Raw genomic sequence first — 55,948 nt, 5'->3', positions numbered from 1 at the left:
ATGGGCGACAGCATCATGCGGTCAGCCGGCCGTGTCGCCCAACTGCGCGGTCTGGGCGGTGCGCAGCCTGAAGTCACCGCCGCCATTCCGCGGCCGGCGCGAACCATTGACCTGACGACTGCGGAAATTCGTGACTGGGAAAGCCTGGTCGGAGACGGCTCGCTGCGCCGTCTTCACCTGACCGTCGGCGACATCAATGAGGCCTTCGTCCGGTCGGGCAATGAGGCTGCTGTCGCGCGGCCGGAGCCGGGGGAACCGGATGCCACCTTCATCGACCTCTACACCGCTCTGGTGAGTGCGCCGACGATCGGGCGCTCGCTCCTGGGCGAGACCGCTTACGACCGTCTCCGGAAGCGCCTCAAGCCAGGCCAGCAGGCAATTCTGGTTGCCGGCAACGGATCCTACAGCTTCAAGGGGTCCGGCTACGTCCGGGGCGGCATCTTCGATCGGATCGAGGTCATTCAGGACCAGGAGACCATCCGCTTCCGCGACCGCAATCACGAGCGGATCAACCAGATCGCAGCCGATGGGGCACCCCGTTTTCAGGAAATTTCCATTTTTGCCGTCCCGGAAGGGACCGAACTGAACCCGGTGGAACCGTGGCGCCTTCAGCTGCTCGTGCAGCGCTCCGTCGGCGCTCGCGACAAGGCCTTCCTGACCTTCGATGTCACCTATCAGGTTCCCGAGCGTTATGTCAGGACCGAACAGCGCGCCGTCGTGGCCGACACACCGGACATCCCTGCCGAGGATGCCACAAATCAGGCAGCTCCTGCCCAGGGGATCCCATCTCCAGCACAGATCACCGGTGCTCCTGACCAGCCCTTGTGGCAACGGATCTGGCGCAGCTCGACGGTCGATATCGCAATCCTTGGGACATCGCTCGGGGTCTTGACTGGCATCTTCTTCTTCCAGCACCAGCTGGTGAAGCGGCCCAGGCTGTACGACCGTGTCCGGCTGGCGTTCCTGACCTTCACGCTGTTCTGGCTCGGCTGGTGGGTGACGGCACAGCTCTCGGTGGTCAACGTTCTAACCTTCACGAACGCGCTGATCACCGGCTTCAGCTGGGACTATTTCCTGCTGTCTCCGCTGGTCTTCCTCCTGTGGTCAGCGGTTGCCGTGTCGATGCTGTTCTGGGCGCGGGGTGCCTTCTGCGGCTGGCTCTGCCCGTTCGGCGCTTTGCAGGAGCTGACCAACCGCATCGGGCGCACCTTTTTCAAGGTGCCGCAGATCCGGGTGCCGTGGGGCCTGCACGAACGCCTGTGGCCGATCAAGTACATCATTTTCCTGGGGCTGTTCGGCCTGTCGCTCTACTCTCTCACATTCGCCGAGCAGGTATCCGAGGTGGAGCCCTTCAAGACGGCGATCGTGCTGCGTTTCGTTCGCGAGTGGCCGTTCGTCACCTTCGCGGTCGGGCTGCTGGTTGCGAACCTGTTCATCGAGCGCTTCTTCTGCCGATATCTGTGCCCGCTCGGTGCCGCGCTGGCTATTCCCGCGCGCCTGCGCATGTTCGACTGGCTACGCCGCTACCGCGAATGCGGCAATCCGTGCCAGCGCTGCGCCAACGAATGCCCGGTCCAGTCCATCCATCCGGAAGGGCACATCAATGTCAATGAGTGCATCTCCTGCATGCACTGCCAGATGCTCTATCACCACGATCATAAATGCCCGGTGGTGATCCAGAAGCGCCTCAAGCGTGAGAAGCGTCAGGCAATGTCGTCTCCGACGGCGCAACCGGGCGGCCGAAAAGCGGAAATCAGCGGCCTTCCGGATGGAAGGCTGCAGGCGGTCCCCGCCAGGGGCGATGATCTTCTGCAATCAACGAAGGAATGAGAAAATGTCCGATGAAACGAAGAAAGCTGTCGAGAAGGCAATGTCGATCGATCGCCGCGAGCTGCTCGGCGGCACCGCGAAGCTGGCAACCCTGGCGGGTTTGACCGGCGTTGGAGGCGGTACGGCGGCAACCCTGATTGGCCAGTCCATCCTGGCGCCGATGCCCGCCGCCGCCGCGGAGCAGGGCGCCGCCACCTCGCACCTGGAACCCGGTCAGCTCGACGATTACTACGCGTTCTTCAGCGGCGGCCAAAGCGGCGAGATCCGGGTTTTCGGCCTGCCGTCCCTGCGCGAGATGACGCGCATCCCGGTGTTCAACCGGTGCAGCGCCACCGGGTGGGGACAGACCAATGAAAGCCGCAGGATCCTGACCGAAGGGCTTCGTCCGGAGTCCCGGGAGTTTCTTGCGGACAAGGGAGGCATTTACACGAACGGCGATACCCACCATCCGCACCTGTCGTTCACCGACGGCACCTATGACGGCCGGTACCTCTTCGTCAACGACAAAGCCAACACCCGCGTCGCCCGGATCCGTCTGGATGTCATGCGCTGTGACAAGATCATCGAGTTGCCCAATCAGAACACGGTTCATGGCATGCGGGTGCAGAAGTTTCCGCGCACCGGCTACATCTTCTGCAATGGCGAATACGAGGTGCCGCTCCCCAACGACGGCAAGATCCTGGACGAGCCGGACAAGTACTGGTCGATCTTCTCGGCGGTCGATGGTGATACCATGAAGGTCGCCTGGCAGGTGATGGTCGATGGCAACCTCGACAACACCGATGCGGATTATCAGGGCAAGTACGCCTTCTCAACCTGCTACAACTCTGAAAAGGGCATGACGCTCGCCGACATGATGGCGAAAGAGCAGGACTGGACGGTGGTCTTCAACCTGGCCCGGATCGAGGAGGCCGTCCGCAACAAGGATTTCCAGGAAATCAACGGCGTGCCGGTGATTGATGGTCGGCACGGATCGCGCTACACCCGATACATCCCGATCTCGAACAGCCCGCATGGCATCAACACGGCGCCAGACGGCATTCACGTTGTGGTCAATGGGAAGCTGGCCCCGACCGCAACGGTGTTGGACGTCCGCCAGTTCGATGCTCTGTTCGAGGACAAAATCGATCCGCGCGCCTGCGTCGTCGCCGAGCCGGAACTGGGTCTCGGGCCTCTGCACACCGCCTATGACGGCAAGGGCAACGCCTTCACGACTCTGTTCATCGACAGCCAGGTGGTGAAATGGAACATCGATAAGGCAATCCGCGCCTACAAGGGCGAGAAGGTCGATCCGATCGTCCAGAAGATCGACGTCCACTACCAGCCCGGCCACAACCACACCTCGATGGGCCAGACCAAGGAAGCCGATGGCAAGTGGCTGCTGTCCCTGAACAAGTTCTCCAAAGACCGCTTCATCAATGTCGGCCCCCTGAAGCCGGAATGCGATCAGCTGATCGACATCTCCGGCGAGCAGATGCGCCTCGTTCACGACAGCCCCAGCTTTGCCGAACCCCACGACGCCACGATCGTGCACGCATCCAAGATCAACCCGATCCACATCTGGGATCGCAACGACGCGTTCTGGGAGGATGCCCGGAGCCAGGCCAAGAAGGATGGCATTGAGCTGGAATACGCCAATGAGATCGTGCGCGACGGCAACAAGGTGCGGGTCTACATGCACTCGGTGGCGCCCGCGTTCAGCATGGAGAAGATCGAGGTCAAGCAGGGCGACGAGGTGACGATCTTTATCACCAACATGGATGAGGTGGAGGATCTCACCCACGGGTTCTGCCTGATCAACTACGGCATCAACATGGAGATAGCACCCCAGGCGACGGCGTCGGTCACCTTTGTCGCCCAGCGCCCGGGGGTCCACTGGTATTTCTGCACCTGGTTCTGCCACGCCATGCACATGGAAATGCGCGGCCGCCTGCTTGTCGAACCGCGGTCAACATGATCGTTAAGATCGTCAGATGGGCCTGGGTCGGTTTCGCCGTTGCTCTTGCCGCGGCCGGGCCTGCCCAGGCGGCTGAGCGGACAGTGCGGCCCGATGTCAATCTTCAGGACGCGGTCGCGGCGGCGGCCGAGGGCGATGTCCTGATCCTGCAACCCGGCATTCATGCCGGGCCGGTCAGGCTTGACAAGCGCATCACCCTGCAGGGCATGCCGGGCGCGGTGATCCAGGGAAATGGTACCGGCAGCGTGGTCACGATCCTGGCAGCCAAGGCTGCCGTCCATGGCCTCGAGGTCCGTGGCTCCGGGCGCGACCTCGAGGCCATGGACGCCGGCATTTTCGTCGAGCGGACGGCTGCGCGGGCGGTGGTCGCGGCAAACCGCATTGAGAACAATCTTTATGGCGTCTACCTGCACGGAGCGCCGGACTCTGTGGTTGAGCGCAACCTGATCATCGGCTTGCGCGATGTTCGAACCGCAGAGGCCGGCAATGGCGTTTCGGTCTGGAACGCGCCCGGTGCGAAGGTTCTGGGCAACCGCATTCTCTATGGGCGTGACGGCATCTTTGTCATCACCAGCCGGCGCAACCTGTTCCAGGGGAATTGGTTCGAAGGCGTTCGTTTTGCTGTCCACTACATGTACACAAACGACAGCGAGGTGTCCGGTAACGTGTCGATCGGCAGTCATGCCGCACTGGCCATCATGTTCTCGGACCGCCTCGTAATCCGCGGCAACTGGTCGGTTGGCAGCCGCGACCACGGCCTGCTGTTCAACTTCGCGAACAATGCGCGGATTGAGGACAATGTCGTCTTCGGCCGATTACCGGAAGCCTCTCTGCAGGTTCCGCCGGAAGCATCGCCGGCAGAATTGAGTGCGGCAGCGGGCGGTGGCGCCGATGCGGAGGATCATGTTCCGCGCGACGAATCAGAAGCGGGCGATGCGGAAGCGGGGACGGGGAAATGCGTCTTTATCTACAACGCCAATCGAAACGTCTTTCGAGGCAACTGGTTCGAGGACTGCGCGGTCGGCATCCATTTCACGGCGGGTTCGGAGCGTAACCAGCTTTCCGGCAATGCCTTTGTCAGTAGTCGCACCCAGGTCAAATACGTTGGAACGCGTTCTCTCGACTGGTCATCCGGCGGGCGGGGAAATTACTGGAGCGACAACGCCTCGTTCGACCTGAGCGGTGACGGCATCGCGGATGAGGCTTACCGACCCAACGACATCATCGACCGGATTGTGTGGACGTATCCGGCGGCCAAGCTGCTGCTCAACAGCCCCGGCATCCAGGTCATTCGCTGGGCTCAGAAGCAGTTTCCGGCCCTCACTCCCGGGGGTGTCGTCGATACCCGCCCCCTGATCAGGCCTCCGACACCGCGCCCTGTTCTGCCGGAACTTCCAGCCTGGCTGAGCCTGTCGTTCCACAGCGCGGAGGCAGACTGATGACTGACCCGTCGATCGATTTGATCAACATCGAGAAGCGCTATGGCTCGCAGGTGGCGGTGCGCGGTGTCGATCTTCAACTGAATGCGAGTGAAAGCGTGGCTCTGGTCGGCCACAACGGTGCCGGAAAGACCACATTAATGAAGCTGATGCTCGGTCTGATCCGTCCCTCGGCCGGAACCGTGCGCGTGCTGGGCGAGGATCCCGTGGCGTCGGCCGCGGTGCGCTCCCGCAACGGCGTCGGCTTCCTGCCCGAAACCATCGCCTTCAACGCGTCGATGACTGGGGCCGAAGTGATCACCTTCTTTGCCAGGCTGAAGGGGGTTCCGAAAGCCGAAGGGCGTGATCTGCTCGCGCGTGTCGGCCTCTCGGACGCGGCGGGGCAGCGCGTCGGGACCTATTCCAAGGGTATGCGTCAGCGTCTCGGCTTGGCCCAGGCACTGCTCGGCTCACCCCGCGTGCTGCTGCTTGACGAGCCGACGACCGGGCTCGATCCGCAGCTGCGGCAAAGCTTCTACGCCATCATATCGGAACTACGCGATGCCGGGGCCACCGTGCTGCTGTCCTCCCATGCCCTGACCGAGATCGAAGGACAGACCGATCGGGTGGCGATCATGGACCGGGGACGCCTGATAGCGCTCGGTACAATCGAGAAGCTCCGCTCCATCGCACGCTTGCCGGTGCGCATGCGAATCTCGGTTGAGAGTCGCGCCGAAAACCTGGTCCAGCACCTTGATGGCACTGTCCTTAACGTCTCAATTATAAACGGCGCGATCACTGGTGCAGAAATGAATGGATTCACCGTGGATCTCACCTGCGGCGACGACAGCAAGATGGAGGTCGTTCGGCGGGCCGCGGCCTTCGGGCCAACTGTGCGCGACATCGAAATTTTTCCACCGACACTCGATGAATTGTATGCGCGGTTCCTTGATGGAGAGCGCGCGGGATGAGGCACATCCTTACCCTTGCCGGGCGGGAGATCCGTGACGGCCTGCGCAATCGCTGGGTCCTGGCGATCACGGTGCTGATGGCGGCTCTGGCACTGACCCTGTCCTTCCTCGGCAGCGCGCCAACAGGCAATGTGGGCGTCGGGCCGGTCGAGGTGACCATCGTCAGCCTGTCCAGTCTGACAATCTTCCTGCTACCGCTGATAGCCCTGCTGCTGTCCTTCGATGCGCTTGTCGGCGAATTCGAACGCGGCACCATGATGCTGCTGCTGACATATCCGGTTTCCCGCCTGCAGATCATCATTGGCAAGTTCCTGGGGCACGTGTCGATTCTCGCCTTCGCTACTGTGCTCGGCTACGGGGCCGCCGGCATCGCCTTGGCGGCGGCGGGGAACGGCAACGGGTTCGCCGTCTGGCGGCCGTTCGTTGCCATGATCGGATCCTCCGTCCTGCTCGGCGCCGCGTTCGTAGCACTCGGATACCTGATCAGCGCCGCGGTCGGCAACCGCGGCACGGCGGCGGGGCTCGCCGTTGGCGTCTGGCTGGCTTTCGTCCTGCTCTACGACATGGCTCTTCTGGGTGCTCTGGTTGCCGATCAGGGAAGGACACTGACTCCGGAAGTCGTCAACTTGCTGCTGCTGCTGAACCCGGCGGATGCCTACCGCCTGTTCAATCTGACTGGTTTCGCCAATGTCAGCGTCTTCGCGGGCATGGCCGGTCTGGCCGAGACCCTGCGCCTGCCGCCGGCACTCCTGCTGACTGCGCTGGCCGCCTGGATCGCCGTGCCGCTGACCCTGGCGGCAATGATATTTCAAAGGAGGCAGGTATGATGGGTCGTCCTGGACCAACCATCCTGGTATCGGCCATCCTGGGAGCGGTGCTCCTGTTGCTCGCCGCCTGCGGGGAGGAACAGCAGGCGTCGGCTCCCCCGGCTCCGCACGAGGTGACGGATGAGGCGATAGGACACTACTGCGGGATGGCGCTCGTCGAGCACCCTGGCCCCAAGGGGCAGGTAATCCTGCAAAGCCGGGACGAGGCGGTCTGGTTTTCTTCCGCCCGTGATGCCATCGCCTTCACCAGGCTGCCTGAGGAACCAAAGGACATCGCCGCAATCTACGTGACGGATATGGCAAAGGTGAAGAACTGGGACCATCCCGAACGTGGAGCCTGGGTCGATGCGCGCCGCGCCTGGTACGTGATCGGCAGCACCAGGAAGGGCGGCATGGGCGGCGACGAGGCGGTTCCCTTCGGCGAGGAACAGGCCGCCCGGCAGTTTGCCGAAGCTCATGGTGGCGAGGTCGTCGCCTTCGACGCGGTGCCCGAGAGCTATGTGCTGGGCGGCTCGGATCATTCGAGTCATTGAACGGAGATGCTGCTGATGGGACAGAACCTCTCGCGCCGCCGGTTTCTCAGCCTGTCCGCAGGCGTCACCTCACTGGGCCTGATGCCTTTGCCGCTATCAGCAGCATCTCCTCTGCTGCGTCGCTGGAGCGGTGCCGCACTCGGCGGGCCGGCGTCGATCGCGGTCCACCACCCGGACCCAGGCACTGCCGACCAGCTGATTGAGCGATGCGTCTCCGAGCTCGGCCGACTGGAAAACATCTTCAGTCTTTACCGTCCGGACTCGGCACTGTGCAGGCTGAACCGTGACGGATACCTGGACGGCCCACCGTCGGATCTGGTGGTGCTGCTGAGCGAATGCATCTGGTTCAGCCGGCTGACCGGTGGCGCCTTCGATGTCACGGTTCAGCCGCTGTGGCGGCTCTATGCCGACCATTTCTCCAGGACAGATTCACCTGCCGCAGGCCCTGACCGGGATGCTGTGGAGCGCGCCCTCGATCTGGTCGGATATGACGAATTACTGCTCGATGCGGACCACGTAACCTTCGCGAAAAAAGGCATGGCGGTCACGCTCAATGGCATCGCCCAGGGTTTCATTACCGATCGCATTGCTGAAATCCTGCGGTCGGGCGGATGCGACAGCGTGCTGGCCGACCTCGGCGAGATCCGGGCGCTTGGCACTCACCCCAGTGGACAGGCATGGAGGGTCGGCCTGGCAGATCCCTGGGTGCCTGACCGGATTGCACGCACGCTTGAGGTGGCAGACCGGGCGGTTGCCACCTCGGCGGCTTCCGGCTTCCAGTTTGATGCCTCCGGCCGATTTCATCATCTTCTTGACCCCGCTACCGGGATCAGTGCTGCGCGGTATGCCAGCGTTTCCGTCGTCGCGCGCGATGCCACCACGGCCGATGCATTATCGACCGCACTGACCCTGATGCCCATAGCGGGGGCTGACAGAGTTCTCCGTGACACGGCGGGATCGGTTGCACTGCTCACCTACCCTGACGGTAAAACGCAGACCCACAAAGGAGATCGCAGTGCCTCCTGATCATTGCCGACCTTCTGTCTACCGGCGGCTACAGTGAAATGCGTAAAATCTGGATTGTTCTGGAGCGTGATGCCGCCTTAGAATGCGTGGGCAGGGGTATGGGCGCCTCAGATCCATCGCATGGCGCTGTGGGATCAAACGGCTTCCGATATCATGATATCCTGGTGGAGACACCGGAAGAACTCCCGGGTCCGCGGGCCGAACAGCGGATCGTCAGGGGCGCCTAACACCAGGGCAATATTGGCCCAGTCGGTGGGTGTGAGGCTGCTCCGGGCTGCCGGGAAAAGAGTCGTTTCCTCAGCAGCCATATGGCATCGCTGCCGGTCGATCATATTCTGTCCCATATGTACAAGCCACTGAAGCGGCAACTCCTCGCCCTGAAGCGCGCGGTCAATTGCCTGGGCAAACTGCCGTGTCTGCTTCTCAAGTTCCGCATGATCCTGTTCAATGCCATCGAGATTTCGGGCGATGGCAGGATCACGGATCTTCAGTTCACCATATACAAGATCCTCTACAGGATGATGTACCTGAGTCGGATAATCGAGGATGTATACCAGGATGCTCCGGATGTGGTGGTGGTTCGGCGATCCCTCGTGATCCATCAAGCTGATCTGTCTCCGCAAAGCGTCGAGAATTTTCGTCATGTTGCGATGATCATTGGCGAGCATGAACATGATGTCTGTCATGGCCTCTTCTCCGTTCTCACCCTTGGGTTTTCTGCATTTTTTGGAGGACGAGAATAGCTCTTTATTCGGTAAGAGGCTTGATCGAGGTCAAATCAGCCGGTTCATGGGGCACAAAATGCATCATGAAGAAGTTGACGCACCGCTGCCTTGCCTGCTGCTAAGTCTCAAGAGACCTTTACGACGCCACCAAAAAATATCCCACTTGTCTCTGACGAGGGTCTCTAAAGACATGGGGAACGCGGAGGTTTGCATCCCGTGCGGTTGCCCTTGGATCCCCTGCGACATGGGTCAGTTTGACTGCGATACTTGACAACAAGGAGTCGGAGATGGCCAGGAATGAAAGCGTGGACGAGCCGGGCGGACAGTACAAACGGGTCGTCGATCTTCTCGGCGGATCGAAAGTGTTCAGCCAGCGCATCCTGACGCCGCTCGATGCCCACAACGCGATCAGGAAGGGCCTGCCCGGTCGCGCGCTGCAGAGCTTTGTCACGAATCTTCGCGTTCTCAAGCCAATCGACATCGAGAAGGCGGTCGGCATGAGTGTCCGCACCTGCCAGCGGCGCTCGGCGGCGCCGGAAAAACCGCTCAGCGCGGAGCAGGGCGGCCGGACCTGGAAGCTGGCGGAGATACTGACCCAGGCCATGGAAGTCTTTGGATCGCAGGACGAAGCCGAAAGGTGGCTCGAGCGGCCGGCCATGGGACTTGACAACCAGGTTCCGATCGAACTCCTGGATACGCCGCCGGGGATCGAGATGGTCGAGACCTTCCTGGGACGCCTTGCCTACGATGTCTATACGTGACGCCACTGGAAAATACCCTGGTTTCCGGAGAGCTGGTCGCCTGGCGGCTCGATCAGAACGAATATCGCGAGACATGGGACAGCGGTGAAGGATCGTACAAGTTCGGCGGCGGCCGGTGGAGGGTCAGCGTCGTCCGAGCAGTCTACTACTCGATCGATCCAGCAACGGCGATCCTGGAAGTGGCGGTCCACAAGGGGTTTGGGGTGCTGGATATCGAGCCGTTCGTCCTGACGGCCATCACCATCGACAAGCCGGGCGACGTGTTCATTGTCAATCCCAAAGACGTTCCGAAACGCTGCTGACCCTGATATTCGTCGGTTCCGTCGCATCTGGAGCTTACAGGGTTCGCGCTCGATCCTCGGCTGCACCCGCCGCTCTGAAGAATGAAAACCAACTACAGGGATCCGATTCAGACAAAGCACCAGGAATCGTGCTGCATTGAAGAATTCAGGCCGCCCGGTTCTGCCGATCCGCATATCCGGCCGATTCTTCGACGCCGGCGGCGAGCGCTGGCGCTTGATCGAAGGCGGCGGATCCCGGCGGATCATGCCGATAACCGGCAGCGGGCGCTGGCCGGACTGCCCGATGGCGAGATGGGCCGGATAGGCCGCATGCTCGACCGGACGTTTTCCTTTTGCCTGATCGGCTTCTGAGCTCGCCTGGCTGAGATAAGGTTGATTTATGTCATGCCGGAGGCATCTAGGGAGAGTACCCTAAACCCAATGAGGGGAGGGAAAACAGTATGTTCCGCAACATCCTCGTCCATGTGAAGCCGTGCGAGTCGTCATCTCCGCACGAGTCGGCTGCCGTGGCAGTCGCCAAGGTGCATGATGCCCGCCTCACTGCCCTCGCGACATTGCGGGACGTGTCGATGCTGAGGCTCCTGTTCCGCAGCGGGAGTGCTACCTCCACCGCGCGAATCGAACAATCCTATGATCTCGCCGCTGCGGCCGAGCGCCGGTTCCGCGCGCTGGCGGAGGCTGCGGCTGTGTCCTATGACTGGCAGGTTGCGGAAGGCGACGCGGCCGAGGTGCTGGGCCTGGTTGCCCGGTATCACGACCTGACCATCGTTGAACAGACTGATCTTGTTGCCGATGAGATCGGTTTCGACGTGCCCGAGACTTGTGTCCTGTCGAGCGGCCGCCCGGTCCTGATCGTGCCTTATGCCGGCCATTTCGACCACATCGGCCGGTCGATCGTCGTTGCCTGGAACGGAAGCCGGCAGGCCGCTGCGGCGCTGCACGGAGCCCTGCCTTTTATCGACCGCGCGGAAAAGGTGCTGGTCCTGCAGGGCAGGGAGCGTGTTTCCTACCCTTCGATCACGCGCTGGCCGCGGCTCGACATGGGTGCCGCGATTGCCGCTCGAGGTGTGTCGGTAGCCGTTGAGCCGATCGGGACCGACGATGCGGATGCGGGCCCCGCCATTCTGGCTGCGGCCGCACGGCATTCAGCCGATTTGGTGGTGATGGGTGCGTATGGGCACTCCAGGCTGAAGGAGTGGGTGCTGGGCGGCTCCACACGGCACGTTCTGCTCCACATGGCGGTCCCCGTCCTGATGGGTCACTGACCGGTCCGTTTGCCCGGCCGCAGTCGCGGCTTCAGAGCCCGGTCACCGTCATGCCGTGGCCATTATGCCGTGTTTGAAAGAAAGGAAATCTCATGCGCGCTGCAGATATCATGACCGAGCGGGTGCTGCGGGTCAGGCCCGAGACATCGGTGTTGGACATCGCAACCACCCTCTCCGAGCGCGGGATCAGCGCCCTGCCGGTAGTCGATGCCGACGACAGGCTGGTCGGGATCGTCACGGAAGGCGATCTGATGCGCCGACCGGAGATTGGTACGGACGTTTCCCAGAGAGCTGGCGAACCCGACTCCCTTCTGGAACGACTGAGCAGAGCTGTGGCCTATGTCAAAGCGCACGGCACAACGGCGGCGGATGTTATGACCCGGAACGTCGTTGCCGTGACATCGGACACGCCTCTGTCGAAAATTGCTGAAATTATGGCGAGCCGCAACATCAAGCGCGTGCCGGTGGTCGATGAAGGGAATCTGGTTGGTATTGTCAGCCGCCTCGATCTCGTTCGCGCTTTGCTGGTCCAGGATTTGACGGCGCCCAAGGAGGAGCTTGATGATAAAGCTATCGAAGCCAGGCTGACTGCCGAAATCGCCAACCATGGATGGCGCCTCGATCCCTCATCGAAAATCGTGGTGTTCGAGAACGTCGTGCACCTGTTCGGGAAAATTGCCTCCAGGGAAGAGCGGCGGGCACTGGCGACGGCAGCGATGATCATTCCCGGGGTCCGCTCAGTGCAGGATCATCTCGAGATCGACGAACCGCGCATGGAGTATCCCTGACGGCGCCCTTCCGGGCACGCTCTGGCGACAAGTCAAAGTCTTGAAGCAGGTGATGCCTTTACTTCCGAGGCCTCACGACGGTGTCTCTAACCCTCTACGGGAGAATTCACTATGAAGACACAGATGCTTGTGCCGCTGCACACATATCCGATGCCAGATGAGAACGGAATAGCGCTTCACGCTGCTGCTGTCGCGCGCCATTTGGACGCCGATGTTCATGCGCTCGTCCTCAAGGTGAGTATCCCAAGGGTCTCCAGCGCACTTGGCAATATGCTGATCGACGTGCCTGCCATGATCGGAGACGCGAAGGAAAAATGCCGGCTCCGCGGAGAAGAACTGGTACAGGCAATGAGAGACGAGACGGGGCCAGCGGGCATTTCACTCCGAACGACTGAAATCGAGTGTCTCCCTGCGGCGTTTGGAGATGCCGTCGCTGTTCATGGTCGCTACCATGATCTTGTTATGGTGGGCCTTGAGTCTAAGAACGACGCACTCCAGGCCACCGCCGAAGCTGCTATCTTCGGCTCCGGCAGGCCAACACTGCTGGTTCCGGAAGAGATGCCGGTTGCGACATTCGGTCATGTGATGATTGGATGGGATGGAAGCAGCGTGGCGGCACGTGCGGTAGCTGATGCCCGTGATTTTCTGCGCCGAGCCCAGATCATCACAATTGCCTCGGTCACCGACGAGAAGTCCTTGCCAGAAGAAGATCCTGGCAGCCGGTTAGCGGAATATCTGACGCGACACGAGATCCAAACGATGGTTGCAAGGGTACAGAGCCAGGGTCGCCCCATCGCGCAAGCTCTACAGGAGCATGCCCGAGAAGTTGGAGCGGATATGCTCGTGATGGGTGCCTTCGGGCATTCCCGCATGAGGGATTTCGTGCTGGGCGGCGCCACGAGCGGAATCCTGAGGCAGCTGCAACTTCCAGTGCTGCTGTCTCGCTGAACACAGGGTCGTGTCGCTGTTGGTGGGAAGCCGACGGGCGGCGTAATCTCCTGAAGGCGAGGAACCCATACCGGCGGTCTGACAATCGCCGCAGGGAATCACGCCATGGAGAAGATTACAGCCAACGAGTCTCCGGTTCCAGTGCTCGGGGAGGATTGGTTCGATCCGCTCGAAGCCGGGTGCGCCAGCACATCCGCTCGTCCATCGAGGCGATGCTGGAGAGTGGGCTGGAGGCGGTCCTGAACCTCGACGCTATGACGGGGCATCGGCATGGTCATCACGACCGCCACTTCATCGGCACCTTCAGCCCGAGCACTGTTTCGGTGCCGCGCGCCCGGCCGGCCGGGGCCGACGGCACGACGCTGTAGGGGGATGTCCCGGCCTACGTTGCAAACGGGCGGGTGCCAGCTTGAAAGGCTGTTGCGAAGCGACCGTACCGACTGGAGCCGATAGAGAGGGAAACCGGAGGATCATGATATGTCAGGTATAAAAGTCAGGCAGGTGATGGAACAGCCCGGGATTTTCATCGACGGGACGACATTGCTGGTCGAGACAGCCCGGCTGATGCGGGATCGCGACCTTGGTTGCCTGCTCGTGGGGAGCCCCGACCGGCTCGTTGGCATCGTGACCGATCGGGATCTCGTCGTCCGCTCACTGGCCCAGGGACAGGACAGCTACCGGATTCAAGTGGAAACCATCATGTCACGCGAACCGATCTGCTGTGACGCCGATCAGACGACGGACACGGCGTTAAAGATTATGGCTGAATGTGGGGTTCGACGCCTCCCCGTCCGCAATCGAACCGATCGCGTGATCGGCCTTATTTCTCGCAGCGACATCGGCTTTCCTCATTCAGACAGAAAGCCTTGCCAGATCAACTTCTACAAAAACGTGCAGGCCGGCAGCATTTCTCGACCTGTTCTGATGGATACGGTCTATGTCTCCGGCTGTCCCGATCCTGACGCGGCGATCGAGATGGCCTGCCAACGCATTGTGGACGCCCATGGGGTAGCCAGCTGGGATCAGTTTGCCGACCAATACGAGATTTTCGACTTGGGAGATATTTACCGGTAGCGGCGAGCAATGACCTTTGTGATGTCGAGGAGGTTGGTTGCGGCACCCGAGGTGCCGGACTAAGGCTAACATTGTGAGACGTCGGCCGGGCATGACTTCCAGCGCCTTCAACCACCAGAGCAGTTGTTGTATTGTTCAGCCGATGGTGGCCATCAGAATCAATGAATAGCCCTCGATAGCCGGCATAGTATCTCCAAGCATGATTTCCAACAGGGCCTTCGCTCCGGTTCGTTCGAAGACAGGCTCTTGGATGGAAAGGCTGCTTCCATCAGTCAATATCGTACATTTTGGTTGACATGCGACATGCGGATTTTACTTAGAGGATGGATCCACTTCAGCATTCACGGGGGCAAATCGGTGCCAAAGCCTATTACCCACAACATCGTCGTCGATCCTCTTGCTGCGCTTCCTCCCAAGTCTCATCAAGGATTAGGTCTCGTCACTCGATAAGCGGCATTCCATCATAGGACTGTCAAGGCGTTGCGGCTAAATGACCGCAGGACTTGCCATCTCTTCTCTCTCTGTCTATGAGGCGCAGGCCTGTCACGGATAAACATTTCATTTGCCCACGGCCGAAAATGAAAGGTTGTGGATAGCATCGGAAATACGAGGCAGTTTTACCGCCACTATGGAGAAACGGATGGCGATTTCGGACCTCCTTTCCGTCGCGGACGTCATCCTCGACGTGAGCGCAGGCAACAAGCGGAGTTTGCTTGAAGTCTTGTCGGATGAGGCGGCAAGCCGGCTCGGGCGCTCCAGTCAGGAGATCCTCGAAGCCCTGCGGGACCGGGAGCAGATCGGCTCCACGGCACTCGGCAGAGGCGTCGCACTTCCCCATGCGGAGCTCAGCGGGACACATCCGCCGATCGTTCTGTTCACCCGGCTCCAGCGTCCGATCGATTTCGATGCCCGGGATGATGAGCCGGTCGATCTCGTTTTCCTGGTGCTTTGGCCGGCGGGAGGCGGCAAGGGGATTTTACCCACCATATCCGAGATCTGCCGGGCGCTGCGCGAGCCGCAGTCCCTGCGCCGCCTGCGCCTCGCGGAGACGCCCGAGGAGGTGGTCGAACTCGTGCGTCAGCTGACTGTTCCGGGACCGGACGTCGCGCGGGAGGAGACATGATCGGTTGTCCAGTCTCAGACACTCCACACTATCGCTTTACCTGTGAACAGGTGATTTCCATGCCTCGCAACACTTGATCGCAGGGGACCATGCCAGACGCCTTGCTGCTCATCGCCGCCGTCAGTCTCCCCTTTATCGGGGCGATCATAGCCGGGCTGCTGCCCACCCACGCACGCAATGCCGCGGCGTGGCTGGCGGGCGCTACCACCCTGGTCGGGCTCGCTCTCGTGTGGGCCGCCTATCCGACGGTGGCGGCGGGCGGCGTCGTCCGCCACGCGTCCGAATGGATGCCAACCCTCGGGCTCGACTTCTCCCTGAGAATGGACGGCTTCGCCTGGCTCTTCGCGGGGATGGTGTCGGGCGTCGGGGGCCTGGTGGTGGTTTATGCGCGATACTACATGGCGGCGGAAGATCCGGTACCGCGCTTCTTTGCCTTCCTGCTTGCCTTCATGGGTTCCATGACCGGCATGGTCCTCTCCGGTAACCTGATCCAGCTGGTCTTCTTCTGGGAGATGACCAGCCTCTTCTCGTTCCTGCTGATCGGCTACTGGCACCACACGGCGGCCGCACGCGATGGCGCCCGCATGGCGCTGACCGTCACCGCCACCGGCGGGCTATGCCTGTTCGCCGGCGTGCTGATCCTGGGCCACATCGTCGGCAGCTATGACCTCGACCGCGTGCTGGCGTCCGGCGACCTGATCCGGTCGCATCCGCTCTACCTGCCAGCCCTGGTCCTGATCCTGCTGGGAGCGTTGACCAAGAGCGCGCAGTTCCCGTTCCATTTCTGGCTGCCGCACGCCATGGCGGCGCCGACGCCGGTGTCGGCTTACCTGCACTCCGCGACGCTCGTGAAAGCAGGCGTGTTCCTGATGGCGCGCCTGTGGCCAGTGATGTCAGGGACGGAGGAATGGTTCTGGATCGTCGGGTCGGCCGGCCTCGCCACGCTGCTGCTCGGCGCCTACATCGCGATCTTCCAGCACGACTTGAAAGGGCTGCTGGCCTACTCGACCATCAGTCACCTCGGGCTGATCACGCTGCTGCTCGGCCTCAACAGCGAGCTGGCCATGGTGGCGGCCATCTTCCACATCATCAATCATGCCGCCTTCAAGGCGTCGCTGTTCATGGCGGTGGGCATCATCGACCACGAGACGGGCACACGCGACATCCGGCGTCTTTCAGGGCTGAACCGCTCCATGCCCTTCACCGCACGGCTGGCCCTGGTCGCCGCTGCCGCCATGGCCGGCGTGCCGCTGCTCAACGGCTTCCTTTCCAAGGAGATGTTCTTCGCCGAAGCCCTGTCGGCCCAGGCGTCATCTGCGCTGTTCATCTCCGTGCTGCCCTTCGCCGCCATGCTGGCAAGTGCCTTCAGCGTCGCCTACTCCCTGCGCTTCATCCACGGCGCCTTCTTCGGTCCCGACCCGGTGGGGCTGCCCCACACGCCGCACGAACCGCCGGCCTGGATGCGGTTCCCGGTGGAGATCCTGGTGCTCGCCTGCATCATCATTGGCGTTCTCCCGGCGGCTGCGGTTGGGCCCTACCTGGATATGGCGGCGCATTCCGCCCTTGGTGCGACAACACCCGAGTACAGCCTGGCAGTCTGGCACGGCTTCAACCGGCCGCTGATGATGAGCCTGACGGCGATGGCCGTCGGTTTCGTTCTCTACCTGGCACTCCAGCGGCATCTGCTGAGGGGGATCGATGGCCCCCCCGTGATCCGCGGGCTGGAAGGCCGGCGCATGTTCGAGCGGACCATGGTTTTTCTCTCCTGGCGTCTCGCGCGCACGCTCGAGGGCCTGTTCGGCACCCGGCGCCTGCAGCCCCAGCTGCGGCTGGTGGTTTGCGTGGCGATTGTTGCTGCTGCCCTGACCGTCTACATCCGTGTGCCCGGGCCGGGCAACCTGACGCCCTCGGACATCGATCCCGTGCTGGCGCTGGTCTGGGCCATTGGTGCTGCCTGCGCTCTGGGCACTGCTTGGCAGGCCAAGTTTCACCGGCTCGCCGCCCTGATCCTGCTCGGAGGCACCGGGCTGGTCGTCTGCGTGACCTTCGTCTGGTTCTCGGCACCCGATCTTGCCCTGACGCAGCTGCTGGTCGAGGTCGTCACCACCGTCCTGCTGCTGCTGGGGCTGCGCTGGCTGCCGAAGCGCTTCGACGTTCCTGGTTCTCGCGCGTCCGAGGCGATCACCATGACGCGCCGCCTGCGCGACCTCGCCATCGCCGTTACGGCCGGCGCCGGCATGGCCGCCCTCGCTTTCAGCGTGATGACGCGGTTCCCTCCCGAACTCCTGGCGCAGCACTTCCTGGAACGGGCCTACAGCGAGGGCGGCGGCACCAACGTGGTCAACGTGATCCTGGTGGATTTCCGCGGCTTCGATACCCTGGGCGAGATCACCGTGCTGGGGGCTGTGGCGCTGACCGTCTATGCGCTGCTGCGGCGCTTCCGCCCGGCCCCGGACAGTGTGGACATCCCGGAGCAGCAGCGCGACCAGAGCGCCTATGACATTGCGCGACCCGACCGGCGGGAAGGCGACACCGTCGCCGACTGGCTGCTGATACCCGCCGTCCTTACCCGGCTGCTGTTCCCGGTGATCTGCGTGGTGGCGCTGTTCCTGCTGCTGCGCGGTCACGACCTGCCGGGCGGCGGGTTCTCAGCGGGGCTGACCGCGTCGATCGCGATAATCATCCAGTACATGGTCGGCGGAACACAGTGGGCCGAAGCCCGCTTGCGGATCAGTCCGCTGCGCTGGATCGGCGTCGGGCTGCTGCTCGCTACCGGCACCGGGCTGGCAGCCTGGCTGTTCGGCCGGCCCTTCCTGACCTCCTACTTTGCTTACGCGGATCTGCCCATCATCGGAGAAATTCCAACCGCGAGCGCCCTGATCTTCGATATCGGCGTGTTCGCGCTCGTGGTCGGCGCCACCGTGCTGATGCTGATCGCGATCGCTCACCAGTCGGTTCGCGGCCACCGCGCCACGCCGCGAATTGTCGGCACATATCCAGCACCGGCGAAGGTTCCGGCACCGGTGCCCCAGCAGGTTCCGGCGGGAGAGGATTGATGGAGCTTATCCTGGCACTCGGTATCGGCGTGCTGACCGGATCCGGCGTCTGGCTGCTGCTGCGGCCGCGCACCTTTCAGGTGATCATCGGCCTCTCGCTGCTGTCCTACGCCGTCAACCTGTTCATCTTCTCGACCGGCGGGCTCCGCACGGGTGCCGCCCCCGTGCTGGAAAAAGGCATGGCGGGCGACCTTGCCCTGCACGCCGACCCGGTGCCCCAGGCGCTGGTCCTCACCGCCATCGTCATCGGCTTCGCCACGACCGCCCTGTTTCTCGTGCTGCTTCTCGCCGCGCGCGGCCTGACAGGGACCGACCATGTTGATGGAAAGGAGCAGGAGCGTTGAGCGGCTGGATGGACCACCTGACGATCGCGCCGATCGTTATCCCGCTCCTGGCCGGAACGCTGATGCTGCTGATCGGCGAGCGGCGGCGCCCGCTCAAGGCAGCGTTCGGCATGACCTCGGCGCTCCTGCAGCTCGCATCGGCGCTCCTGCTACTGCTTCTGGCCGACGGCGCAATTGGGGGTACGGACGAGGCCGCAGTGCGCGTGTACCGGCTCGGCGACTGGCCCTCGCTGTTCGGCATCGTGCTGGTGCTGGATCGTCTGTCGGCACTGATACTGGTGCTGACCGCCGTCCTCGGGCTTGCTGCCCTGACGTTCTCGCTGGCCCACTGGCAGCGGGCGGGAGCCCACTTTCACCCCCTGTTCCAGTTCCAGCTGATGGGGCTCAACGGCGCCTTCCTGACCGGTGATCTCTTCAACCTGTTCGTCTTTTTCGAGGTCATGCTGGCCGCCTCGTACGGGCTGGCCCTGCACGGCTCCGGCATTGCCCGTGTCCGGGCAGGTCTGCACTACGTCGCGATCAACCTGGTGGCATCCCTGCTTTTCCTGATCGGGGTGAGCATGATTTACGGCCTCGCCGGCACGCTCAACATGGCCGACCTCGCGGGCCGGATCGCCGGTCTTCGGACCGAGGATCGAGCCCTGGTTGAAGTCGGCGCCGCGATCCTGGGCATCGCCTTTCTGATCAAGGCAGGGATGTGGCCCCTCGGCTTCTGGCTGCCCACCACCTACGCTGCCGCCGGCACTGCCTCGGCCGCCATCATCTCGATCCTGAGCAAGGTCGGCATCTACGCCGTACTCCGGCTGTGGCTGCTGATGTTCGGTGAGAGTGCAGGCGACTCGGCTGGATTTGGCGGCGCCTGGCTGATGATCGGCGGGCTGCTGACCATCGCCTTCGGCTCCCTGGCGGTGCTGGCGACGCAGAACATGGCGCGGCTGGCTGGCGCCAGCGTGCTGGTCTCCTCCGGTACGCTGCTGGCGGCGATCGGCACCGGTCAGGTCGCGGTGACCGGCGGCGCGCTCTTCTACCTGACCAGCTCCGTCCTCGCGATCGCCGCCTTCTTTCTTGTGATCGAGCTGATCGAGCGCGGCCGGGAAGTCGGAGCGGACGTGCTGGCCGTGACGCGGGAAGCGTTCGGCGACGATGAGGATGCGGATGAGGAGGAGGAAATGGGGCTCGCCATTCCGGGAACCATGGCGGTGCTGGGCATGGGCTTCATCAGCTGTGCCCTGCTGCTGGCGGGGCTGCCGCCTCTCTCCGGGTTTCTCGCCAAATTCGCCATGCTGGCGCCCCTGCTCGGCTCCGGCGACGGCGTGTCCGCCACCACCTGGGCGCTGCTCGCCGCCCTGATCCTGTCTGGACTGGCAACAGTCATCGCCATGACCCGCACCGGCATCGACGTGTTCTGGGCGTCGCCGGCGGCGCAGGTGCCGCGGGTGCAGGTGAGTGAGGTTGTTCCGATTGTGCTGCTGCTCGCCCTGTGCCTGGCGCTCACCATCCAGGCGGGTCCGGTCATGCGCTACATGGAAGCAACCGCCCAGTCGCTCCACGCGCCGCGGGACTATGTCCGGAGCGTAGTGCCGGCGCCTCGAGCCCCGGAGCGGGCCGAGAAAGGTCGCCCATGAGACGGTGGCTTCCTTTCCCCCTGTTGACCGTGGCCCTGCTGGTCCTGTGGCTGCTGCTGACCGGGAGCCTCACCCCAGGGACTATCATCCTGGGCAGCATCCTGGCGATCGGTGCTGCGCGGGCGCTGCTGACGCTCACCCCGCCGAAGACCAGGCTCCGGCGGCCGCGCGCGGCCTTCAGGCTCGCACTGGTGGTTCTGGCCGAAATCGTCCGCTCCAACTGGGCCGTTGCCCGGATTATCCTGCTTCCGGCGACGCGGCAGCGGAAATCCGGTTTCGTGAGAATTCCGCTCGACATGCGCGCTCCCTACGGCCTGGCGGCGCTGGCCTGCATCATCACAGCCACGCCCGGCACCCTCTGGGTCGAGTATGATTCCGCCGACAACACCATGCTTCTGCACGTCCTCGATTTGATCGACGAGGAGGAATGGGTGCGGATCATCAAGGACCGCTATGAGAAGCGGCTGGTGGAGATATTCGAATGACCACGGAACTGTTGAGCTGGTCCATTCTCCTGGCTCAGATCCTCCTGACCCTGGCCATGGCCTGTGCTGTGTACAGGTTGCTGCGCGGCCCGCGCGCGCAGGACCGGGTGCTTGGACTGGACACCCTTTATGTCAACGCCACGATGCTGCTGCTGACCTTCGGCATACGAACCGGCAGCACGCTGTACTTTGAATCGGCTCTGGTCATAGCATTGCTCGGCTTCGTCGCAACGGCGGCGCTGGCGAAGTTCCTCATGCGCGGAGAGGTGATTGAATGACAAACGCGGCGGATCTTCCAGCCTGGGCGGCGCTGCCGACAGCGTTGCTCCTTCTGCTCGGGGCCGGACTGGCGCTGACCGGCTCGCTCGGTCTGCTGCGGCTCGGGAGCTTCTACGAGCGGATCCATGCTCCGACGCTGGGCACCACGATGGGGATCAGCTGCGTGTTGCTCGCCTCTATGCTGTTCTTTTCCGTTTTGCAGACGCGCCTGGTGCTGCACGAGCTGCTGATCGCGGTCCTCATGGTCGTCACCACACCTGTCACCCTGATGCTGCTGGCGCGCGCGGCGCTGTACCGCGACCGCAGCGAAGGCTGCGACGAGGTGCCGCCACCGCCGCCGCCACTTCCCTCATCGCCCGATCTTCCAGGTGGCTCTCCTCAAACTCAGGTAAGCACCAAAGTCTTCGAACGCACATGAAGGTGTGCCGCGACTGGTTCCGGAGATGATGCTGCTGAATGCTCCTGTCAGACCTGATGCAGCCAGACTTGATGCAACCATGCCCTAGCGCGCATCTGATTGATCAGGCCGGTGAGGTGACTGGAGCCGCGCTCCTGCTCCCTGCTCATCGGCTTCGATGAGGATCACGCCAGCCTGTTCGAGAGTCATGCGGATCATGGCAGCGCTGGCCCGCTGGAGTTCATGCTCGCCTCGCTCGAACCCGCGCACCGTGCTGCGACTGACGCCGGCACGCACCGCCAAGTCTTCCTGGGTCCAGTTGAGGAGTGCGCGAGCGGCACGACACTGTTCGGAGCTTAACATGACCGTGATATGGAGAATGGCGGAAATAAGTTCAAGATGATCCAATTTGGTTGATATGGAACACTCACCTCCCACATCGCAAGCAGGTTCTGGGGAATGGGAACCAACCTCCCAGACAACGAAAGATCCTCGATGCCCCCTTAGACCAGCCTGATCGCCAACCTCGTTTTGTGCTTGGTCTTTTGCTTAATCGAAGGCTTCGACGCAAGCAAACTGCGCCCGAACAGCCGTATCTTTGTCGAACAGGTCATCGAGAGCTGAGCGCGGGCTGAATGATTTTCATGGATGCCTGTCATCACGGTTCTCGCGGGCAGTTACAGACCGCGATGGCGGCTGGTCGGAATAGGGGTAGCTTCCAGGCCTCCATCAACATGTTCGGTAACGATCTTAGATCACCACGTCCAAGGAGTGCCGATGCGCCCTGCCAGCAAAACCGCTCCGCATGGACGGAGCTTTCTGCGCCGTGTCTTCGCGGTCAATCTGGCCTGGGGAGTGATTCTCTATCTCCTGATCGGCGAAAACCAGGAAGCCAATCTCTGGATCAATCTCGGCTCGTTCGCCGCCATGATGCTGCTCGCCCGTGCCGGAGGCTGGCTCAGGTATTGCGGTACAGGACCTTGGCTCGTTGAAGGCGCTGCGTGGCATTTCGGCGCCGTCCAGGTGGCGAACCTGCTGGTTGTTGCGCTCGGAGCGCCGCATCTTCCTGATGACTCAGCGCTGCAGTGATCATGCCCTTGTGAAGATACTGTTGGTGAATTCGACGATCGGGGCCAAGGTACTCGGAACTTGGCCCAGAATGTGGCCAGAAACAGAATTTTTACCCGCAGAGGCCAAATGGAGCCTCATTTCAGAATTCGCCAACAGTATCTTGTGAAGGACAGGATACCCGCTTTCTCCCCTATAGGTCGGATCCACTCTTCGAAATCCCTCAGGTTTCCGATGCAGGATCAGCGTGAAACAGACTAACCAATAGGCGAAACTGAAAGCGGCTGCTTGATGCGTGATTTTTCAAAAGAATTTGTGTAACTCTGGAGAGGTGCGATCATTTCGCCAGCCGATTGTTGAATTTGCCGAGAACAAGCCCCGCGTACATGTAGGAGCTGACGAAGATGCGAACATTGATGTACGGAGGCTTGGCCCTTTTCGCCTTCATCTTTTTCAGCGCCAGTGATGGTTCGGCGCAGCAAACCATTCGAGGCTGTGAAATAAAGCCTCGCACGGGCTGCGCGGGAGGTAACCTCTCCGGACAGAATCTGTTGAAGGCTGAGTTGGCCGGCGCCGATTTGTCGAACGCGAACTTGTCCGGGGCCGATCTTCGGGGAGCGGATCTGTACCGGGCGGACCTGTCAGGTGCAGATCTTTCGAATGCAAACCTGTCCAATGCGATCTTGAATCGCTCGGATCTTTCCGGCGCGAATCTTTCCGACGCCGATCTTACCGCGGCCCAGATCCGCGCTGCCGATATGAGCCGGGCAAACCTCACCGGCGCCGACCTCAAACGCGTCGAGCTGACCTACACCAATTTGACAGGCGTTACTTGGGTGGATGGCCGCACCTGCGCGGAAGGATCAAGTGGTGACTGCAAGTGACCTGGTGAAATGATCAGGCCTCCTCATCATCGCATCAAGCTGCTGGCGCCGCACTCTCCAATTCCGCAATCTTCCGCCGGAGGGATTTAAGTTCCTCGAAGTGCTTCGTGCTGTCGCGCATGATCGAGGCCATTCCAACCGCGGTCCCGTGCTCGTCGCGCAGCATCACGATGGTGAATTCGACCGAGATCCGCCGTCCGTCCTTTGTCAGGGCCGGGACCGACAGCAGATCGCCTTCGCCGTAACGGCTATGGCCTGTCGCCATGACATGGCGATAACCCTGCCAGTGCCGGGCCCTGAGCTTCTCGGGAATGATCAGGTCGAGCGATTGATCCACGGCCTCTACGGCATCGAAGCCGAAGATGCGGGCGGCGCCAGGATTCCAGAACACGATCCTGCCCTCGGCATCCGACACCACGATGGCGTCTGACGATGTTTGGAGAAGTGCTTCCAGCAAAGAAGAGCCGGTCAGCGCGCGTATATTTCCAGCATCATGCATCATCGTGCTAAAGCCTCCGCTCCGATTCCAGCAGATTTCAACGCCTGCGCCAGATCCTCCAAAAGGTCACCCTCGCTCTCGAGCCCAACCGACAATCTCAATAACGTATCCGTGATTCCGGCAGTGCGCCTTGCCTGCGGATCCATGCTGGCATGCGTCATGGTCGCCGGATGGGCCACAAGGCTTTCGATGCCACCGAGGGACTCGGCGAGGGTGAAGATACGAACCGCGTTGACGAAACGTCGAACTTCTTCAAGCCCGCCGTTGAGTTCGAAGCTGAGCATGGCGCCGAAACCGCGCTGCTGCTTCCTGGCGATCTCATGGCCCGGATGCGATGGCAGACCGGGATAGTGGACGGTTTTTACCTGCGGCTGCGCCTCAAGGAAGGCGGCGACCGCTTCGGCGTTCCGCTGCTGGCTCTCGACGCGGGGGAACAGGGTTCGGATCCCTCTCAGCGTTTGGTAAGCGTCAAAGGGAGAGCCGGTCACCCCGGTAACATTGGCCCAAGCCGCAAGGGTGGCGGCGTCTTCGGCTTCCGCGGCGATCACGGCGCCGCCGATGATATCCGAGTGGCCGTTGAGGTATTTGGTGGTGGAATGAATGACGAAATCGGCGCCGAGCGCAATCGGCTGCTGTAGGGCAGGGGACAGGAAGGTGTTGTCAACGGCGACGGCCGCCCCCGCCGCCTTGGCCTTCCTTGCGATGACAGCGATATCGACAACACGCATGAGCGGATTGCTGGGCGTTTCGATAAGCACCAGTTTCTGCCGGCCCGTCGCGAACGCCGTATCGACGGCGGCGGCATCGTTCTGGTCGATGAAAACGACTTCGAACTGGCCTTTGGCTGCGCGGACGTTAAGCAGGCGTTGAGTGCCGCCGTAACAATCATGCGGCGCCACCACGCACTCGCCCGGCTCGAGGCGGGACAGGACCAAGTCTATGGCGGCCATGCCGCTCGCGACGACGACAGCTCCCGCACCGCCCTCCAGCCTGGCGAGCGTGTCGGCAAGCTGATCGCGCGTCGGATTGCGGGTCCGGGAATAATCATAAGCTCCAGGCTGCTCGAACCCCCCGAACTTATAGCTGCTCGCCAGATATATCGGCGGCGCGACCGCTCCGAAAGCCGCATCCTGGCCGATACCGTTGGCGGCGGCGATGGTCCGCGGTGACCTGGTGTCTGTCATGCCCTGTTTCCCTGTCCTTGATGCCATGCGTGGACTCGGTTCCGCTCACCGGATCAGCTGTTGAAGTCCTTTCCGGCCTTGACCTCCTTCACGTAGCCAGCACGGATGACGAAATCCCCGAAAGGCTCAGTCTCCAGCCGTTCGCGGGCGTAATGGCTGAGCGTGGTGTCGAGTGCCGCGAGAATGGCCTCTTCACCGACGTTCTCCAGATACATCCGGTTGAGCCTCTGGCCGTGGAAGCCGCCACCGAGATAAAGGTTGTACTTGCCCGGTGCCCGTCCGGAGAGACCGATCTCGGCGATGTAGGGCCGCGAACAGCCGTTCGGGCAGCCGCTCATCCGGATGGTGATGGGCTTATCGGTGAGGCGATGGCGGTCGAGAAGCGTCTCGATCCGGGTCAGGAGCGAAGGTAGGTAGCGCTCGCTCTCCGCCATGGCGAGACCGCAAGTCGGCAGGGCGACGCAGGCCATCGAATTGAGCCGCAGGGCGCTCTGCCGGTTGAGGCCGCACAATCCATGCTTCTCCAGCAACCGCTCGATTTCGGGCCGTTTCTCATCAGAGATTTGCGCGATCGTCAGGTTCTGGTTCGGCGTCAGCCGGAACTCCCCGTCATGAATTTCCGCGATGTCCCGGAAACCGTCCATCAGGGCCCGGCCGGGCAGGTTGGCGATACGGCCATTCTCGATGAAGAGCGTCAAGTGATGACGGCCATCGTCGCCGGTCCGCCAGCCGATCGCGTCGCCGTTCGAGACGAAGTCGTAAGCACGCGCCTCACCCAGCTCGAAGCCCAGCCGGCGCTCGATATCGCCCTTGATCCAGTCCAGACCCCGGTCGTCGATCGTGTATTTGAAGCGCGCATGGGATCGGTCCTTGCGGTCGCCGTAGTCCCGCTGCACCCCCATGACCGCATCGCAGACCGCCAGAACGTCACCCGGCTTCACGAAGCCGATGACATCAGCCAGGCGCGGATATGTGGCGGGCGCCTGATCCGTGCGCCCCAGACCGCCGCCGATCGCGACGTTGAAACCCTGCAAGCCCGTCTCGTCGGCGATGGCGATGAAGCCCAGATCCTGCGCATAGACGTCGATGTCGTTGACCGGCGGGATGGCGAAGCCGATTTTGAACTTTCGTGGCATATAGGTTCGGCCATAGAACGGTTCCTCCGGTTCGGAAGATGCAACCCGCTCCTGGCCGTACCAGATCTCATGATACGCCCGCATCCGGGGGATGGCATGGTCGCTTGCTTGCTTGGACAGGGCGTAGACCTCGGCATGGAGTGCCGACAGATGCGGATTGACGGAACACATCACGCCGCGGGCATCGTCGCCGCAGGCGGAGACCGTGTCGAGCAGCACCTCATGAAGGCCCTGGATCGTTGCTTTCAGGTTATGCTTGAGCAGCCAGTGGAACTGAAAGGTCTGCCGTGTTGTCAGCCGCAGTGTCTCCTGGCCATAGGCGCGGGCAAGTTCGTCCATCTTCAGCCACTGCGCCGGTGTACATACACCGCCCGGAAGGCGCACGCGGGCCATGAACTGATAGGCTGGCTCAAGTTTCTGCCGCCTGCGCTCGTCACGCAGGTCACGGTCATCCTGCTGATAGATGCCGTGAAACTTCATCAGCTTGGTGTCGTCCGGCGCTACGGCGCCCGTGAGACGGTCGAGCAGCCCTTGAGAGATCGTGCCGCGAAGCTGGTCGCTCGATGCCTTCAGGGTTTCATCCGGACCAAGCCGGTCCAGAGGCTGCGACAGATCACGGCTGCGGTCGGACGGCGAGAGGGTCACGGTCATGTACCTGTTCTCAATAAACATCGCGTTGATAACGGCGATCCCGCTGAAGGCGCTGGAGATAGTCTTCGGCAGCGGCGGCACCCAGGCCGCCTTCCTCCGCCACGATCGCTGCCAGCGCCAGGTGGACATCGGGAGCCAGCCGTGCCGCATCGCCGCAGACATAGAGGTGTGCGCCCTCCTCAAGCCAGGCGAACACGTCGCGGGAACGCTCCTTGAGCCGTTGCTGAACGTAAACCTTTCCCCGACCGTCGGCGTTCCGGTCGCGCGAGAAGGCAACATCCATGCGGGTAAGGATTCCGTCCTTGATGAGCGTCTGCCATTCGGTCTGGTAGAGGAAATCGGTGCGGAAGTTGCGCTCACCGAAGAAGAGCCAGGATGGCCCGGATGAGCCGCGCGCTTCGCGCTCCTGCATGAACGCACGATAGGGCGCGATTCCGGTTCCCGCACCGATCATGATGATGGGCACATCATCGGCGGGGAGACGGAAGTGCGGGTTTTTCTGGATATGGACCGGCAACAGCCTATCCAGTTCGCCGCGCGTGGCCAAATGACCGGATGCCACGCCCTGGCGCGCTTCGCCATGAAGATCGTAGCGGACGGTCGCGACGGTCAGATGCGCTTCGTCCGGAGCAACGGTAAGACTTGAAGCGATGGAATAGAGCCGGGGCTGAAGCGGTCGCAGGCCGGCGACAAAGGTTTCCGCATCGATTTTATTCACCGGGAACTGCCGGATCACATCAATGATGTGATGGTTGCGTATAAAGGATGCGCGTTCGTCCGCATGGTCGGCCTGTGTCAGCCGCACCAGCGCGTCCGCATCCGAAATCCCGGCCCAGTGATCGAGAAAGCGCGGGGTCAGCGTAGTGATTTCAAGATCCGTCCGCAGGGCGTCGCTCAGCGGAGTTGGTTTGCCTTTGACCTTGACCGGCGTCGAAGGCACCAGGTCGAGAGCTGTCAGAACCGCATCGACCGATGCGGGATGGTTGCTCGGCATCAAGCCGAGTGAATCGCCCGGTTCATAGGTCAGGCCGGAGTCTTCGAGCGACAGTTCGACATGCCGCGTCTCCTTGGACGAGCCGCGACCCGTAAGGACGATGTTCTCGATGATGGGTGCCGGAAACGGGTTGCGCTTGTCAAAGACCGGGGCCTGCGCTTGAGGCGATGGGGCGGGCTTGGCCGTGGTGGCGGAGGCGCCGTTGGGTCGCCGACTGTCCAGGCTTACTAGAATGTCAGTGATCCAGGCCGCCGCCGGCTCGTCATAATCCACGTCGCAGTCAACCCGAGGCTTCAGCCGCTGCGCTCCAAGCTCCTCAAGGCGGCGATCCAGACGTTTACCGGCTTCGCAATAGAATTCATAAGTGGAATCGCCAAGTCCCAGAACGGCGAAGCGCAGATCGGGCAGCTTCGGCGCCTTGTGTCCTTCGATGAACTCGAAGAAGCTGGTGGCGGACTGCGGCGGATCACCCTCGCCATAGGTGCTTGCGATGACTACAAGATCCTGCTCACTTTTGAGATGCCGGTACTTGTAGGTCGCCATGTCGTGCATCGTGACGTTCAGACCGCGCGCCCTTGCCTGATCGGTCAGAGTTGTCGCCAAGGCGGCACTGTTGCCGGTCTCGGTGCCATAGAGGACCGTCAACGTCCGGGCGCCGGGTGCGGCGGCTGGCAGATCGGGAATGGCAGACCCTGCGGTCGCGCCACCACCAGGAACCAGATCAGCCCTGGCGGCATAATCAAGCCCGGCGAAAAAACCGCTCACCCAAGTTGTCTGCGCTGGGTTAAGGGAGGCCGTCAGAGCTTTCAGCTGCTGCCACTGTGGCTCGTTCAGTCCGGAACTGCGGTGATCTGCATCGCTCATGTCCTGGGCCAACTCCGTGCGCCGCGTCTTTCAGACCACGCCTGTAGGTACGCTATAATCAACATATCCGTTGAGTTATTTATCTGTTTCCTACGACAATCGTGCCGTACATCCTTCCGGCAGACCAATGAATTTTGCTTGCGAATGCCAGCAAGATTATTCATATAAAAGTAATGGATATCAACCTTGCCCGCACGTTTCTCGAGGTCCTGTCGAGTGGCAGTTTCGGCATCGCCGCGGAGCATCTGCACCTGACCCAGACGGCCGTAAGCGCCCGGATCCGAGCGCTTGAGGACCAACTCGGCCGCCGGCTGTTTGTCCGCAACAAGGCGGGCGCGCGCCTGACGCCTGCCGGCGAGCGCTTCGTCCACCACGCCGTGACCCTCATTCAGGCGTGGGAGCGCGCCCGCTATCAAGTGGCCCTTCCGCCGGGGCGGGAGGATGTTGTTAGTCTCGGCGGCGAACTCAGTCTTTGGCAACCGCTGCTAATCGAATGGCTCATCTGGATGCATCAGGAATGTCCTGAGTTTGCGTTGCGGGCGGATGTTGACAGCCCGGTACGCCTGCTCGACCGTGTGCAGGAGGGCTCACTCGATATTGCTGTTCTTTACAGCCCACAGCAGCGACCAGACCTCGCCACCGAACTGATTGCCGATGAAAAGCTGGTTATGGTGACCAGCGATCCGGATGGCGCGATGATCCCAGGCCAGTACATTCATGTCGATTGGGGCCCGACCTTCGCGGCGAGCCATCAGGCCGCTTTTCCCGAACTTGTCAGCCCACCGGTATCGATTTCGCTTGGTCCTCTTGCCCTGGCTTATCTCCTGACAGCTGGCGGCTCGGGTTATTTCAGGATCGGTACCGTCAATCCTTTTCTGGCCGACGGCCGCCTGCGGCGGGTGAGCGGAACGCCGGAATTTTCGCACTCGGCCTATGCCGTCTATGCGACCCGTCGCGACCTGACGGTCATCAATCGCGTGCTTGACGGACTGAAAACTGTTGCTGCCGGTCATGAGCATCCGGGGCTTGGCGGTACCATTGGATCGCAATCGCCGGTGATCAGCTAGCCGGCGTGAAACGCTTTCCGACTGAACGCTTTGATCATGGTTGCCCAGGGTCGGCGTGGGCAGTCTGTTCATGATCAAAGCGTTCAGTCGGAAAGCGCATGATAGTTCCACTCCATGTCCATCACGGAAGTCCAGTGCCAGCATGCCCGGATCCGGTTGGGTGAGATTACTGCGGTCATCGACTTACTGCCCGCATCGATCTCAATGGGAGGCAGCCGCAATCATGGGCGCCAGAGCATAGATCCCGAATATCGTTATCCCCAGCAGCGTGAGCATGACCCGGAACAGCATACGCCAGCCGGATCCGGCGCGCTGGAGACCGAGGAAATGCGTGAGGATCTGGTCGGCTTTGAAGTTGGCCGCCATCAGCACGAGGCCGATCCCGAGCAGGCCGATGCTGCCCTCTGCGCCTGGTCGTCCAGCAAGCAGGGAAACAGCGGTGAGGGCCATGAGAATGACCCAGGTACGCGTCAGAACAGTCACGGTTCACCTCAGCAGATAAACGAGGGGGTAGAGCAGCACCCAGATCAGGTCAACCATGTGCCAAAACGCGGCGCCCGTTTCCATGTTCTCCAGCCCGCCCTGGGCGCTTCTCCATCCCCGCAGATGCGGGGCAACTCGATAACGCACCGGATCATCGAGATCATGATGCCTGGTCCATCCCCGCAAGCGAAGCCTCATGGGAGGGGATGTCCGCTCTATGAGACGACCATCCGCTAGGAAACAGACTGTCCCGCGGCGGCAGCTGCCAATGGGGCGATCAACCTGGAAATGCTTCTGCGCCTTACTCGAGGTCGCCGAAGATGTCGCTCGCGTCCCAGACCGGCGCTGCGCCGCCAGCGGTGGAATCATCCGCCGGGGCAGCCTGCCGCTGAACAGGCGTTCCGGATGAGGTCTGTCTGGTCCCGCGCTTGACGCCCTTGTCCGAGCACTCCGCCCGCTGCCGGATCTTGCCGCGCGCCGTCCATGGAGGATCCTGAACGGGATATGGCGCATCCAGGATCTCGGGGGCGGCGGAACCGGGAGAACCAGGCTAATGACGATCCTCAGATCATGCGGCCAGCAACTCGGCCACCTGTTTTGGATCACGGGCGATAACCTCCAGATAAGCCCGAGCAGGGGCGTCGGGCCGCTTCCGGCGCTGCTCCCAATCCCTCAGGGTTCCAACAGGAATACGATAACGTCCTGCGAACTCATCTTGCGTCAGGCCAAGGCTCTCTCTTAGACGTTTGACGTTGACCGCAGGACGGACACGACCTGATGCGATATCCTCGTCCGTGATCGGGTTGGCGTCGGGGTCCGCGTCGAGGCCGCGCTGAATCTCTTCCTCGGTCATCGCGTTCACGGCCGCCCAGTCAGTGCCAGTCTCGGGGAGGGGTTCGCCAGCTTCACGGTTGACGAAGATAGTATCTTTTCTGCTCATTACGATTCGCCTTCCAAACGGAAATCAGTTTGATCAGATCGGGCTCGAGCTCGGTCCAGACTACTGTCAGAACAGTTCCCTGGGGGATCTTCCCATAGGTGACCCATCGTTCTTCGGGATATTTCATCCGACCATCGAGTATTTCAAACGCGTCGGGATCCTCGTATGCCGGGATACCCTCAGCGAGACCCATCTTGTGGTCCCGGCGGTTTGAAGCATCCTTCTTGGGGTCCCACGTGTATCTCATGACCAAATGGTACGGCTAAGCCGTAGCTATGTCAAGTTCGGGAACAAGCCTTGACGATGTGCGTATCAATTGTTCCTTAAGTTGGCTACCATCAGCACGAGGCCGATCCCAAGCAGGCCAATGCTGCCCTCTCCTCCAGGTCTTCCGGCCAGCAGGGAAACGGCGGTGAGACCCATCAAGAAAACCCAGGTACGCGTCAGAACAGTCACGGTTCACCTCAGCAGATATACGAGGGGGTAGAGCAGCACCCAGATCAGGTCGATCATGTGCCAGAACGCGGCGCCCGTTTCCATGTTCTCCAGGCTGTCGCGCCAGGTGACTATGCCCAGGATAATCAGTCCCATGACCACGTGCAGTGCGTGGAAGCCGGTCATCAGGTAGTAGAGCTGGAAGAACATGTTGGTTTCGGGCGTGAAGCCTTGGCCGATCTTATCGGCGTATTCTACGACCTTGATAGCGAGGAAAACCAAGCCAAACGCCATTGCGCCAAACAGGGCGGCCCGGTGACCGCGACCTAAGGTTCGACGCTGTACCGCAATGGCGACAAGCCAGCCGCTGGTTACGAGGACCATGGTGTTCAATCCGCCGAGAAGACCGTCGAGATGAGCCTGTGAGGCATTGAAAGTCACTGGGTCAAGTGCCCGCGCCACCGCGAACCCGACGAACAGGGCACCGAACACCGCCAGTTCGCCCAGGATCAGGATCCACATCATGGGATTGCCGGGCAGGCTGGACAACGGTCCCCAGTCGGCAGTTTCAGCTTGCCCGCTCAACTCGGGGGAATCTAGTTCGGAAGAAAGTGAACTCTGTTCCTGTGTCCGAGCATTTGATCTTTCTTCAGGCGACATCGGTGACGCATCCATGCCTATCGACTGTCAGGATGGATTGACGCGCCCGATAGCGGAACGTCACCCGGTTTTTTCCAACATCCTCATCAGTACCGTACTCATGAACCTGATAAACGACGCCTTTTCTCAGTTCCTCCATGAAGGCTGCGGGCTCCAGTCCCAGGAGTGGTGCGACAGCCTCGGCGTCGAACACGAGTTCTCCGGCCGCATCATGCCCGGCCACCTTCCTACCGATGATCTCTGTTGAACCTGTTTGCAGTTCTGTCATGACATGCCTTTCCGAGGATAGGGGACAAGCCGGCCTTAGCTCATCAGGGAGATTTTCCACTTGATAATTGTTAAGTAAGCGGCACGCTTTTTCGGCCTTCGAGGACAATAAGCCGGAACTTATCTGTCAGAATTGATCGTAGTCAAATCGTGGTCACCAATATCTGCTATCAATCTACCCGGAAGCTCGCTTAACCAACCTTTCACCGAAGGACAGGAGCCTGGGAATGTCGAGGGTGCTCGAGGGTAAAATCGCCGTCATAACCGGCGCCAGCAGCGGGATCGGCAGGGCGATATCGGAGCGCTATCTGGCTGCAGGTGCGCGGATAGTCGTTTTTGCCCGCGACCCGGAAGCGCTGGAGTCAATCCGCGCCACCGCTCCGGAAGCTGTTCTCGTTGTTGCCGGCGATGTCACAAAAACAGCCGACTTGCAAAGGTTGGTGGACGACACCGCATTGCACTACGGCAACGTCGATATCGTCGTGCCAAACGCCGGAATGGCTAAGGTAGTGTCCTTCGCGGACAGCACCGAGGAGGCAATCCACGAGCAGTTCAGCGTCAACTTCGTGGGCGCCGTACAGACTGCCCGGCTGTTTCTGACACACATCAATAAAGGTGGTTCGATCCTGTTCAACACCAGCTTCCTGACGCAGGTCGGTTTTCCCGGTCTCGCTATCTACAGCGCCAGCAAGGCAGCCCTGAAATCGGTTACCCAAACACTGGCGGCAGAGCTGGCGCCGCAGGGCATCCGCGTCAACGCAATAGCCCCCGGGCCGATCGCTACCCCGCTGTGGGGCAAGGTCGGATTGCAGCCCGACGTGCTGCAATCCGTGGCGGGGCAGATCAATGCACGGCTAATGCCCGGACAGTTCGGCAAGCCCGAGGATATCGCCGAGATGGCTGTCTTCCTGGCTTCCGACGCCGCCCACAACATCTACGGGCAGGAAATCGTGATCGACGGCGGATACACCGTCGGTTGATCCATAGGGGCGGCTGGGTTCGAAACGCTAGCCGCCTCAAAATCAATCGTTCACGATCGCACTTCCACTCTATCTCTGGTTAATATTGCGTTAACCATCCTGTGAAATTTTCTGCTCCCTCCCCATGGCTTGTCTGAGTCATGGAAAATGTCTGGTATTGCCGCAAGGAAATAGGGCCTATGGCCACGCGCGTTTGCAATGATACGATCATCTTCCCGGCGTGGGATGGCATGGATCAATCGAGGCGCAAGTTCACGACCTGCGATGAGCCTCAGCAGAGCGACTATTCCCTCGAGACAAGCTTCACAGCCGAAGGCGGTTTCCTTTATTCTGCAGGAGGCTGGTGATATGCCGGACGGATCAGCGCCGCCCAAGGCCGGGCCCCAGCTCTATGCCAACCGAGCCAAGATATTCCCGAAATCCGTTTCCGGTTTTTACCGGCGGCTCAAGTGGCAGATGCTGTGGTTACTCCTGGCCTTCTACTACGTGGCGCCGTGGCTCCGGTGGGACCGCGGGGCCGGGGCGCCGGATCAGGCCATCCTGGTCGATGCCGAGCAGGGCAGGCTGTTCTTCTTTATGATCGAAATCTGGCCGCAGGAAGTCTACTACCTGACCGGATTGCTGATCATGGCCGCGATCGGTCTATTTCTTGCGACATCACTGGCCGGGCGTGTGTGGTGCGGGTATGCCTGCCCGCAAACGGTCTGGACCGACCTCTTTATCTGGGTCGAACGACTGATCGAAGGCGACCGGGCTGAACGGATCCGCCTCGACAGGGCGCCCTGGACCTTTGGTAAACTGGCCCGCCGGACTGCCAAGCATACCGCCTGGGTTCTGATCAGCCTCGTGACCGGCGGCGCCTGGGTCATGTACTTCACGGATGCACCGACACTCCTCTCAGACGCGCTCAATCTCGATGTATCGGCCACGGTGCTGACCTTCGTCGGCCTGTTCACCGCAACGACATATCTGCTGGCCGGCTGGGCGCGTGAGCAGGTCTGCGCCTACATGTGCCCCTGGCCGCGCATCCAGTCGGCCATGCTCGACGACCACAGCCTGGTTGTGACCTACCAGGCATGGCGCGGCGACCGGCGCGGGGCCAGGCGCAAGTCCGAGAGCTGGGACGAGCGGACCGTCAAGGGCCTTGGCGACTGCATCGACTGTTCGCAGTGCGTCCAGGTCTGCCCCATGGGGATCGACATCCGTGAGGGCTGGAACGGCGACTGCATCAATTGCGGCCTGTGCGTGGACGCCTGCGCCCCGATCATGGACACGGTTGGGCGGCCGCGCGGGCTGATCTCCTACGACACGCTCTCCAACTCGGCGGCGCGCGCCGAGGGTCGGCCCACGCACTGGACCGCCATCCGTCCGCGGACGGTCGTCTATGCCCTGATCCTGCTGGTTATCACCGCAATCATGTCAGGCACGCTGCTGCTCCGGCCCCGGCTCGACATCTCGATCGAGCGCGACCGCGCGCCGCTCTTTGTCGAGCTTTCCGACGGCGCGATCCGCAATGGCTACACGGTCAAGATCAGCAACATGACCCGCAGCACCCGCAGCTATGCCTTGAGCGTCACCGGTGTTCCGGAAGCGGTCGTTCAGGTAGTCGGGCATGATCAGCAGGAAGGACCGGTCGATATCGAGGTCCGCTCCGACTCCATCGCCACCGTCCGCGTCACCGTCAAGGCTCCGCGCGAAGTACTGAGAGCCGCTTCCACCGGCATCGCCTTCAGCCTGGTGGAGGGCGCAGGTGGCGAGACGGCGGTCTACGACAGCGTCTTCCTAGCGCCTGAACCGATGCGGTGAGACGCTGCGCGATGGGCGAATGGAGGCCACTCCAGGGACATCATGACTGCACCATGCCATGCGGCTTTTACGAATTTCTGATCGGCGGGGCCGGAAAAATCAATAATGCTCCCGCCGCTTCCTTGAAGAGGAAAAAATGGTTGACCCCTCGATCCTTAGAGACGCGGAACTGCTCCAGGGTCTGGACCCGGCTGCGCTTGAGACGATCTTCAACGCCGGGCAGATCCGGCGGATAAAGAAGAGAACACGGATCTTCAGTCAGGGAGCGCCCGCCAAAAGCTGCCATCTTCTGATCGAGGGTCGGACCAAGATCGTTCAGTCCGGACCCGATGGCGAACAGGTGCTGATCCATCTCGTAGGGCCGGGGGAAATGTACGGCATCGCGGCGGTGTTCCTGCGCACGGGATATCCGGCCGATGCCTTCGCGATCACCGACTGCACGGACCTGCAATGGTCGGCAAAGACGATCAAGGAGCTGATGCTGGCGTATCCGCTTATCGGCCTCAACGCACTTGGCATCGTAGCTACGCGCTACCAGGATGCCCAGCACCGCCTGCGGGAAGTCGTTCACCAATCGGTCGAGCGCCGCATCGCGCACGCGGTGCTACGGCTTGTGCAGTATGCGGGTCGCCGCGTCGGTCATCATATTGAAATCGAGGTGCCGCTGCTGCGCCAGGACATGGCTGAACTGGCTGGAACGTCGATGTTCACGGTCAGCCGGGTCCTCAACGAGTGGGAAGCCAGGGGCATCGTCGATGCGAGCAGCCGCCGGATCGTTGTCCGGCAGATACACGCGCTCACTGCCATTGCTGAAAGAGCCGGGGATCTTAAATCGCGTCCAAAACCGCACACCGATTATCCCGACTCCCGACTTCAGTGACTGGTTCCATCCGACAGGTTGATCTTGTTGAAGACGTTGTACTTTCCGGAAGGCTTGACCATGGGCAGGCGCTTGACCTCCTTGAACGTCGCGGCGTCGTAGACGATCACGGCGCCGTCCTGCTCCCACAGGCTGACCAGGACGAAGCGGCCGTCGCGGGTGAACTCGGCATGGGCGAACGTCTTCCCGGGTTCAGGCCTGAGTGTCGCCACTATCTCCAGCGTGTTCTTGTCGATGACATGCATGACATCCTTGTTCGGGCCGAAGAACACGTCGGCCCAGGCATAGGGCGTGTTCTCGTGGCTGCGCAGGAAGAATCCGGGGCCTGCTGTTTCTATCCGCTTGATGACGCTCCAGTCCTGCATGTCGATAATGCTGAGAGACCCTTCCTTCAGGTTGGGCGTCGCCATGACGGGACGGCCCTGCCAGGTCCAGGTGATACCGGAGCCGAGGTGCGGCAATCCTGGAATATCGATCGTCGCGATTGGGCGGCCGACATCTAGGTGAACGACAACTGCCTTGCCGGCATCGCGTCCGGATCCCAGCAGATGGCGGTAGTCCGGGTCGAAGAAGAAGTCGTCGAGCGGTTGGTCAAGGGCAATGCGGCGGGCGCCGAACTTGCCGGGCTCGGCCACTCCCTCGATCATGCCGGTCTCGTAGCTGTGAACGAGGCCGCGGTAGATTGGCTTGGCATCGTCCCGATAAGAAACCTCCCAGAGCTCCGGGATGTCCTTGAGAGCGACAATGAAGCTGCCGCGTGGGCGGGCATCGTAGACGGCGCTGACGCGCGAGCTTTTCTTGCCCGCACGGTCGGTGGTCGGAATCACCTTCAGCGGCTTCAGGTCGGCGGCATCCAGGATGACCAGGCTGTGCGGCAGGTAATTGGCCGCGGCGACGTAGCGGCCGTCGCTTGACAGCGCGATGTTGCGCAGGTTGATGCCGGCGCGCGCTTCAGCGACTGTCGTCAGGTTGTAGAGGTCGTACTTGGTGATCCAGCCGTCGCGCGATCCGAAGAAGACGTAACGGCCATCGCCTGAGAATTTAGGTCCGCCGTGCAGAGCGTAGCGGCTGGGAAAACGGTGGATCGGCTCGAACCGGTCGCCGTCGAGGATGGTGACATGGTGGTCGCCGCTTTCCACGACGACGAACAGGTTCAGAGGGTCCGCAGAGAAGACCGGCTTGTGCGGCAAGGCCGCCCCGCCTTCATTGAAGATGCGCGATGCCTCGATGTCGGCCATGGTCCAGTTGGGGGTGGACGGCAACGGTGTGTAGACCAGTTCCGCCAGGGCGGTGATCTGTTCCGTACTGAGGCGATCCGCAAAGCCTGGCATCTGCGTAGCGGCCCGACCATGAGCGATCACCTCTTCCGCCACCTTCTTGCCAAGCCGGCCGAGACTTTCCGGCAGGAGGGCAGGTCCCTGGCCACCAAGGCGGGCGACCCCGTGGCACGAGGAGCAGTGCTCCAGGTAGAGAGCGGCCGCGCCATTGCTGCTCCGTTTATCCTGTACGGCAGGATCAGGGATTTGTTCGGCGGCGAGGAGCGGTCCGCTGGTTCCAATCAGAAACGCCGCGATGGCGCACAGGCTAATTCGCCGCGACTTCATGGGACTTCCTGCTCCGGTAAGGTGTCAGCTGCACGCGGGGTTGGCTGTCCGTGACACCGATTTCCCCATCGGTCAGATAGCATCCGGGATCCTCGGCCCAGGCGTTGCCGGTGAGCTGCAAGGCCCTGACCCGGGTGTTGCCGCCGCAGATGTCGAAGTGAATACAGGAAGCGCAGCGCCCCCCGATCGTGCGCGGAAATGCCTTCAGCCCTGCCATGATCGGGTCGGACACATCCGGCCAGATCTCCGAGAACGGGCGGTCGCGGACATTGCCGAGATTGTAGTGCCACCAGAAGGTATCGGGATGGACATTGCCCAGATTGTCGATGTTGGCGACATTGACGCCGGACGAGTTGCCGCCCCACTGTACCAGCTTGGCACGGAGGTGATCGACCCGATCGGGAAAGCGATCGGCCGCCCACATCAGGAGATAAACGCCGTCGGCTTCGTTGTTGCCCGTGACGAACTCCTTGCCGTCACCGCGTTCGGCGCTCTTCCAGGCTCTCTCGAACAGCAGGTCCATGGCCGCCCGGGTCATCCCGAAATGAGCGTCATCCGCGCGATGCTTGTTGCCGCGGCCGGCATAGTTCAGGTGCGACAGGTAGAACTTATCGGCACCCTCCCGGTCCATGAGATCGAGCACGGCGGGTAGTTCATGGAAGTTGTCCTGGGTCAGGGTGAAGCGCAGGCCAACCTTGATTCCGCTCTCGAGGCACAGCCGGATGCCGCGCAGCGAGGCGTCGAACGCGCCGTCGCGCCGACGGAAGCGGTCGTGCGTCGGCCCGATCCCGTCGAGGCTGATGCCGACATAGTCGTAGCCGACTTCCGCTATCGACGCGATGTTGGTCCCGTCGATCGGCGTGCCGTTGGTGGACAGGCCGACATAGAAGCCCATCGACTTTGCGCGGCGCGAAACCTCGAAGATATCGGGGCGCAGCAGGGGTTCGCCGCCGGACAGGATCAGCACCGGCACCCGGAAGCGCTTGAGGTCGTCCATGACCTCGAAGACCTCGGCGGTACTCAACTCGCCCGGAAAATCGACGTCCGTCGAGATCGAGTAGCAGTGCTTGCAGCGCAGGTTGCAGCGCCGGATCATATTCCAGATCACGACCGGGCCGGGCGGGTTCCGCTTCGGGCGAACCGGCGTCGGGTCAAGCAGTTCGTGCATGCACTGGGTGATTCGCAGCATGGGGAGATCTCCTATCCGACGATCCGCAATCCGGTTTTCTTGAGGATGCGCGTGCTGTAGAGAATGCTGTGACCGCGGTCGGCGGAGCCGATCAGGTCGGCGATCGCCGCCACCTTATCCTCGACTTCGGCCCGTGTGCGGCCATGAACCATGGCAAACAGGTTGTAGGGCCACATCGGCAGATGACGGGGTCGGTGGTAGGCGTGGCTGACGAAATCCAGGGCGCCGACCCGGCGGCCGATCGCGCTGATATCCTCGTCCGGCACATCCCAGACCGACATGCCGTTGGCGCGGTAGCCCAGGGTGTAGTGGTTCGGCACGACACCGATCCGTCTGATGATCCCGGTCTCGAGCATCCTCCTCAGCCGGTGCATGACCTCCTCGGCCGGAATACCGAGTTCACTGGCGAGCTGATGGTAAGGCCGTTGGACCAGCTGCAGGCCTGCCTGGGTCGCCTGGATGAGTCGGCGATCCATGGCATCGATGGGTGTATCCTCGCTCATGCCTCGAACCTCAGGCCGACGAAGAACTCCTCGAGCTTGCGCATGTCGTGGACCACCAAGCTGGTTTCGGAAGATATTTCGGCGAGCACGCGCTCGATGTCGCTGGGCCGCTCCGTAGCAAGCACGAACCACATGTTGAGATCGTGATCGCGCTTGTAATTGTGCGCCACTTCCGCATGGGCATTGACCAGGGCAGCAACCTCTTCGAAGCGCGCTGCCGGTGCAGACAGCGCCGCCAGCGTCAGACCGCCGCCGAGCCGTTCGGCATGGTACATCGGCCCGAAACGGGACAGCACGCCCGTCTCCAGCAAGTTCTCGATGCGGTCGATCAGGTCCCGCTCCCCGATGTCGAGTGTCCGGGCCACATCGAGGAATGGGCGCTCGGAAACCGGAAAGCCACCCTGCAGGGTGTTGATGATGCGGCGGTCGAGATCGTCCATCAGGCCGCCTCCCGGGTCCGGCAAAGTGTGGCGCCGCGCTGCTTGAAGCGGCGACGGCTGAACAGCACGGCGTGCTGGATGTCGGCAAGACCGGGCAGGGCGCGGATGGCACCCACCTGTTCCAGGACGGTGTTCCGGTCACGGCCATGGATCATGCAGAACAGATTGAAGGGCCAGTCCGGCAGGCGGCGTGGCCGCCGGTAGCACAGGGTGACGAAGGGCAGGGTAGCCAGCCGGGCGCCGACCTGATCAACCGAGTGGTCGGGAACGTTCCAGACCACCATGGCATTGGACCGGTATCCCAGTTCGTGGTGACGGACGATGAGGCCGCATCGCTTGATCACGCCGCAGGTCACGAGCCAGCGAAGCTCTCTGAGCAATTCGCTCTCCGTGACACCAAGCCGGGCCGCCGGCTCTGCAAAGGGGCAAAGCGTCAGGGACAGCCCGTCCTGCACGGCCGAGAGAACATGACGATCCTGCCCCGTCACGCGGATTGTCAGTCTGGCTTTCGGATCCGGAGTTTTGCATCTGTCTTGGAACAACTCCTCATCGGAGGCCAGCGGAAATCCAAGATCGATGTGGTAGGCGGCTTCCAAGGGGAGATCCAGCACTGCGTATCCGGTTTCCCGCTCGATCTCCCGCAAGGTTGTCTGCCGCGTCTTCGCATTCTCCGCCGCGACGACGAACCACAGGTTCAGCCGGTGTTCTCGCTCGTAGTTGTGGTTGACTTCGGGACGGGCACTGACCCTGGCCGCTACCGCCTCCAATTCGTTCTCCGGAATGGCCATGGCGGCGAGGGTGCTGGCACCGGCCGTGTTGGGGCGGACAATGAAGCCGACACGGCTCAACACTCCAGTTTCATGCAGCCGATTGAGCGCCTCCAGAACCTCAGACTCGCTGCACCCTGAGGCGTCAGCCATGGCCTGATAGGGCCGCGGCACCAGGGGCAGGTCACGCTGGAATGCGTTCAGCAGCTGACGTTCGATGGGCCGTAACGGCACGTCGCAGATATTTTTCAGTTCCATGATTCAGTACCCGATCCGGTGAGCGCGCGCGGTCATGAAGATGCCGCTGGGCTTGTCGGCCGGCAGCGAGCCGAGCAGTGCCATGCTGCGAGTGTCGTAAACATCGACCCGGTCGGCGTCGCGCACCGATATCCAGACCTGCTCGCCGCGCGGGGTGAATTCCAGGTGAAGCACCGCCGGTCCGGGTTGGATGCTGTGCACCACCTTCAGGGTGGCCGCGTCTATGACCTGGACCGTGTCGTTGGCGGGATGGGCGAAATTGACCCAGATCTGGCGGCCGTCGGGCCGGGCTACGGCGAAAACCGCCTGACCATGAACCGGGATTCGGCCGACCTCCTGCCAATCATTGTCCATGTCAACGACCAGGATCTCGTGCCGGCCGACGGCGGGGAGGAAAGCGTTTTTCCCCGCGATCGCGACACCCTCAAGGTGCGGCATCTTGTAGACGGGCAGGGGCTCCTCGCCGCGGCCGTACCCGTCGAGAATCCGCCGCACGCCCTTATCGGGATGCCAAAGATCGAGCAGCGCCATCCCGTCCTCACCGAACAAACCCGCCACGTAGTAGCGGCCATCCGGTGTGATCAAGGCGTCATAGGGATTCTGCCCAATATTTGGGTATTTCGTAATTTTGGGAGCAGCTGGAACGCTCATGTCCACCAGCCAGATCTCTCCCAGATCGTACAGGCTGAAGACGAAGCGCTGGTCCGGAGCATCAACCAGGCCGACTACCTTGGACCCGGTTGGGATGTCGGCCAGCGGTTCCAGCGTTCCGGCATCGAAGACCCGCACACCGCCCGGCTCATAGTTCGAAACGGCAACCAGCTTGCCATCCTGGGATATCGCACCGCCGATGCTGTTGCCAGCCTGAGCGACGCGCTTCTCCAGATTTCCGGTCAGCAGGTCAACCTTACTAAGGCCGCCATCGCGTCCGAAGACATAGGCATACCGCGCATCGCGCGAGAATACCGCCGAGGCATGACTGAGGTCACCAAGCTCGGAAACGCTGGCGAGTTTTGTCCGTTGGCTCGAATCGAAGATCTGAATACGCCCGGCGGCACGTTCCACGACGATGCCGAGATCCCCGGTTCCGCGCTGATCCGCGGACGCGGCGTAGACTGGTGCGGTCAGGAGGATCGCTCCCATGAGAACGCCAAGATAATTCATTTCAATCCCTCACGCAGTCGGTCAACCAGCCATCGTGCCTCTTCCGGCTGCAACTCGAAGCGCCATGGCGGCATCGGTTTTCCCGGCACACCGTCGAGGATGATCCTGGCCAGTTCCTGGTCGTCCTTGCCCGTCAGGGTGTCGGGCAGCAGCGGCGGACCCAAGCCACCTTTCATGGTCAGGCCATGACAGGAGCCGCAGTCATGCTTGAGAAGCGTCATCAGCTCGGTCTGCCGGACAGGCGTCGGGGGCTCGGCGCCGAACGAAGCACCGCACGCCAAAAACACCAAGGACACGATCAGAAAGAGGGCTGGTCGAGGATGCGAAAATCGGAAAAACCGGAATTTGCCCACGGCTCACCTTTGGTCAAGGCATTCGGCGGACCATACGGCCCGCCGCACAAAGGTCAGGTCAGTAGACGTCCTTCTGGGTGTTGTAGACATTGAACTTGCCGGTCGGGGTGACCAGCTTCGGGTCCTTGATGACGTGCTTCAGCTTGCGGGTCTTGTCATCGACGATGACGATGGCCGACTGCTGGTCCTTGGCGTTCCACACCGAGAACCAGACCTCGGTCCCATCCTTGTTGTACTCCGGCTGCACGACGCGGCGCGTCCCCTCGGTGATGCCGGACCACTCGCCGATAGGCAGGACCTCGTATCCTTTGTCCAGGTTGTCGATGTCAAACACCGCCACGCTGGCGGCGATCTCGGCTTCAGGATTGAGAGGCGTGTCAACCCACAGGTTCTTGGAATTGGGATGGGTCTTGATGAACAGCGAGCCGCCGCCCTGACCCTCCAGCTCCTGCACCACTTTCCAGGCCTGGTCAGGGTGCTTTTCCGGATCGGTGCCGATCAGGCTGATTGCTTCGCTGCCGAGATGACTGGTTGACCACACCGGACCGAACTTGGGATGGATGAAGTTGGCGCCGCGGCCGGGATGCGGCGTTGTGCTGGTCTCGACCAGGGCCATCAGTTTGTTCTCCTTGGTGTCCACCACGCCCACTTTGTTGCGGGCGTTGGCGGCAACCATGAAGTACCGGCCGGTGCGGTCGAAGCCGCCGTCGTGAAGGAAGCGTTCGGCCTCGATGTTGGTGATCTTGAGGTTGGTCAGGTCGTCGTAGTTGACGACCATGATCTTGCCGGTCTCCTTGACGTTGACGATGAAAGTTGGGCTGAAATGGGACGCCACGATCGCGGCGACGCGCGGCTCGGGATGGTAGTCCTGGGTATCGACGATCATGCCCCGGGTCGAGGTGATCTTCATTGGCTCGAGCGTGTCGCCGTTCATGATCACGAACTGCGGCGGCCAGTAGGCGCCGGCAATCGCGTACTTGTCCTCGAAGCCCTTGAACTTGGACGTTTCGACCGAGCGTGCTTCAAGACCGATCTTGACTTCGGCAACCGTGTCCGGCTTCTCCATCCACAGGTCGATCAGGTTGATTTTGCCGTCGCGGCCGATCACGAAAAGATACCGGCCCGAGGCCGAAATGCGCGAGATATGCACGGCGTAGCCGGTCGGCAGAACACTGACGATCTTGTAGGATCCGCCATCGATCAGGGCGATCTCGCCGGTGTCGCGCAGCGTCACCGAGAACAGGTTCTCGACGTTGATGTCGTTCATCTTGCGGGTCGGCCGCTGTTCCGGCGGAATGATGACCTTCCAGGTCTCCCGCATCTCCTTCATGCCGAACTCGGGCGGCGTCGGGGGATCGTTGAGCAGATACTTCGCCATCAGCTCGACGTCTTCCTTCGGCAGATCTCCCGAGGTGCCCCAGTTCGGCATGCCGCCCGGGGAACCGTAAGTGATGAAATCGCGCAGGTAATCGAAACCGAGTTCGCGTGTCAGATCAGGTGTCAGCGCCTTGCCGGTGGCGCCGCCGCGCAGCACGCCGTGGCACCCGGCGCACCGCTCGAAGTAGATTTTCTTGGCTTTTTCGAATTCCGCCTGGCTGAGCTGCGGCACGCCGGGCTTCGCCCCCGGCTGCTCGGTGGGGATGTCCGACAGGATGTTGTGTTCCGGCTGGTACTGGTCACCCGGCTGGGTTCTGTGGACATCCTCGGGCTTCGACTTCTCTGCCGTGTTCGAGCCTTTTACCGGCTCATCGACCGAATTCTGCCGGTCCTGCTGCTGTTGCGCCATGAGGCTGGATGGGCCGAGTGCAACGAGCGCAGTGATCGCCACTCCAGCCATAAGCTGCCTGACCATCGTCTGCATCCTCTATCCTCCCGATAAGGTTCGAGCCGGCTGAGTAGAGCACGAATTTTCGAGAGAAAACTTGCTGGGGAGCAAGGTATGGGATCGAAAAAACATCCAGAATGCTTTTTGAGGCAAGAAACAGAATAAATCAATTTCTCCGCAAATTCGGAGCATGCTTTCGGCCAATCACAGGCTGCTGCAAATGAATATAAAAGTTAGCACTGTTTTGCTCCAGATCTCCATGACTGCGCGGAGGATCCTGCTGCAGTCCGCGCTCCCGCTGCTTCTTTTGCTTGTGGGGATTGTTCTTGCCTGTCCTGTGGCAAAAGCGGCCGAGCCCCGGTTGAGCGAACTGGCGCTCGCGTTTGCAGATGCGGACGGTTTTGGTGAAAGGATGCCGCAGATACCTGTCTATCCGGCCTACCGGAATGGCTCGATAGCGGGTTATGCCTTCTTCAGCGCTGACATCATGGACAGCGCCGGCTACTCGGCCAAGCCGATGAATGTCGCGATCGGGCTCAATCTGCAAGGGCGGATCGTCGGGGCCCATCTGGTCGAGCATCATGAGCCGATCCTGATCCTCGGGATCACCGATGAGCACCTCCGAACCTTCGTGGCGCAGTACCGCAATGCGGACATCCGGGAACCGGTCAAGCTCCGCTCCGTCTCGGGAACGGACAGCGTCTCCCGGGCGGTCGATGGCATCAGCGGCGCCACGGTGACGTCCCTGACGCTGAACAGCCTGATCGTCGGAACGAGCCGGATCGTGGCGGACGCGCTCGGACTGCTTGGGAACCGCACGCCCGGTTCCGCGGCGGTGCTTCGGGATGAGTTCCAGCCAGCAAGCTGGGCCGACCTGCGCGCCGACGGCTCGATTGCCGCACTGACGCTCACCACCGGTACGGTGCGTGAGGCCTTCCGCCGTCAGGGGGCGGAGAACCTGCCGGGCTTGGACGCTCCGGCGGACAGCAACTTCATCACGCTCCATGCCGGGCTGGCATCGCCGGCTCGCATCGGCCGCAATCTCCTTGGTGACCGTGCTTACGCCGACCTGATCACCAATCTTGGCGCCGGCAGTTCCCTGATCTTCGTCGGCGCTGCCGGTCTCTATTCCTTCAAGGGAACCGAGTACCGGCGGAGCGGCGTATTCGAGCGGGTGCAGATCGTCCAGGGCAGCAGGACTTTCGCGCTGACTTCAGGCCAGCAGCGGGCGATCGAGAAAATGCCGATGCAGGGGGCTCCGGAGTTCCGCGAAACGGCCCTGTTCGTGATGCCTGAGGACAGCGGTTTCGATCCCGCAGCTCCCTGGCGCCTCGATCTGCTGGTGACCCGGACCTCTCCTGAGCGCGGAACCGTCTCAGAGGTCTTCAGTCTTCCGTACGATCTGCCGGCACGCTACCGTTCAGCCGCAGCGCCGGCAGTGGCACAGGCCGACCTGGTCAGCGTCGATTGGCGCGAGGTCTGGTGGAGCCGGCGCGCCGACATCGGGATCCTGGCCACGATCCTTGTTGCCCTGACTGGGATCCTGGTATTCCAGGACGTGCTCGCCAAGCGCCCGCTGCTGTGGAACCGCCTGCGCGTCGTGATGCTCACGATCACCCTGTTCTGGATCGGCTGGTACGCCCATGCCCAGCTCTCGGTGATCAATGTCCTGACCTTCACCAATGCGCTTCGCACGGAGTTCGACTGGACATTCTTCCTGCTCGATCCGCTGCTGTTCATCCTGTGGAGCTTTGTCGCAGTGGCGCTGTTGTTCTGGGCGCGCGGCGTGTTCTGCGGCTGGCTGTGCCCTTTCGGGGCGCTACAGGAACTGACCAACCGGTTGGCCCAGGCGCTGCGGGTACCGCAGATCCGGGTTCCTTTCGGGCTGCACGAGCGGCTCTGGCCGATAAAATATATCCTGTTCATCGCGCTGTTTGCGGTATCGCTCACGTCGATGGAGCGTGCCGCCGTCTATGCCGAGGTTGAACCGTTCAAAACGGCGATCACGCTGCGGTTCATGCGCGACTGGGCCTGGGTGGCTTATCCCGTGGTCCTTCTGACCGCCGGCCTGTTCATCGAGCGCTTCTACTGCCGCTATCTCTGTGCTCTCGGCGCCGCTCTGGCGATCCCAGCCCAGCTTCGCATGTTCCGGTGGCTGAAGCGGCATCCCCAGTGCGGCCGGGAATGCCGGATCTGCGAGCAGCGCTGTCCGGTGCAGGCGATTCATCCGACCGGCGAGATCAATCCCAACGAATGCATCCACTGCCTGAAGTGCCAGACCCTCTACTACGATACCCATACCTGCCCACCCATGATCATCCGACGCAAGAGGCGCGAGGGCAGGGCAGGCGCCGGGGCGACACGCGGGGTCGCTTCCGGCGGCGATCCCGCGAAGGCGGCCCAGGATGCTGCGGAGGTCAAGCCATGACCCTGATTCCCGGATCGGCCCGAAGCAACGCCATCCCGCGCCGGCGCTTCCTTCAACTGCTCGGCGCCGCAGCCGGCTGTTTGCTTGTGCCGCAAACCGACGCCAGCGGTTCAGACGCTGGCAGTTTGCGTCACGAGTGGACAGGCACCGCCCTGGGAGCAGTGGCGAACATCACCCTTTTCCATCCCGATCGAGGAGAGGCCCGGTCAATCATCCAGGCCTGTCTTGCCGAGATCGCCCGCCTAGAAGCCGAGTTCAGTCTGTTTCGTCCAGACTCAGCCCTGTGCCGGCTGAACCGCGGCGGCGTTCTCGAATATCCCAGTCTGGACATGCGCCGCCTGCTGAGCGAGGCGGTGCGCTTCGGCGACTTCAGCGACGGACACTTTGACGTGACGGTTCAGCCGCTGTGGCGATTGCTGGCGGCGCACAGGGCGGCACGGACTGTGCCACCGCAGGAAGAGCTTCAGGCGGCACTGGCATTGATCGATTATCAGCGGATCGATATTGGGGTCCGACGGATCCGCTTCGCCCAGCCGGGCATGGCGGTCACGTTGAACGGCATCGCCCAGGGCTATGTGACCGACCGGGTGGCCGAACTTCTCCGCGCCAGGGGCATCGAGCACGTCCTGCTGGACCTTGGCGAGATGAGGGCTCTGGGTCCCAAACCGGACGGCCGGCCGTGGCGCATCGGTGTCCGCGATCCTGTCAGGCCTGACCATGTGCTGCAGGAATTAGATGTCATCGACTGGGCGGTTGCCACATCGGCGGCAGGTGCCAACCTCAACATTCTCGATCCCCGAAAAGGAGAGGGAAGGGCGCTCTACTCCAGCGTCACCGTCGTGGCACCAAATGCGACCACGGCTGATGCATTATCGACTTCCCTGTACCTGACGCCGCCGGACGAAGTAGAGGGGCTGGTTGGAAAAAGCAGTCAGGCTGCGGCGCTGCTGGCCGGCCCTGGCGGGATCCGCGTTGTGGAAAATGGCATAGTCTTTCTTTGACAGGCATACAAAGAGTTTCGTACTCAGGATCCTATGCCTTCCCAGTATTAAAGCTATACCTCACGATAATTAGGAAAATCCGGTTTTTACCAGGCATCACGGCTTCATCTGCGGCGAGCCCGGATACAACGCCCGGATCGTCTCGGCATCCGGAAATATGCCGTCCTTGAGCCATCTTGCGACCTTGTGCGGCAAGGCGATCACGACGCTCCTGTCGGCCGAGCTGTAAATGGCGACCTCCGCGAGATCAACGCCCCTGCGCTCGGACCGCTCAAGAACCTCGGCGTGGGTCTGGTCGGTCACGTAGCTGCTCACGGCGTTTGTGGCCAGAACATGGGCACGGCCGGCCAGTGCCGTTTCAAGCGCGGTCTGCTGGCTGTGACCCAAGGCCATGAGTCCGGTGCCGCCGAGCACGAGATGGACCTCCTCCAATTTCGGTCCGCTCTGGGCCATGCCTGCCATCCCGTCGGCGATGGCCATGGCGGATTCCTTCCTGAACCCCAGGCTTTCGAGCGAGTCCGCCATGTCATCCAGCATGCCCAACGACACCACCATCTGAATGGCGGCAGTCTCGTTGCCGCCATTCTCGATGCAAAACATCAGAAAATAGCTCGAGGTCTCGTAGTGACTGTCCGGCCCAATGGACTGACTTCTCGGTGTCGATCTCTTGTTGAACTTGAGCACGACCAGCAGGTGGGTGTCGAGGCACAGACGCAGGACGTCATCAGCCATTCGAGGACCGCTTTTTCCGGACATCTTGCACGACCTGGACGAAGTCGATGTTCTCAAGGTCCAGGCCGCTGACGGCCGCCGCCCGCTCGGCCTCCTCGCGACCGCGCGCCGCAGCAATGTTGATCTGCGCATTGAGGAGCGCACGCGTGACTTCGCGCAGTGCGGCGTTGACCTCTTCCGGCGTCCCCATCACCTGAGCCTTTCTCCAGGCGGCGTGAGCCTGCTCGGGCAGAGCCAGGTAGAATTTCGTGGCTGCGGCAACGAACTGAGCCGGTGTATGACCCTCAAGGGCAGCGGCTCTCTCAACAGTCGCCGCCACATCGCCGTCAACCCAGGCCGAAATCGATTTGCCTGCCGTCCTAGTCGCCATGAGATCCTCGTAATCCTAGAGTTCCTTGAGGATTGTAGCATAGGACAGGTGCGATTTCAACGAATGCAGCCGATGTGGCGCCAGCCTGATAGTGAAAGATCGAGGACAGTCAGACATCGACGGCCTGATGTTGCAGGGAACGTGATGCCTGACTGTCCTCGACTGGGAATGCCTTAAACCCGGGTGGGCAGGTAGATTTGCCGGCCCATCGTCTCGAACTGCTCGGTCTCGATCCGGTCGATGCGATCCTGCTTGGCTTAGAGGATCTCATTGGCCAAGTCGCACGAGGCGTAGCCCTGGACACCGCCACGATCCGTTCCAGCAGATTTCACCAGCAGGGGACAGTGGCTCAGCGTGCTTTCTGAGGCTGGAAAGTGATGACACGGTAAAGGTACCAGACCACGATCACGCCGAAGATGACGTTGGACACCGGGTTTACCCAGCCGGAAACCTTCTCGTACTGCCCCTCAAGCAGGTACCCGCACCCGGCGAGAAACCCCGTCCAGATCGCCGAGCCCAAGGTGGAGTAGGCGAGAAACCTGCCAAGCCCCATCCCGGTGATACCCGCAGGGACCGAGATCAGCGTCCTCACAGCCGGGATAAGGCGCCCGATGAGCACTGACTTCCCGCAATGTTGCCGAAACCAGCCTGCGGCTTCGTCAATTTCGGCGGGCCCCAGTGTTAGCCAGCGGCCATGGCGCGCGGCGAGACGTTTCAGGCGCTCATAGCCGAGCCAGCAGCCCACGTAATACCAGAGCACCGCCCCAGCCACCGAACCGACAGTGCCCGCCAGCACCACCATGAACAGATTGAGTTCGCCGCGGGCAGCGGTGAAGCCCGCCAGGGGCATGATGAGTTCCGACGGAATTGGCGGGAACACGTTCTCCAGAAGCATCAGAAATGCAATGCCAAGATAACCGCCCTGTTCCACCAAGCTTGTGACCCAATCGAACATGATTCCTCCCTAAATCTTGCCTAAAACTTCCTGAAAGCAACAGATGCGCTCTCCTGAATGTTTCCTAGGCTGAAATCCGGACTTCGAACAGATCGCTGCTAAGTGTGATAGTTTTCTTGCTTAGGCGAACTTTCAAAAACCCTTTTTGTGCCCAATAAATCTCACGAAACAATTGATCTGGTTCAAAATCTTATTTTTCAGAAAGACCCCTCCCTGTACTGAAGGTCAATTCTATCCTCATAAGTGGCAATTTTCATTCCGCCCCGTTAGACTCAAGGCTATCCTTCCCCTTGCTCTTGAGGAGCGATATGGCAGAAGATTTCAACGCGCTAATCGCCCAAGTCCATCAGGACCGATCGTACCGCCTGTTCGCGCGTGCAGCGGTCCTGACACCCCGGCGCTGTACGGTTATCAGGGCGCAGGAGGGCAAGGCGCCCGCTGACGCTCCTCGAGAGCGTGGCCTGACTATCATGCAGCGAATGCGCACCCTGTGGAAGAGACCCGACTAACATATAGTACAGGATCCCGATCTTCTGATCGCCGACCCCGACAGAATGATCAAACTGGAAGTCCTGGCGACGGCGACGGCGCCGGCAACGGAGAACGCGAGCCTGATGCCAGCTTTCCAATAGGCCAGGGAAGTGTTCAGTTGTGTTTCGGACAACAGGGGAATGGGAGGAGAGCGGGCCATGAACCACCGGGAGTGCCTGATAGGGAATGTCCGCCGACTGATCAGCCCGGCCTGCGTCGAGAATTGCTACACGATGGCCCAACGTGTTCATCTCGACGATGGAGTCATCGCAGATCTGCTTGTCATGAACGGCGCCGAGCCTGTTCTGGCTGTGGTGGTCACCGAGCATACCGATATGGCGGCGCTGGTTGATCTTAAGTCTACGCTTCCCCGCCTCACGGCGCATCCCTTGGAGCCTCGGCTGCACCTCATGGTTCCGCAGGCCGACTCACCGTGGGAGAATTCAGGGTCTCCGGGCTGGTCATCGCTAAACCAATATGCTAGCGCTCGAAGCAAGCAGTCCATCCGCATCGATGTTCTCGGAATAACGCTCGAGCTGGACGCGGTGTATGCCGGTTTGACCCAGAGTCCGCCATCACCTCACTATTACCGGCTAGTAGTGGGGTTCGGGTTGCTGAGCGAAGACAATCCCAGCCTGGCGGACCTGACCGATGGTATAAAGAAGATGCTGGACACGGCACGTGCCAGAGGCATGATGACGCCTGGTTCAGAACGACTCGTTTTCTTACGCTGGCATCTGGAACATCCAGAAACCGGAATAATCATTGAGCGGTCGGTCCTGCCGAAGGATAGCCACGACTGACAAGGGGCAAAACACAGGGAGCAGGGAAGTACATCCAGAAGACGCTGGGATCCTTTATGAGGAGACATCGGCCATGGAAAATACCCGGTTCAAGAATCCACTGGTTCGCTGGATCGACAAGCGATTGCCGATCTTCAGCATGATGCATCACGAATATGTCGAATACCCGATGCCGAAGAACTGCAACTACATGTGGAGCTTCGGCGCCCAGTCGATGATCTCGCTCGTGCTGATGATCCTGACCGGCATATTCCTTGCCATGCATTACTCCCCCAACACCGAAGATGCGTTCAATTCCGTTGAGCGCATCATGCGGGACGTGAACTACGGCTGGCTGCTGCGCTACCTGCACGCAAACGGCGCCTCGTTCTTCTTCATCGTCACCTACATCCACATCTTCCGGACGCTCTACTACGGCTCCTACAAGTCGCCCCGGGAGGTGACCTGGCTTCTGGGCGTGATCATCCTGGTTCTCATGATGGCGACCGCCTTCATGGGTTACGTCCTGCCCTGGGGCCAGATGAGCTTCTGGGGGGCGACGGTGATCACCAACCTGTTCTCCGCCTTTCCGATCATCGGCGATCATATCGTGACGTGGCTGTGGGGCGGCTTCGCGGTTGACAACCCGACGCTGAACCGGTTTTTCGCCCTGCATTACCTGCTGCCGTTTGTTATCGTCGGGGCGCTGTTTCTCCATCTCGCCGCGGTTCACGTTCACGGCTCGAGCAACCCGGTCGGCATCGACACGCAGGGCCCGCAGGACAGTCTGCCGTTTCACCCGTACTTCACGATCAAGGACACTCTGGCGTCCTGCTTCTTTCTTCTCTTCTTCGCCGTGTTCGTCTTCTTCATGCCCAATGTGCTGGGGCATCCCGACAACTACCTCCCGGCCAATCCGCTGGTGACGCCCGCCCATATCGTGCCGGAATGGTACTTCTTGCCATTCTACGCGATCCTGCGCGCGATCCCGAACAAGCTGGGCGGCGTGCTCGGCATGTTCGGCGCCATCGCCGTGCTGGCAGTGCTGCCGTGGCTCGACACCTCGAAGGTGCGCAGCGCGCGCTACCGGCCGGTGTTCAAGTGGTTCTTCTGGGCACTGGTGATCTGCGTGTTCGTGCTGGGTTATGTCGGCGGCCAACCGGCGGAAGGGATCTGGATCCCGATCGGCCAGGCGGCGACGGCCTGGTACTTCGCCCACTTCCTGATCATCCTGCCGCTGCTCGGCTTGTTGGAGCGGCCGAGACCGCTGCCGGCCAGCATCGGTGAGTCGGTGCTGCACGGCGGCGGAACACTGCTTGGTTCCAATCCACGCGGACCGGAACGGTAATTTCCGCGCAGAGCGACGAAGAAGGATTGGAGCTGGACGCGATCGGCAAGTGAAGCCATTCGTCCAGCTCCTTCTATCGGTGCTGCACCGTGATTTCTGGTTTGTCTAACCCGGCGCCATGATTTCCGGTCCGTCCAACCCTGCCACGATAAATTCAGCGATCAGTGACGTCACGTATCGCCGAACGGCACGAGGGCGATGTGGATACTTACCTCCTGCTCGCTGGATGTCCCCCGGCGCACTCCGATGGTTGCCGGCGCTCCTCTTTACGGATCGTGCACCTCTCCAGGCTCCTGGAATTCAGGCCTGGGACTCTCCCCGGCCTCCTTCAGAAGGTCGTCGAGATCCAGCCTCCGCGTGAACATCGCCAGCTCGCCGCCGGAGGTGCGCGGCCATGTCTCAGGTGGACGGTCCCAGTACAATTCGACGCCGTTCTGGTCCGGATCCCTCAGGTAGAGCGCTTCGCTGACACCATGATCGGAGGCGCCGTCGAGCGGGATGCCTGCCCGCATCACGCGGCACAGAGCGTCGGCGAGAGTGGCCCGCGTCGGGTACACGATGGCGTGGTGGTAGAGTCCCGTCGTGCCCGGCGGCGGGGGCGAGCCGCCCAGGCTTTCCCAGGTGTTGAGACCGATATGATGGTGGTAGCCGCCCGCCGCGATAAACGCCGCGCCCTGACCGTAACGCTGGGTCAGTTCGAAGCCGAGCACGCCGCAGTAGAAGCCGAGGGCGCGGTCGAGGTCGGCGACCTTCAGGTGGACGTGACCGACCCGTACGCCGGGATCGACTGGACGTTCCGTTCCTGATGGTGGGTTGGCTTGCTCAGGCATCTCAGAACCTCCCAAAAGAGCGTCTTGGCGCTGATCAGTCCCCTGGCATCCTCAACAAGTCATCGCCCATAGGGTTGCTGTTCCGTCGCTGGGAAGGCACACCTTATACTATCTGGCGAAGCTGATCCGGCCAACGATCCGCTCAGCTCAGTCTCCTTGGATCGTGTCCGGATGGTTCGAGGAAAATGGAGCAATCCTCACAGTCACTGTAGAAATTTGCTAGGGGATGCTCATCATAAAAGGCAATAGCTCTTCTGCCAAGCAAAGTCTAAAGCTATTTTTCTAATTCATTTTTAAAGGAGTTATTCATACTTATTCTGAATAAAATCATAGTTTTCCTTCCTTTAGGAATAAGCACAACTTGAACAATGAACCTTTAATAACGACATTAGATATGAAGATGATGAAGAAAAGCTGATGCGAGATCAGCTGATTGCGACTTGAATTTTGTGTTGCTGCTACGGTTTCTCGCGCTGCTGCAGCTTCAGGAGGTTCCACTTATGCTCAGCATTCACTTGCCTACCGATCGGCGCCATCGCTGGGATGGCCGCAGACAACGCCAGGGTCCGGTCACGATGGCGCATCCTGAGGATCTCAGGACTGACAATATCGCCCGCAGGACACCTTTTTTGCCGGGGACCTCGCGGCCGGTAGGCGGCGCGGTGCCGACTGCGCGCATCTTTCGACCGGCCCGATCGGTCATGTCTTCGGGACAGCGCCGGAAGCCTGTATGGGTGCTGGAGTTTGAGCCGACCGCGCCGCTGATACCGGAGCCGTTGATGGGGTGGACCAGCAGCCAGGACTCGCTCTCGCATGTCCGGATGGGCTTTCCCGATCGACAGAGCGCCATCGGTTTCGCCGAACGGCACGGCTGGCGTTATCAGGCCGATAAGCCGCCGGTGTCGCGAGTCCGGCCGAAGAGTTATGTCGCGCAGTTCAAGTACGTCCCGCCGTCACCAAAGCCCGCGCAGGCCGAGGGTGGAACGATCTTCGCCGCCCGGCGAGGCGCGGAAAACCGGCCCGTGGTTCCGCAGGGTGACGAACGACACACCGGGACCAGCAGAACAACTGATCCCGTCAGTGTGCCCGATCGTGTTGACGAGGCTGGGTTTGATTCGTTTCCGGCCAGCGACCCGCCGTCCTGGAACGGCTCGATCGCCTGATAGGGTGTACCTCTGGGTGCACGAGTTCGACCCGGCAACAGACTTCTTTGGCGCTGGCGGGTGGAAGCCGCGCCAGGACGGCATGGCCGTCTGAGAAGCAGCTGGGTCGCTTCGCTTTGTCCTTTTTGTTTGCCGTCTGGTTGCGGGAGCTCGTCCTGCGACCGGGACGCGAACTTTGTTTGCCCCGTTGCGCCGTCAAATGATCATGGCCAGCGGCTTGTGAGGAGTTCTATCCGATGACCGATAACCAGAGAATGAGAAAGGCCGGTTACGACCGGGGGATTTCCCGTGAGGAGTACAGAGGAGGCTATGACCCCGGCTTCCTTACCGGCGGAGATGGCTACCGTCGCACGGGCAAGGACCGTGACGGATACGGCGGCGACGCCCCTGCTGATGAGCTGGGCGGTTACGACCGGGAGATATCCCGCGGGAAGTACAAGGGTGGCTATGACCCCGGCTTCCTTGGTTAAGTTGTTCGCAGCAGCACCGACGGCCCGTCAAAGCCCAACAAACGATACCAATAAACCTTGGGAGCGCAACACCTCCCCGTATTCAAAGGAGTGGAATAATGACTGGTTCAATCGAAGTAGACTATCAACCTCAACCAATTTTCACCAAACATATCGAGCAACCAACATTTGAATATACTTCCAATCGCTTGAGAAACCGAGATGTAGATAACTACGCTCTTAAAATGGGTCTTCTAATCAGGGTTGGAGCGGTAGCACTGTTTATGGCCGTCGCCTCGGTCGCGTATTTGTTCGGCCTTTAAGAGGCCGTCTGTGCGTGACGTCGCCATCAAGGCTGAGCAAAGCAATGGCGGGATCGAGCAACGAACAGCAGCGTAGCCACCCCCGCGGAGATACTTATTCCCGGTGACGCCAGTTACCCTGGAAATCAGAGTTGCATCCGATCCGCCTAATGGCAAGTCTGGCTCAATTTCAATCTTTACCCTAAACTCCGACGTGCGCCCGGCAGATGGCGATGACTCGGCCGGGATGGCGCGTCAAAAAAGGGCGTAACCGATCGGAACCGAGGGAACAGTTCATGGATATGTCGAAGATTCCAGTGGGTCAGAATGCACCGTGGGACGTCAATGTCATCATTGAAATTCCGATAGGCGGCGAGCCGATCAAGTACGAAGTGGACAAGGCCAGCGGCGCGCTGTTCGTG

Annotated in this window: 57 protein-coding genes and 3 pseudogenes (1 of these 60 cut by a window edge); 35 read left to right on the top strand and 25 right to left on the bottom strand. The window is 61.4% G+C overall.

The annotated features are described in order from the left end of the window. The 7 genes in view from N826_RS30605 to N826_RS30575 are tightly spaced (at most 15 nt apart) and all read left to right on the top strand, a layout consistent with a single transcriptional unit that may run on beyond the window. Nucleotides 1–1,830: the 3' portion of a NosR/NirI family protein gene (locus N826_RS30605; protein WP_084721306.1), read on the top strand. Its footprint begins 486 nt before the window's first position; the window shows 1,830 of its 2,316 coding nt (coding positions 487–2,316); its start codon lies off the left edge, out of view; it ends in the stop codon at nt 1,828–1,830. 4 nt (nt 1,831–1,834) lie between these two features. Beyond that, nucleotides 1,835–3,787: a TAT-dependent nitrous-oxide reductase gene (nosZ, locus tag N826_RS30600; RefSeq protein ID WP_044435236.1), complete on the top strand. Its 1,953-nt coding sequence runs from the start codon at nt 1,835–1,837 to the stop codon at nt 3,785–3,787. Beyond that, nucleotides 3,784–5,226 carry a nitrous oxide reductase family maturation protein NosD gene (locus N826_RS30595; protein ID WP_044435235.1) on the top strand — a complete coding sequence of 481 codons (1,443 nt, stop codon included), beginning with the start codon at nt 3,784–3,786 and terminating at the stop codon, nt 5,224–5,226. Before nosZ ends, N826_RS30595 begins: the two co-directional genes overlap by 4 nt. After that, nucleotides 5,226–6,176 carry an ABC transporter ATP-binding protein gene (locus N826_RS30590; RefSeq protein WP_044435234.1) on the top strand — a complete coding sequence of 317 codons (951 nt, stop codon included), beginning with the start codon at nt 5,226–5,228 and terminating at the stop codon, nt 6,174–6,176. The genes N826_RS30595 and N826_RS30590 overlap by 1 nt, the downstream gene beginning before the upstream one ends. After that, nucleotides 6,173–7,003 carry an ABC transporter permease subunit gene (locus N826_RS30585; RefSeq protein WP_044435232.1) on the top strand — a complete coding sequence of 277 codons (831 nt, stop codon included), beginning with the start codon at nt 6,173–6,175 and terminating at the stop codon, nt 7,001–7,003. Before N826_RS30590 ends, N826_RS30585 begins: the two co-directional genes overlap by 4 nt. Continuing rightward, complete coding sequence (locus N826_RS30580; RefSeq protein WP_211099426.1) at nt 7,000–7,536, top strand: nitrous oxide reductase accessory protein NosL; 537 nt, start codon at nt 7,000–7,002, stop codon at nt 7,534–7,536. The genes N826_RS30585 and N826_RS30580 overlap by 4 nt, the downstream gene beginning before the upstream one ends. A 15-nt stretch (nt 7,537–7,551) precedes the next feature. Beyond that, nucleotides 7,552–8,562: an FAD:protein FMN transferase gene (locus tag N826_RS30575; RefSeq protein WP_044435265.1), complete on the top strand. Its 1,011-nt coding sequence runs from the start codon at nt 7,552–7,554 to the stop codon at nt 8,560–8,562. Between the two features lie 134 nt (nt 8,563–8,696). Here the strand turns inward: N826_RS30575 and N826_RS30570 are convergent, their stop codons facing one another. Next, on the bottom strand, nt 8,697–9,248 hold the full coding sequence (locus N826_RS30570) for a hemerythrin domain-containing protein (protein ID WP_044435230.1): 552 nt from the start codon (nt 9,246–9,248) through the stop codon (nt 8,697–8,699). Nucleotides 9,249–9,574: 326 nt separating this feature from the next. Here N826_RS30570 and parS point away from each other — a divergent pair, with 326 nt between their 5' ends. The 15 genes and pseudogenes from parS (at nt 9,575) to mnhG (ending at nt 21,755) form a co-directional block, all read left to right on the top strand. After that, nucleotides 9,575–10,048, top strand: coding sequence for a type II RES/Xre toxin-antitoxin system antitoxin (gene parS / locus N826_RS30565; RefSeq protein WP_044435228.1), 474 nt, complete (start codon nt 9,575–9,577; stop codon nt 10,046–10,048). Further along, nucleotides 10,045–10,350, top strand: coding sequence for an RES family NAD+ phosphorylase (locus tag N826_RS30560; RefSeq protein ID WP_052832311.1), 306 nt, complete (start codon nt 10,045–10,047; stop codon nt 10,348–10,350). Before parS ends, N826_RS30560 begins: the two co-directional genes overlap by 4 nt. Nucleotides 10,351–10,431: 81 nt before the next feature. Beyond that, the gene (locus tag N826_RS30555; protein ID WP_044435226.1) at nt 10,432–10,701 is read left to right on the top strand and encodes a hypothetical protein; all 270 of its coding nucleotides are present in this window, start codon (nt 10,432–10,434) and stop codon (nt 10,699–10,701) included. A gap of 89 nt (nt 10,702–10,790) precedes the next feature. Continuing rightward, nucleotides 10,791–11,615 carry a universal stress protein gene (locus N826_RS30550; protein ID WP_052832309.1) on the top strand — a complete coding sequence of 275 codons (825 nt, stop codon included), beginning with the start codon at nt 10,791–10,793 and terminating at the stop codon, nt 11,613–11,615. Between the two features lie 92 nt (nt 11,616–11,707). Next, nucleotides 11,708–12,403: a CBS domain-containing protein gene (locus tag N826_RS30545; RefSeq protein ID WP_044435224.1), complete on the top strand. Its 696-nt coding sequence runs from the start codon at nt 11,708–11,710 to the stop codon at nt 12,401–12,403. A 111-nt stretch (nt 12,404–12,514) separates the two neighbouring features. Continuing rightward, entirely contained in the window at nt 12,515–13,351 is an 837-nt protein-coding gene (locus tag N826_RS30540; RefSeq protein ID WP_044435222.1) for a universal stress protein, read from the top strand. Nucleotides 13,352–13,456: 105 nt separating this feature from the next. Beyond that, a pseudogene (locus tag N826_RS30535) lies at nt 13,457–13,713 on the top strand (IS256 family transposase); the annotation flags it as partial. A 115-nt stretch (nt 13,714–13,828) separates the two neighbouring features. After that, on the top strand, nt 13,829–14,425 hold the full coding sequence (locus tag N826_RS40680; protein WP_052832307.1) for a CBS domain-containing protein: 597 nt from the start codon (nt 13,829–13,831) through the stop codon (nt 14,423–14,425). Nucleotides 14,426–15,065: 640 nt separating this feature from the next. Next, a complete protein-coding gene (locus N826_RS30525) occupies nt 15,066–15,548 on the top strand; it encodes a PTS sugar transporter subunit IIA (RefSeq protein ID WP_044435257.1) in 483 nt (160 codons plus the stop codon). Nucleotides 15,549–15,637: 89 nt separating this feature from the next. Further along, on the top strand, nt 15,638–18,604 hold the full coding sequence (locus N826_RS30520; protein ID WP_044435219.1) for a monovalent cation/H+ antiporter subunit A: 2,967 nt from the start codon (nt 15,638–15,640) through the stop codon (nt 18,602–18,604). Then, the gene (locus tag N826_RS30515; protein ID WP_044435218.1) at nt 18,604–18,948 is read left to right on the top strand and encodes a Na+/H+ antiporter subunit C; all 345 of its coding nucleotides are present in this window, start codon (nt 18,604–18,606) and stop codon (nt 18,946–18,948) included. The genes N826_RS30520 and N826_RS30515 overlap by 1 nt, the downstream gene beginning before the upstream one ends. Next, complete coding sequence (locus N826_RS30510) at nt 18,945–20,573, top strand: monovalent cation/H+ antiporter subunit D (RefSeq protein WP_244619687.1); 1,629 nt, start codon at nt 18,945–18,947, stop codon at nt 20,571–20,573. Before N826_RS30515 ends, N826_RS30510 begins: the two co-directional genes overlap by 4 nt. After that, nucleotides 20,570–21,058: a Na+/H+ antiporter subunit E gene (locus N826_RS30505; RefSeq protein ID WP_044435214.1), complete on the top strand. Its 489-nt coding sequence runs from the start codon at nt 20,570–20,572 to the stop codon at nt 21,056–21,058. Before N826_RS30510 ends, N826_RS30505 begins: the two co-directional genes overlap by 4 nt. Then, complete coding sequence (locus N826_RS30500) at nt 21,055–21,336, top strand: K+/H+ antiporter subunit F (RefSeq protein ID WP_044435212.1); 282 nt, start codon at nt 21,055–21,057, stop codon at nt 21,334–21,336. Before N826_RS30505 ends, N826_RS30500 begins: the two co-directional genes overlap by 4 nt. Continuing rightward, nucleotides 21,333–21,755, top strand: coding sequence for a monovalent cation/H(+) antiporter subunit G (gene mnhG, locus N826_RS30495; protein WP_044435210.1), 423 nt, complete (start codon nt 21,333–21,335; stop codon nt 21,753–21,755). Before N826_RS30500 ends, mnhG begins: the two co-directional genes overlap by 4 nt. Before the next feature lie 84 nt (nt 21,756–21,839). Here mnhG and N826_RS30490 read toward each other — a convergent pair whose 3' ends face one another. Then, nucleotides 21,840–22,097 (bottom strand): helix-turn-helix domain-containing protein, encoded by a 258-nt coding sequence (locus N826_RS30490; protein ID WP_044435255.1) that lies wholly within the window; start codon nt 22,095–22,097, stop codon nt 21,840–21,842. Between the two features lie 414 nt (nt 22,098–22,511). On the opposite strand from N826_RS30490, the gene N826_RS30485 reads away from it, so the two are divergent. Both N826_RS30485 and N826_RS30480 read left to right on the top strand, forming a co-directional pair. Next, nucleotides 22,512–22,823, top strand: a complete 312-nt coding sequence (locus N826_RS30485) for a hypothetical protein (RefSeq protein ID WP_044435209.1) — start codon at nt 22,512–22,514, stop codon at nt 22,821–22,823. Nucleotides 22,824–23,206: 383 nt separating this feature from the next. Then, nucleotides 23,207–23,686 (top strand): pentapeptide repeat-containing protein, encoded by a 480-nt coding sequence (locus N826_RS30480; protein ID WP_084721304.1) that lies wholly within the window; start codon nt 23,207–23,209, stop codon nt 23,684–23,686. A gap of 34 nt (nt 23,687–23,720) precedes the next feature. Here N826_RS30480 and N826_RS30475 read toward each other — a convergent pair whose 3' ends face one another. Genes N826_RS30475 through N826_RS30460 form a run of 4 tightly spaced genes read right to left on the bottom strand, consistent with a single transcriptional unit; the run spans nt 23,721 to nt 29,014 of the window. Further along, a complete protein-coding gene (locus N826_RS30475) occupies nt 23,721–24,188 on the bottom strand; it encodes a PAS domain-containing protein (RefSeq protein WP_244619686.1) in 468 nt (155 codons plus the stop codon). After that, entirely contained in the window at nt 24,185–25,369 is a 1,185-nt protein-coding gene (gene metB, locus N826_RS30470; protein WP_044435207.1) for a cystathionine gamma-synthase, read from the bottom strand. Before metB ends, N826_RS30475 begins: the two co-directional genes overlap by 4 nt. Nucleotides 25,370–25,422: 53 nt before the next feature. After that, nucleotides 25,423–27,156, bottom strand: coding sequence for an NADPH-dependent assimilatory sulfite reductase hemoprotein subunit (locus tag N826_RS30465; protein WP_044435206.1), 1,734 nt, complete (start codon nt 27,154–27,156; stop codon nt 25,423–25,425). A gap of 10 nt (nt 27,157–27,166) precedes the next feature. Then, nucleotides 27,167–29,014 (bottom strand): assimilatory sulfite reductase (NADPH) flavoprotein subunit, encoded by a 1,848-nt coding sequence (locus tag N826_RS30460; RefSeq protein WP_044435205.1) that lies wholly within the window; start codon nt 29,012–29,014, stop codon nt 27,167–27,169. 134 nt (nt 29,015–29,148) lie between these two features. Here N826_RS30460 and N826_RS30455 point away from each other — a divergent pair, with 134 nt between their 5' ends. Continuing rightward, nucleotides 29,149–30,081, top strand: a complete 933-nt coding sequence (locus tag N826_RS30455) for a LysR family transcriptional regulator (protein ID WP_211099425.1) — start codon at nt 29,149–29,151, stop codon at nt 30,079–30,081. A gap of 201 nt (nt 30,082–30,282) precedes the next feature. Here the strand turns inward: N826_RS30455 and N826_RS30450 are convergent, their stop codons facing one another. From N826_RS30450 to N826_RS30435, 6 genes and pseudogenes are all read right to left on the bottom strand, one after another. Next, the gene (locus tag N826_RS30450; RefSeq protein WP_084721303.1) at nt 30,283–30,564 is read right to left on the bottom strand and encodes a cytochrome C oxidase subunit IV family protein; all 282 of its coding nucleotides are present in this window, start codon (nt 30,562–30,564) and stop codon (nt 30,283–30,285) included. 3 nt (nt 30,565–30,567) lie between these two features. Then, nucleotides 30,568–30,657, bottom strand: a pseudogene (locus tag N826_RS45460) (cytochrome c oxidase subunit 3 family protein); the annotation flags it as partial. Nucleotides 30,658–31,132: 475 nt separating this feature from the next. Beyond that, a complete protein-coding gene (locus N826_RS30445; RefSeq protein WP_244619685.1) occupies nt 31,133–31,504 on the bottom strand; it encodes a helix-turn-helix domain-containing protein in 372 nt (123 codons plus the stop codon). Next, entirely contained in the window at nt 31,470–31,697 is a 228-nt protein-coding gene (locus N826_RS46025) for a BrnT family toxin (protein ID WP_373866645.1), read from the bottom strand. Before N826_RS46025 ends, N826_RS30445 begins: the two co-directional genes overlap by 35 nt. Nucleotides 31,698–31,963: 266 nt before the next feature. Next, nucleotides 31,964–32,524, bottom strand: coding sequence for a cytochrome c oxidase subunit 3 family protein (locus N826_RS30440; protein ID WP_044435200.1), 561 nt, complete (start codon nt 32,522–32,524; stop codon nt 31,964–31,966). A gap of 64 nt (nt 32,525–32,588) precedes the next feature. Continuing rightward, a complete protein-coding gene (locus N826_RS30435) occupies nt 32,589–32,867 on the bottom strand; it encodes a DUF6522 family protein (RefSeq protein WP_044435198.1) in 279 nt (92 codons plus the stop codon). Nucleotides 32,868–33,093: 226 nt separating this feature from the next. Between N826_RS30435 and N826_RS30430 the strand changes: the two genes are divergently transcribed. Both N826_RS30430 and ccoG read left to right on the top strand, forming a co-directional pair. After that, on the top strand, nt 33,094–33,846 hold the full coding sequence (locus tag N826_RS30430) for an SDR family NAD(P)-dependent oxidoreductase (RefSeq protein ID WP_044435196.1): 753 nt from the start codon (nt 33,094–33,096) through the stop codon (nt 33,844–33,846). Nucleotides 33,847–34,194: 348 nt separating this feature from the next. Then, on the top strand, nt 34,195–35,652 hold the full coding sequence (gene ccoG / locus N826_RS30425; RefSeq protein ID WP_044435194.1) for a cytochrome c oxidase accessory protein CcoG: 1,458 nt from the start codon (nt 34,195–34,197) through the stop codon (nt 35,650–35,652). Between the two features lie 67 nt (nt 35,653–35,719). Here the strand turns inward: ccoG and N826_RS45455 are convergent, their stop codons facing one another. Next, nucleotides 35,720–36,004 carry a hypothetical protein gene (locus N826_RS45455; RefSeq protein ID WP_244619690.1) on the bottom strand — a complete coding sequence of 95 codons (285 nt, stop codon included), beginning with the start codon at nt 36,002–36,004 and terminating at the stop codon, nt 35,720–35,722. On the opposite strand from N826_RS45455, the gene N826_RS30420 reads away from it, so the two are divergent. Continuing rightward, nucleotides 35,885–36,532 carry a Crp/Fnr family transcriptional regulator gene (locus N826_RS30420; RefSeq protein ID WP_244619689.1) on the top strand — a complete coding sequence of 216 codons (648 nt, stop codon included), beginning with the start codon at nt 35,885–35,887 and terminating at the stop codon, nt 36,530–36,532. The two genes, N826_RS45455 and N826_RS30420, sit on opposite strands and share 120 nt — an antisense overlap. Here the strand turns inward: N826_RS30420 and N826_RS30415 are convergent. From N826_RS30415 to N826_RS30380, 8 genes are all read right to left on the bottom strand, one after another. Continuing rightward, on the bottom strand, nt 36,526–38,136 hold the full coding sequence (locus tag N826_RS30415) for a cytochrome D1 domain-containing protein (RefSeq protein ID WP_052832303.1): 1,611 nt from the start codon (nt 38,134–38,136) through the stop codon (nt 36,526–36,528). The genes N826_RS30420 and N826_RS30415 overlap by 7 nt on opposite strands. Then, nucleotides 38,117–39,325, bottom strand: a complete 1,209-nt coding sequence (gene nirJ, locus N826_RS30410; protein WP_044435186.1) for a heme d1 biosynthesis radical SAM protein NirJ — start codon at nt 39,323–39,325, stop codon at nt 38,117–38,119. The genes N826_RS30415 and nirJ overlap by 20 nt, the downstream gene beginning before the upstream one ends. 11 nt (nt 39,326–39,336) lie before the next feature. Next, on the bottom strand, nt 39,337–39,828 hold the full coding sequence (ahbB, locus tag N826_RS30405) for a siroheme decarboxylase subunit beta (RefSeq protein WP_044435184.1): 492 nt from the start codon (nt 39,826–39,828) through the stop codon (nt 39,337–39,339). Then, entirely contained in the window at nt 39,825–40,268 is a 444-nt protein-coding gene (locus N826_RS30400; RefSeq protein ID WP_044435182.1) for an Lrp/AsnC family transcriptional regulator, read from the bottom strand. The genes ahbB (N826_RS30405) and N826_RS30400 overlap by 4 nt, the downstream gene beginning before the upstream one ends. Then, nucleotides 40,268–41,293: a siroheme decarboxylase subunit beta gene (ahbB, locus tag N826_RS45450; RefSeq protein ID WP_044435180.1), complete on the bottom strand. Its 1,026-nt coding sequence runs from the start codon at nt 41,291–41,293 to the stop codon at nt 40,268–40,270. The genes N826_RS30400 and ahbB (N826_RS45450) overlap by 1 nt, the downstream gene beginning before the upstream one ends. Nucleotides 41,294–41,296: 3 nt before the next feature. After that, entirely contained in the window at nt 41,297–42,457 is a 1,161-nt protein-coding gene (locus N826_RS30390) for a cytochrome D1 domain-containing protein (RefSeq protein WP_044435179.1), read from the bottom strand. After that, nucleotides 42,454–42,678 carry a c-type cytochrome gene (locus tag N826_RS30385; RefSeq protein WP_084721308.1) on the bottom strand — a complete coding sequence of 75 codons (225 nt, stop codon included), beginning with the start codon at nt 42,676–42,678 and terminating at the stop codon, nt 42,454–42,456. Before N826_RS30385 ends, N826_RS30390 begins: the two co-directional genes overlap by 4 nt. 190 nt (nt 42,679–42,868) lie before the next feature. Then, nucleotides 42,869–44,662: a nitrite reductase gene (locus N826_RS30380; RefSeq protein ID WP_280178492.1), complete on the bottom strand. Its 1,794-nt coding sequence runs from the start codon at nt 44,660–44,662 to the stop codon at nt 42,869–42,871. A 385-nt stretch (nt 44,663–45,047) separates the two neighbouring features. Here N826_RS30380 and N826_RS30375 point away from each other — a divergent pair, with 385 nt between their 5' ends. Beyond that, the gene (locus N826_RS30375; protein WP_052832301.1) at nt 45,048–47,063 is read left to right on the top strand and encodes a NosR/NirI family protein; all 2,016 of its coding nucleotides are present in this window, start codon (nt 45,048–45,050) and stop codon (nt 47,061–47,063) included. Beyond that, nucleotides 47,060–48,064: an FAD:protein FMN transferase gene (locus N826_RS30370; protein ID WP_052832299.1), complete on the top strand. Its 1,005-nt coding sequence runs from the start codon at nt 47,060–47,062 to the stop codon at nt 48,062–48,064. The genes N826_RS30375 and N826_RS30370 overlap by 4 nt, the downstream gene beginning before the upstream one ends. Nucleotides 48,065–48,160: 96 nt before the next feature. On the opposite strand, the gene N826_RS40675 is transcribed toward N826_RS30370, so the two are convergent. The 3 genes from N826_RS40675 to N826_RS30355 all read right to left on the bottom strand — a co-directional run bounded on the left by N826_RS40675 (nt 48,161) and on the right by N826_RS30355 (nt 50,121). After that, nucleotides 48,161–48,796: a hypothetical protein gene (locus tag N826_RS40675; protein WP_052832298.1), complete on the bottom strand. Its 636-nt coding sequence runs from the start codon at nt 48,794–48,796 to the stop codon at nt 48,161–48,163. Then, nucleotides 48,789–49,166, bottom strand: a complete 378-nt coding sequence (locus N826_RS30360) for a hypothetical protein (RefSeq protein WP_044435175.1) — start codon at nt 49,164–49,166, stop codon at nt 48,789–48,791. Before N826_RS30360 ends, N826_RS40675 begins: the two co-directional genes overlap by 8 nt. 349 nt (nt 49,167–49,515) lie before the next feature. Continuing rightward, nucleotides 49,516–50,121, bottom strand: a complete 606-nt coding sequence (locus tag N826_RS30355) for a DedA family protein (RefSeq protein WP_044435173.1) — start codon at nt 50,119–50,121, stop codon at nt 49,516–49,518. A 689-nt stretch (nt 50,122–50,810) separates the two neighbouring features. Between N826_RS30355 and N826_RS30345 the strand changes: the two genes are divergently transcribed. Beyond that, nucleotides 50,811–51,455: a hypothetical protein gene (locus N826_RS30345; protein ID WP_044435169.1), complete on the top strand. Its 645-nt coding sequence runs from the start codon at nt 50,811–50,813 to the stop codon at nt 51,453–51,455. A gap of 73 nt (nt 51,456–51,528) precedes the next feature. Further along, complete coding sequence (locus tag N826_RS30340; protein WP_044435167.1) at nt 51,529–52,782, top strand: cytochrome b; 1,254 nt, start codon at nt 51,529–51,531, stop codon at nt 52,780–52,782. 266 nt (nt 52,783–53,048) lie between these two features. On the opposite strand, the gene N826_RS30335 is transcribed toward N826_RS30340, so the two are convergent. After that, entirely contained in the window at nt 53,049–53,612 is a 564-nt protein-coding gene (locus N826_RS30335; protein ID WP_044435165.1) for a VOC family protein, read from the bottom strand. A 500-nt stretch (nt 53,613–54,112) separates the two neighbouring features. Between N826_RS30335 and N826_RS42125 the strand changes: the two genes are divergently transcribed. The 3 genes and pseudogenes from N826_RS42125 to N826_RS30320 all read left to right on the top strand — a co-directional run. Beyond that, on the top strand, nt 54,113–54,775 hold the full coding sequence (locus N826_RS42125; protein ID WP_244619684.1) for an ETC complex I subunit: 663 nt from the start codon (nt 54,113–54,115) through the stop codon (nt 54,773–54,775). A gap of 236 nt (nt 54,776–55,011) precedes the next feature. Further along, entirely contained in the window at nt 55,012–55,245 is a 234-nt protein-coding gene (locus N826_RS30325) for a hypothetical protein (RefSeq protein WP_044435163.1), read from the top strand. Between the two features lie 577 nt (nt 55,246–55,822). Continuing rightward, a pseudogene (locus tag N826_RS30320) lies at nt 55,823–55,948 on the top strand (inorganic diphosphatase); the annotation flags it as partial.

The organism is Skermanella aerolata KACC 11604, assembly GCF_000936425.1.
GTDB classification, from domain to species: Bacteria; Pseudomonadota; Alphaproteobacteria; order Azospirillales; family Azospirillaceae; genus Skermanella; species Skermanella aerolata.
This window is presented reverse-complemented; position numbering and strand designations above follow the sequence as displayed.

Coding starts and splice junctions, on each gene's coding strand:
- N826_RS30445 (WP_244619685.1), bottom strand. CDS start 31,504: ATGAGCAGAAAAGATACTATCTTCGTCAACCGTGAAGCTGGCGAACCC.
- N826_RS30505 (WP_044435214.1), top strand. CDS start 20,570: ATGAGACGGTGGCTTCCTTTCCCCCTGTTGACCGTGGCCCTGCTGGTC.
- N826_RS30590 (WP_044435234.1), top strand. CDS start 5,226: ATGACTGACCCGTCGATCGATTTGATCAACATCGAGAAGCGCTATGGC.
- N826_RS40680 (WP_052832307.1), top strand. CDS start 13,829: ATGTCAGGTATAAAAGTCAGGCAGGTGATGGAACAGCCCGGGATTTTC.
- N826_RS30415 (WP_052832303.1), bottom strand. CDS start 38,136: ATGAAGTCGCGGCGAATTAGCCTGTGCGCCATCGCGGCGTTTCTGATT.
- N826_RS30480 (WP_084721304.1), top strand. CDS start 23,207: ATGCGAACATTGATGTACGGAGGCTTGGCCCTTTTCGCCTTCATCTTT.
- N826_RS30390 (WP_044435179.1), bottom strand. CDS start 42,457: ATGAATTATCTTGGCGTTCTCATGGGAGCGATCCTCCTGACCGCACCA.
- N826_RS30570 (WP_044435230.1), bottom strand. CDS start 9,248: ATGACAGACATCATGTTCATGCTCGCCAATGATCATCGCAACATGACG.
- N826_RS30475 (WP_244619686.1), bottom strand. CDS start 24,188: ATGATGCATGATGCTGGAAATATACGCGCGCTGACCGGCTCTTCTTTG.
- N826_RS30515 (WP_044435218.1), top strand. CDS start 18,604: ATGGAGCTTATCCTGGCACTCGGTATCGGCGTGCTGACCGGATCCGGC.
- N826_RS30580 (WP_211099426.1), top strand. CDS start 7,000: ATGATGGGTCGTCCTGGACCAACCATCCTGGTATCGGCCATCCTGGGA.
- N826_RS30340 (WP_044435167.1), top strand. CDS start 51,529: ATGGAAAATACCCGGTTCAAGAATCCACTGGTTCGCTGGATCGACAAG.
- N826_RS30460 (WP_044435205.1), bottom strand. CDS start 29,014: ATGAGCGATGCAGATCACCGCAGTTCCGGACTGAACGAGCCACAGTGG.
- N826_RS30520 (WP_044435219.1), top strand. CDS start 15,638: ATGCCAGACGCCTTGCTGCTCATCGCCGCCGTCAGTCTCCCCTTTATC.
- N826_RS40675 (WP_052832298.1), bottom strand. CDS start 48,796: ATGGCTGATGACGTCCTGCGTCTGTGCCTCGACACCCACCTGCTGGTC.
- N826_RS30430 (WP_044435196.1), top strand. CDS start 33,094: ATGTCGAGGGTGCTCGAGGGTAAAATCGCCGTCATAACCGGCGCCAGC.
- nosZ (WP_044435236.1), top strand. CDS start 1,835: ATGTCCGATGAAACGAAGAAAGCTGTCGAGAAGGCAATGTCGATCGAT.
- mnhG (WP_044435210.1), top strand. CDS start 21,333: ATGACAAACGCGGCGGATCTTCCAGCCTGGGCGGCGCTGCCGACAGCG.
- N826_RS45455 (WP_244619690.1), bottom strand. CDS start 36,004: ATGGATCAGCACCTGTTCGCCATCGGGTCCGGACTGAACGATCTTGGT.
- N826_RS30375 (WP_052832301.1), top strand. CDS start 45,048: ATGCCGCAGATACCTGTCTATCCGGCCTACCGGAATGGCTCGATAGCG.
- N826_RS30380 (WP_280178492.1), bottom strand. CDS start 44,662: ATGGTCAGGCAGCTTATGGCTGGAGTGGCGATCACTGCGCTCGTTGCA.
- N826_RS30435 (WP_044435198.1), bottom strand. CDS start 32,867: ATGACAGAACTGCAAACAGGTTCAACAGAGATCATCGGTAGGAAGGTG.
- metB (WP_044435207.1), bottom strand. CDS start 25,369: ATGACAGACACCAGGTCACCGCGGACCATCGCCGCCGCCAACGGTATC.
- N826_RS30370 (WP_052832299.1), top strand. CDS start 47,060: ATGACCCTGATTCCCGGATCGGCCCGAAGCAACGCCATCCCGCGCCGG.
- ahbB (WP_044435180.1), bottom strand. CDS start 41,293: ATGGAACTGAAAAATATCTGCGACGTGCCGTTACGGCCCATCGAACGT.
- N826_RS30525 (WP_044435257.1), top strand. CDS start 15,066: ATGGCGATTTCGGACCTCCTTTCCGTCGCGGACGTCATCCTCGACGTG.
- N826_RS30385 (WP_084721308.1), bottom strand. CDS start 42,678: ATGACGCTTCTCAAGCATGACTGCGGCTCCTGTCATGGCCTGACCATG.
- N826_RS42125 (WP_244619684.1), top strand. CDS start 54,113: ATGCTCAGCATTCACTTGCCTACCGATCGGCGCCATCGCTGGGATGGC.
- N826_RS30585 (WP_044435232.1), top strand. CDS start 6,173: ATGAGGCACATCCTTACCCTTGCCGGGCGGGAGATCCGTGACGGCCTG.
- N826_RS30500 (WP_044435212.1), top strand. CDS start 21,055: ATGACCACGGAACTGTTGAGCTGGTCCATTCTCCTGGCTCAGATCCTC.
- N826_RS30345 (WP_044435169.1), top strand. CDS start 50,811: ATGAACCACCGGGAGTGCCTGATAGGGAATGTCCGCCGACTGATCAGC.
- N826_RS30540 (WP_044435222.1), top strand. CDS start 12,515: ATGAAGACACAGATGCTTGTGCCGCTGCACACATATCCGATGCCAGAT.
- N826_RS46025 (WP_373866645.1), bottom strand. CDS start 31,697: ATGGGTCTCGCTGAGGGTATCCCGGCATACGAGGATCCCGACGCGTTT.
- N826_RS30575 (WP_044435265.1), top strand. CDS start 7,552: ATGGGACAGAACCTCTCGCGCCGCCGGTTTCTCAGCCTGTCCGCAGGC.
- N826_RS30595 (WP_044435235.1), top strand. CDS start 3,784: ATGATCGTTAAGATCGTCAGATGGGCCTGGGTCGGTTTCGCCGTTGCT.
- ccoG (WP_044435194.1), top strand. CDS start 34,195: ATGCCGGACGGATCAGCGCCGCCCAAGGCCGGGCCCCAGCTCTATGCC.
- N826_RS30490 (WP_044435255.1), bottom strand. CDS start 22,097: ATGTTAAGCTCCGAACAGTGTCGTGCCGCTCGCGCACTCCTCAACTGG.
- N826_RS30335 (WP_044435165.1), bottom strand. CDS start 53,612: ATGCCTGAGCAAGCCAACCCACCATCAGGAACGGAACGTCCAGTCGAT.
- nirJ (WP_044435186.1), bottom strand. CDS start 39,325: ATGCTGCGAATCACCCAGTGCATGCACGAACTGCTTGACCCGACGCCG.
- N826_RS30400 (WP_044435182.1), bottom strand. CDS start 40,268: ATGGACGATCTCGACCGCCGCATCATCAACACCCTGCAGGGTGGCTTT.
- N826_RS30550 (WP_052832309.1), top strand. CDS start 10,791: ATGTTCCGCAACATCCTCGTCCATGTGAAGCCGTGCGAGTCGTCATCT.
- N826_RS30545 (WP_044435224.1), top strand. CDS start 11,708: ATGCGCGCTGCAGATATCATGACCGAGCGGGTGCTGCGGGTCAGGCCC.
- N826_RS30355 (WP_044435173.1), bottom strand. CDS start 50,121: ATGTTCGATTGGGTCACAAGCTTGGTGGAACAGGGCGGTTATCTTGGC.
- parS (WP_044435228.1), top strand. CDS start 9,575: ATGGCCAGGAATGAAAGCGTGGACGAGCCGGGCGGACAGTACAAACGG.
- ahbB (WP_044435184.1), bottom strand. CDS start 39,828: ATGAGCGAGGATACACCCATCGATGCCATGGATCGCCGACTCATCCAG.
- N826_RS30555 (WP_044435226.1), top strand. CDS start 10,432: ATGAAAACCAACTACAGGGATCCGATTCAGACAAAGCACCAGGAATCG.
- N826_RS30485 (WP_044435209.1), top strand. CDS start 22,512: ATGCGCCCTGCCAGCAAAACCGCTCCGCATGGACGGAGCTTTCTGCGC.
- N826_RS30360 (WP_044435175.1), bottom strand. CDS start 49,166: ATGGCGACTAGGACGGCAGGCAAATCGATTTCGGCCTGGGTTGACGGC.
- N826_RS30325 (WP_044435163.1), top strand. CDS start 55,012: ATGACCGATAACCAGAGAATGAGAAAGGCCGGTTACGACCGGGGGATT.
- N826_RS30465 (WP_044435206.1), bottom strand. CDS start 27,156: ATGACCGTGACCCTCTCGCCGTCCGACCGCAGCCGTGATCTGTCGCAG.